The organism is Kitasatospora sp. NPDC001132 (assembly GCF_053598415.1).
In genome coordinates this window covers 24,728-82,398 of sequence record NZ_JBSFKF010000004.1, presented here as the reverse complement: position 1 = coordinate 82,398, position 57,671 = coordinate 24,728, and the positions used below count along the sequence as shown (strand labels likewise).

Genomic DNA, 57,671 nt, shown 5'->3' with positions numbered 1-57,671 from the left:
CCTCGGTGTCGGCCTCGGTGCGCACCCGCTCGGCGTCGGCCACCGCGGCGTCCCGGACGGCGGCCGCCTCGGCCTGCGCCTCGGTGGTCAGGGCCTCCGCCGCGGCGGTCGCCTCGGCACGCACCCGCTGGTCGAACTCGATTGCGTCGCGCCGGAGTTCGGCGGTCTCGCGCTCGGCGGCGGCGCGGTTCTCGGCGGCCGCGGCCTTGGCGGCGGCGAGTGCGTCCTGGCCCTGCTGCTCGGCGGCGCCGGTGATCTTCTCGGCCTCGGCGCGGGCCCGGGTGAGGGTCTGCTCGGCCCGTCCCTGGGTCTCGGCGGCCTGCTCCTGGGCCTGCTCGCGCAGCCGCTCGATCTCCCCGGCGGCACCCGCGCGCAGCTCGTCCGCGTCGGCCTTGGCCTTGGTGAGGAGCTCCTCGGCGTTCTTCGCCGACTCCTCGATCTGGACGACGGCCTGCCGGCGGGCCTCGCCGCGCACCCGGTCGGCCTCGGCGGCGGCCTGGGCGCGCAGCTCCTCGGCCTCGGCCCGCAGCCGGGCCGCCTCGTCCTGCATCTGCTCGATCCGCTCGCGGATCGCGGCGGCGTCGTCCAGGGCGGCGTTCTGGGCCTGCTCGACGGCGGCCTGGGCCTGCTCACGCAGCCGCTGTGCCTCGGCGGCGGCCTCGGCGCGGATCCGTTCGGCCTCGGCGGCGGCCTCGCCGCGCGCCGTCTCGGCGTCCTTGTTGGCCCGGCCGAGGATCTCCTCGGCGGTCTTGGCGGCCTTGGCGAGGTGGACGGTGGCGTCCTTGGCGCCGGCCGCCCGGCCCTCCTCCTCGGCTTCGCCGCGCAGTCGCCGGGCGTCGGCCTCGGCCTGCGCGCGCAGCTCGGCGACGTCCCGCTCGGCCAGGGCGCGCAGCTCGGCGATCGCCGCCTCGGCCTCGGCCTTCAGCTGGGTGGCCACCGACTCGGCGGTGGCCCGAAGCCGTTCGCTCTCCTCGGCCGCGGCGGCCTTGGCGGCGTCGGCCTCGGCCTGCTTGGTGATGGCTTCGGCGCGGACGGCCTCGGCCTCGGCGCGGATCGCCGAGGCTTCCTGGGTGGCCTGGGCGACCATCCGGGCCACCTCGGCCCGGGCGGTCTGCGAGCGCTGCTCGTTGGCGGCCTCGCCGTCGGCGACCCGGCGCTCGGCGGCGGCCTCGGCATCGGCCTGGAGCCGCTCGGCGGCCTGCTCGGCCTGGGCGCGCAGTTCGGCGGCCTCGCGGCGGGTGCGCTCCGCCTCGGCGATCGCCTCGGCGCGCAGCCGGTCTATCTCGGCCTTGGCCGCGGCGAGCTGCTGCTCGGCCCGCTCCTGTTCGGCGGTGGCCTGCGCCTTGAGCCGGCCGATCTCGGCCTGGGCGGCGGCCAGCTGGCCCTCGGCGGCGGCGTGCGCGGCGGCCAGCTGTTGCTGGGCCTCGCCGCGGGCGGCGTCCACGTCGGCGGCGGCCTGGGCGCCGGCCTGCTGGGCCTGCTCGGAGGCGGCGCGCAGCAGGCGCTCGGCGTCGTTCTGGGCCCGCTGAAGGGCGGCCTCGGCGGCGGCCTGGGCCTCGCCGCGGGCGGCGTCCACGTCGGCGGCGGTCTGGGCGCGGGCCTGGTCGGAGAGGGCGACGGCCTCCGCGCGGGCGGCGGCGACCATCCGCTCGGCCTCGGCGCGGGCCTCCTGGAGCAGCCGCTGCGCCTCCTGCTCGGAGCCGGCCCTGGTCTGCTCGGCCCAGCCGTTGACGTGCTGCTCGGCGGAGCGGCGCAGCTCGGCGAGCTCGTCCTCCAGCTGGCGGCGGCGGGCGGCGAGGTCGGCCTCCAGCCGGGCGGTGCGCTCGGCGGCCTCGGCCATGATCCGCTGGGTGGCGGCCTGGGAGTCGCGCAGCTGGCGCTCGGCGTCGGCGCGCAGCTGCTGGGCCTGCATCTCGGCGGTGCGGAGCATCTGCTCGGCCTGGCCGGAGACGGCGTCGAAGGCGCGCGGCTGGGCGAGCATGCGGCGGGACTCGTGCAGCTTCGCCCGCAGCACCTCAACCTGGTAGGCGAGGTCCTCGGCGTGCTCGACTGCCTTGTCCCGCTCCTTCCGAGTCCGACCCATCTCGGCCTCGAACTGGGAGAGGTGATCGTCAACCTCGTAGCGGTCGTTGCCCCGCACTCCGCGGTCCCATCCATCTCCTGGTCGCGTCCTCGACCCGGCCGGTGCCGGGCTCCCGTATCCCGGGTGCCGGTCCGACTGGCTCCTTGCATCCGCAGCCGGTGGACGGTCCCCCGTCATGCCGGGGCCGCCCGCCGCGGTCGTCGGAGTCCGGGGCGTGGGAGCGCGGGGTTCCGCGTTCCCCCGTCCGGGTGGACTCCTGGGCGAACTCTTGCCTTGTGGAGAATGGTGACAGATCCGTCTTGCGACTGTTCAGCCGTGCCCGCGTAATGGACTCCCCTTGCGACGGGCCGTCCGCCGGCGGGCGGGACTGGCCTGTCTTCGGCCGTGCCCGTCGCCTCCGTCCCCCGGAGCCTTCGCGCACCTGGGCATTGTAGTGGGAGCGCACTGCGGGGGAATGGCCGCAGGGGTGTTTTCCGGCTCTTCCGCCAGGTTACTGACGGGTCATGACCGACGAGGCGTCGGCTGCCCCGGGGCGCCGGGCGCCCCGGGGCGGTCCGGGAGGGGATCAGTGCTCGTCGTGGCCCTGCTGCGCGGAGGTCACCAGCTCGGTCAGCACGCCGCCGCAGTCCTTGGGGTGCAGGAAGGTGATCCGCGAACCCATCGAGCCGATCCGTGGCTGGTCGTAGAGGACCCGGATGCCCTTGTCCCGGATGGCCTCGGAGTCGCCGTCCACGTCGGCGGTGCCGAAGGCGATGTGGTGCACGCCCTCGCCGTTCTTCTCCAGCCACTTGGCCACGGTGGAGTCGGGCCGGGTGGGCTCCAGCAGCTGGAGGTAGGAGGCGCCGCCGTCGTCGGTGCCGTTGATCCGGAGCATCGCCTCGCGGACGCCCTGCTCCTCGTTGACCTCGGAGTGGAAGACCTCGAAGCCGTAGGTGGCGCGGTAGAACTCGACCGTCTTGTCGAGGTCTCGGCAGGCGATGCCGATGTGGTCGATGCGGGTCAGCACGACGGCCTCCGGTGGTGGGAGAAGGTGGTGGCGGGAAGGTGCACCCAGTGCAGCGCATGGCCCGCGACGGGCGCCAGTGCCGGGCGTGCGAGCCTGCTCACACGGGCGGTGGTTCACCCGGGGCGGGTCGGCACGGTGTTGACTGGATGGTGCCAGTGCGCTCGATCACACCGTCGCTCCGGTGACGGGCGGGTAACAGGTCAGTACATTGAGCGCATCCTCACCTGGCCACGACGTGCGAAGGGGCCCGTCCCATGACCAACACCACCTCTGTGATCGTTGCCGGTGCGCGGACCCCGATGGGCCGCCTGCTGGGTTCCCTCAAGGGCTTCTCCGGTGCCGACCTCGGCGGCGTCGCGATCAAGGCGGCCCTGGAGCGGGCCGGGATCACCGGCGAGCAGGTCCAGTACGTGATCATGGGGCAGGTGCTCCAGGCCGGCGCCGGCCAGATCCCGGCCCGCCAGGCCGCCGTCAAGGCCGGCATCCCGATGAACGTCCCGGCGCTGACCATCAACAAGGTCTGCCTCTCCGGCCTCGACGCCATCGCGCTGGCCGACCAGCTGATCCGGGCCGGCGAGTTCGACATCGTGGTGGCCGGCGGCCAGGAGTCGATGACCAACGCCCCGCACCTGCTGCCGAAGTCCCGCGAGGGCTTCAAGTACGGCGCGATCGCGATGCTCGACGCGATGGCCCACGACGGCCTCACCGACGCCTACGAGAACATCCCGATGGGCGAGTCCACCGAGAAGCACAACACCCGCCTGGGCATCCCGCGCGAGGCGCAGGACGAGATCGCCGCCGCCTCCCACCAGCGGGCCGCCAAGGCGCAGGCCGACGGGGTCTTCGACGCCGAGATCGTCCCGGTCGCCATCCCGCAGCGCAAGGGCGAGCCGGTCCTGTTCAGCCAGGACGAGGGCATCCGCGCGGACACCACCGTCGAGGGCCTGGCCAAGCTGCGCCCGGCCTTCACCAAGGACGGCACGATCACCGCCGGCACCTCTTCGCAGATCTCCGACGGCGCCGCCGCCGTGGTCGTGATGAGCAAGGCCAAGGCCGAGGAGCTGGGCCTGAGCTGGATCGCCGAGATCGGCGCCCACGGCAACGTGGCCGGCCCGGACAACTCGCTCCAGTCGCAGCCGTCCAACGCGATCAAGCACGCGCTGGCCAAGGAGGGCCTGGAGGTCGCCGACCTCGACCTGATCGAGATCAACGAGGCGTTCGCGGCCGTCGCCCACCAGTCGATGAAGGACCTGGGCGTCTCCTCCGACATCGTCAACGTCAACGGCGGCGCCATCGCGCTCGGCCACCCGATCGGGATGTCCGGCGCCCGCGTGGTGCTGACCCTGGCGCTGGAGCTGCAGCGCCGTGGCGGCGGGGTCGGCGCGGCCGCGCTGTGCGGCGGCGGCGGCCAGGGCGACGCGCTGATCGTGCGCGTCCCGAAGGCCTGACCGGCGGGATCTGATCCCCAGGGCTGCGGACCGCGTCACTGCGGTCCGTAGCCCCTTTCGGCATTTCGACGGCATTGCGCTAGGAGCTCCTGATGATCGATGTCGCCACGCTGGTCGAGCAGGCCCGGGAGGGCCGGCCGCGGGCGGTCGCCCGGCTGATCACGCTGGTCGAGAACGCCGCGCCGCAGCTGCGGGAGGCGATGGCCGCGCTCGCGCCGTACACCGGGCGGGCGTACACGGTGGGCCTGACCGGCTCGCCCGGGGTCGGCAAGTCCACCTCCACCTCGGCCCTGGTCTCCGCCTACCGGCGGCTCGGCAAGCGGGTCGGGGTGCTGGCCGTCGACCCGTCCTCGCCGTTCTCCGGCGGCGCGCTGCTGGGCGACCGGGTCCGGATGCAGGACCACGCCACCGACCCCGAGGTGTTCATCCGCTCGATGGCCACCCGCGGCCACCTCGGCGGGCTCTCCTGGGCGGCGCCGCAGGCCCTGCGGGTGCTGGACGCGGCCGGCTGCGACGTGATCCTGGTCGAGACGGTCGGGGTGGGCCAGTCCGAGGTCGAGGTCGCCGCCCAGGCCGACACCACCGTGGTGCTGCTGGCCCCCGGGATGGGCGACGGCATCCAGGCCGCCAAGGCCGGGATCCTGGAGATCGGCGACGTCTTCGTGGTCAACAAGGCCGACCGGGACGGCGCCGACGCCACCGCGCGGGAGCTCAACCACATGCTGGGCCTCGGCGAGGCCCGGGAGCCGGGGGACTGGCGGCCGCCGATCGTCAAGACCGTCGCGGCCCGCGGCGAGGGCGTGGACGAGGTGGTCGAGGCGCTGGAGAAGCACCGCGCCTGGCTGGAGGAGCACGGCGAACTGGCCGCGCGCCGCCGCCGCCGGGCCGCCGAGGAGATCGAGGCGATCGCGCTGGCCGAACTGCGCGCCCGGATCGGCGACCTGCGCGGCGACCGCCACCTGGCCGCCCTGGCCGACCGCGTGGCCGAGGGCGCCCTGGACCCGTACGGCGCAGCCGACGAGCTGGTCGCGGGGCTCACTGCGAGCTGAGCGCGCGAACGGCAGGCCCGGTGGGGCGGTCCGCCCCGTCGCGATCGGGATCGCGGCGGGGCGGTCGTCGTGCGCGCGGGTGCTACGGCTTGCCGCGCAGGCCGCGGAGGTGTTCGGCGATGGGGGCGAGGGCCTGGTACATGTCGTCGAGCTGCTCCTGGCTGAAGCGGTCGATGAAGTGGGCCCGGACGCTGCGCACGTGGTCCGGGGCGACCCGCTGCATGGTCTCCCAGCCCTGCTCGGTGAGGTGGGCGTAGAGGCCGCGGCGGTCGCCCGGGCAGTCCTGGCGCAGGACCAGGCCGGCGTTCTCCATCCGGGTGATCTGGTGGGAGAGGCGGCTCTTCGACTGGAGGGTGGCGGTCGCGAGGTCGGTCATCCGCATCCGGTGCTCCGGGGCCTCGGAGAGCACGACCAGGATCTCGTAGTCGTTGATCGCGAGGTTGTGCGGCTGGAGTTCGCGGCTGAGCTGGTACTCCAGGAGCTTGGCGACCTCCAGATGGGCGCGCCACATCCGCTGCTCCCTGGCGGTCAGCCAGGGAGTCTCCTCCTCGGGCTGCGACGGAGGGGTGTCCGCAGTGTCGATCGTGTGCGATTCCATGGCCACTAGCATAGCCGATTTAGTTCAATCTTGTACAAGTTTACAGGCCGAAACGTCGGCCGAGGTCGCCCAGGTTACCGAGGCCCGGCAGGTTGGGATTCCCGCCGCCGTGCGCGGCCGGCTGGGTCGGAACGCCGCCGACCGGCACTCCCGCCTCGGCCCCGACCTGCCCGACCGACCGCTCCGCCATCAGCTTCTCGCTCGACTGCAGCAGCACCTGCCCGGCGCCGATGAACTCGAACTGGTGCTCCTCGCCGGAGGCGCCGCCGATGCCGGTCAGCCGGCGCAGGCCGCCGATCAGCCCGTGCATGTAGTCGTGGTCGTAGTGGTGGCACGGCGCCGGGCAGTCCGCCCAGCCGACCAACGCCTGCGGGTCCACCCGGATCGGCGGCTCGACGAAGTGCACCGGGCCGTTGGAGGCGGCGACGAAGCGGCCGGTGCCGATCAGTGTCAGGAAGCCCGGGATGATCGACTGCTTGAGCCGCAGCGTCGGGTCGAAGGCCAGCAGGTTGCCGGAGCGGACGGTCAGGTTGCCGTCGTCCAGATCGTAGGAGTTGAGGTCGAACGCCCGGTCGGCCAGCACCAGCTTGCCGCGGCCCTCGGCGACCACCCAGTCCGCCGCGTGCATCGGCGAGTTGAAGTGCTGCCCGAGCAGCCGGTCGACGGCCCCGGCGCCGACGCCCTTGAAGGTGATGTCGCCGTAGTAGGCGACCATCTTGCCCTTCTGCAGGAAGTACGAGCCGTTCAGCTCGACCGAGAAGGCGTACGGGTTGACGTTGTCGCCGGCCGGCAGGCTGTGGGCGTCCCACACCACCGGCCCGGTGCCGCCGTGGCCGGTCGGCAGCGGGGCCACCGGTCCGCCGAACTGCTCCTGGGCGTACGGCTGTTGCTGCGCGTACGGCTGCTGGTGGGGCGGCGGGGGCGGGTAGCCCCCGGGCGGGGGCGGCGGGTAGCCCTGCCCCGGCTGCGGGCCGTAGTTCGGCGGGGGCGGCGGGACGGCGAAGCCGGGCTGGGTCGGCTGGTCGTGCGGCGAGCCGTACGGGGGCTGCGGCGGGTAGGACATCAGAGCTTCTCCTCGCTCGCCTGGACGTACACCGCGCCCTGCCCGGACAGTTCCAGCTGGAACGCCTCGCCCGAGCCGCGGCCGATCATGTCGCGCCAACCCAGCGCCGTGGACAGCTTGTTGCGCACGTCGCCGCGGTGCGCCACGTAGGCCTGCGGGTCGACGTGCACCGACTGGCCGGGGCCGATCGGCAGCTCGAAGACGCCGCCGTGGGCCATCACCGCGACCGAGCCCTGGCCCTCCAGCTTGGTGGTGAACAGGCCCTGCCCGGTGACCTGGCCGCGGACCATGCCCATCACCCCGCCCTGCGAGCCCATGAACATGGTGGACTGCCGCAGCGTGCCCTCGAAGGCGAGCAGCCGGTCCGCCTCGACGTACAGGGTGTCGCCGAACAGGTCGATCACGTGGACGTGGTGGCCGCCGTGGCCGAACATCACCCGGCCCTGGCCCTCGACGGTCATCAGCGGGGTGTCCTCGTTGGCCACCCGGCGGCCGATCATCGACATCACCCCGCCCTGCCCGCCGGTGATGTTCGGGGTGAAGCGGACGTCGCCGCTGTACGCGAGCATCGCGCCGCGCTGGCTGAACAGCCGCTGGCCGGGCACCACCTGGGCCTCGACCATCTTGCCGTTGATCTTCGTGAAGCCCATCAGACGTCGCCCCCGACCGTGACCTTCTCGGACGGCTGGACGTACACCAGGCCCTCGCCGGTGAACTCGATCTGGACGGCCTCGCCGCCGCCCTCGCCGATGAACGTGGTCCAGCCCGCGCCCGACTTCAGGCTGCGCTGCAGGGTGCCGGTGTGCGCCACGTACGCGCCCGGGTCCACCCGCAGCGGCATGCTCTTGTCGACCCGCAGGATGACGGCCGGGCCGTTGGAGGTGACGGCCGCCCAGCCGTGGCCCTCCACCTTGGTGGTGAACAGGCCGTTGCCGGAGGACATGCCGTTCAGCCCGGTGAAGCTGGTGCCGGTGTGCAGGGTGGCCTCGGTGCAGAGCAGATTGTCCGACTCGACGTACAGCGTCTCGCCGTTCAGCCGGACCAGATTGATCTCGGTGGCCTTGTCGGCGAAGTAGCAGGTGCCCTGCCCCTTCACCTCCATGACCGTCATCTTCTCGCCGGTCAGCCGGCGGGTGACCATGCCGCGCAGGCCGTCCCCGCCGCCGGTCAGCTTCTTGAAGGCCATCTGCCCGGTGTAGGCGACCATCGAACCGTGTCGCGCCTTGACGGCGTCCCCGCCCAACTCGACGGCGAGCACGCGTGATCCCTGGAGTCTGAACTGTGCCACGGCCGCAATCTAGCCGCTGCGGACGTGGCTGGGGGAGAGCGCGCGGGCCAACTGGTACCAGCCTGCGACAAACGCGCCGGCCGGCACGGCGCGCGCGCCCCCGGTCAGGCCCGGGCGTGCGCCCCGTGCCCGGGGCGCGGAACGGTGCCGGCCGCCTGCTCGACCTCCAGCAGCGAGGCCGAGTGGCGCTCCGCCTCGAAGGCGACCACGCCGCCGCGCAGCCCGAACAGCCGCTTGGAGAGCATGATCCAGAGCACCGCCGCGATGTTCAGCACCAGGGTGCAGATCTTCAGCGCGCTGACGTGGTGGCTCAGCTCGTAGCCCTCCAGCGGGAGGAAGGCCGCGGTGGCGACCACCGTCAGGTACTCGGCCCAGCGCTTGTTCAGCCAGAGGCCGACCGCCTCGACGATCTCGACCACCGCGTAGGCGACCAGTGCGCCCGCGACGATCAGCAGGGTGCTCTTCTTGAAGTCGAAGGTCTTGCGGATCGTCTCCACGATCGGGGCGTGTTCGAGGTCCCAGTGGAAGTGGTCGGTGACCGGCCGGAAGACCGTGAGGTTCTCGTCGAACACCCGGTGCACCGCGTCCTGGCTGTTGGAGAACTTCCACACGGCCCAGGCGATCACGATGATCAGCAGTCCGCGCAGTACCCGCTCGACGGCCAGGAAGCGCAGGATGAACAGGTCCCGCAGCGCCTTGCCGCGCGGCACCAGCGGCGCGTCCTCGGCCGGGCCGGAGCCGTGCGGGGCGCCCAGCGCGAAGTCGCCGCAGCGCAGGCAGCGCCAGGCGTCGCCGAGGGCGGTCGAGGCGTGCAGCCGGGAGGCGAGTTCGGGCTCCGTCGGCGCGTAGGTGATGTGCCCGCGCTTGGCGCAGGTCCTGCGGTCCCAGTCGCGCTTGAACATGTGGTGGCACCCCCGTGTGCGTTGCGTCGCGCGTCCGGATCGGTGGGCGCGCGGGCAGCAGGATAGGGGTTCCCGGGGACGGGCGGTCGTGCTCGGTGGCGTTCCGGCACAGAGCTGTGACAGGCGGCCGGAGCGTTGTGCGATCGGCGCGGTGGCCGCCTCCGGCCGGAGCGTTGTGCGACTGGCGCGGTGGCCACCCCCGGCCGGAGCACTGTGAGATCGGGCACGGTGGCCACCCCCGGCCGGGAGGCCGCACGTCCGCTCGGCGATAATGGCCGAATGCTTGTGAGTCGCTTCACAAGCGCGCCCGCGCCGCCCACCCCCGTATCGAGGTATCCATCGTGAACAGCAGCGCCGTCCACCGCCTGCGCCTGGTCTCCGGCCCCGAAGGGGTCTCCTTCATCCTGCTGCTGATCTGCTCGGTGCTGAAGCGGACCACCTCGTTCGACGCCGTCCCGGTGATGGGCATGGTCCACGGCATCCTGTTCATCCTGTACGTGGTCTTCTGGATCCAGGCCTGGCAGACGCAGAAGTGGGACGCCAAGCGCGGCGTCCTGCTGTTCGTGCTCGCGGTGCTGCCCACCGGCGGCTTCTTCGCCGAGCGGATGCTGGCCAAGGAGGAGCGGGGCGAGCCGAAGCCCGCCACCGCCTGATCCCGACCCCCTCGTGGACGGTCGACAGGCTGCCACGGCCTCCTCTCCCAAAGGGCCGCGGCAGCCTGTCGCCGTTTCTTACCGGGGATGGCTAGTTGACGCTCACCGCGCTCCAGGCCGCCGCGACCGTGTTGTACTCGGTGCTGGTCGCGCCGTACAGGTCGGACGCCGCCTTCAGGGTCGCGGTGCGGGCCGCCTTGTAGTTGGTGGTGGAGGTCATGTAGACGGTCAGCGCGCGGTACCAGATCGCGGCCGCCTTGGTACGGCCGATGCCGGTCACCGTCGAGCCGTTGGAGGTCGGGCTGTTGTAGCTGACCCCGTTGATGACCTTCGCGCCGCTGCCCTCGGACAGCAGGTAGAAGAAGTGGTTGGCGACACCGGACGAGTAGTGGACGTCCTTGTTGCCGACGGTGGAGGACCAGTAGTCGGCCGAGGCGCCGTCCTTGGACGGCTTGTCCATGTACCGCAGCGGGGTGCCGTTGCCGTTGATGTTGAGCTTCTCGCCGATCAGGTAGTCACCCGGGTCGACGGACAGGTTGGCGGACCACTCGACCATGGTGCCGAAGATGTCCGAGGTGGCCTCGTTGAGGCCGCCGGACTCACCCGAGTAGATCAGGCCGGCGGTGGCGGAGGTGACGCCGTGGCTCATCTCGTGGCCGGAGACGTCGATCGCGGTCAGCGGGTGGGTGTTGCCGGAGCCGTCGCCGTACGTCATGCAGAAGCAGGAGTCGTCCCAGAACGCGTTGACGTAGTTGGTGCTGTAGTGGACCCGGCTCGCGGCGCCGACGCCGTTGTTCTTGATGCCGTTGCGGCCGAAGGTGTTCTTGTAGTAGTCCCAGGTGGCCGCCGCGCCGAACTGGGCGTCCACGCCGGCGGACTCGCGGTTGGACGGCAGGCCGTTGCCGAAGCTGTTGGTGGTGTTGGCGAAGAGCGTTCCGCTGCCCGAGGTGCCGCCCTTGAGGTCGGTGGTGGACTGGTTGCCCCGGGAGGCGTCCTTGAGCTGGTAGCTCGTGCCGCTCTGGGTGGTGGTCAGCGTGACGGTGCCGACGTTGACGCCCTTGCCGGTGCCGGTGGCGGTCTGCACCTTCTCGTCGGTGGCGAGCACCCGGCCGGTGGCGGCGTCGGTGATCACCTCCTGGCGGCTCGGGGTGCCGTCCGCGCGCTGGCCCTGGACCACCGTGCGGTGGGCCAGCCGCGGGCTGCCGTCGGCGGCCCAGACGACCAGCTCGGGCGCGCCGGCGCCGTCGACCCGGCTGAGCGCCGCCCCGTCCGCGTCGGCGGCGATGCCGACGGTCGCCCGCACCGCGGCGGTGGCCGCCTCGGCGGCTTGGGGTGCGGCGAGGCCCGGGGTCAGGCTGGGCACCGACAGCTGCCCGGCGAAGGCCCGGTCGACGGACTTCACCGAGCCGTCGGCCTTCTGGTGGACGACCAGGTCGCCGCCGATCACCGGCAGGCCCGCGAAGGTCCGGTCGTACCGCAGGTGCCGGGTGCCGTCCTGGTCGACCACCACGTCCTTGGGCACCAGCTGCTCCTGGCCGCCGAGGGCGAGGGCCCGGGCGACCGGGGCGCTCTGCCCGGAGGCCAGCGCGAGCAGCGCGGACTGCTGCTGCGCCGGCGAGGGGGCGGCGGCCTGGGCGGGGGCGGCGGCGATCTGGATGACGCCGGCCAGCAGGGCGGTGGCGGAGAGTACGGCTCCGACAGTCAGCTTTCGCTTCACGTACGGGGTTCCTTCCACGAGACCCGCGGGTGCGTGCGGGTGCGCCGCGTACCGGGGCGCCGGGGTTGGCACCTTGGGGGCGGTAGGGCGCGGACGTGCCGGTCCCGCGCGGTTCCTGACGCTCCGCCGGAAGTGGGTGGGGCGGCGACGCGTCGGACGGGACTTGGTCAGAAGCATGACAATCGTTGGCAGGGATGGACAGGCGTGTTCGGGGATTGGCCAGGAATCGCCAGCCCCGGTACGGATGGTTCGGTTGCCGCCCGCTGCCCGGTTTGGGTGGTTCGTCCCCCTGGCGGGACTCCGCCAGCCGGACGGCCTTGACAGCGGTCCGCCCCTGCCCGTCCGCCCCGCCCGTCGGCCCCGCCCGTCGGCCCCGCCCGTCCGCCCCGGCCGTCCGGAACGGGCGGGCGCCCGGGCCCTCCGGCAGGAGGACCCGGGCGCCCGATGCGCCTGCGCGGTGCGTCAGTTGACGTTGACGCCGCTCCAGGTCGCGGCGACGGCGTTGTACTCGGCGCTGGTCGCGCCGTACAGGTCGGCGGCGGCCTTCAGGGTGCCGGTGCGGGCGCCCGCGTAGTTGGTGGTGGAGGTGAAGTAGGTGGTCAGAGCGCGGTACCAGATGGCCGCGGCCTTGTCCCGGCCGATGCCGGCGAGGGTCGAGCCGTTGGAGGTCGGGCTGTTGTAGCTGACGCCGTTGACGGTCTTGGCGCCGCTGCCCTCGGCGAGCAGGTAGAAGAAGTGGTTGGCGACGCCCGAGGAGTAGTGGACGTCCTTGCTGCCGACGGTGGAGGACCAGTAGTCGGCCGAGGCGCCGTCCTTGGAGGGCTTGTCCATGTAGCGCAGCGGGGTGCCGTCGCCGTTGATGTTGATCTGCTCGCCGATGAGGTAGTCCGGCTTGTCGGCGGGCAGGTTGGCGTACCACTCGACCATGGTGCCGAAGATGTCCGAGGTGGCCTCGTTGAGGCCGCCGGACTCACCGGAGTAGTTGAGGTTGGCGGTGGCCGAGGTGACGCCGTGGCTCATCTCGTGGCCGGCCACGTCCAGCGCGGTCAGCGGGTGGGTGTTGCTCGTGCCGTCGCCGTACGTCATGCAGAAGCAGGAGTCGTCCCAGAACGCGTTCACGTAGTTGGAGCCGTAGTGGACCCGGCTCGCGGCGCCGACGCCGTTGTTCTTGATGCCGTTGCGGCCGTAGGTGTTCTTGTAGAAGTCCCAGGTCGCCGCCGCGCCGTACTGGGCGTCCACCGCGGCGGACTCCGCGTTGGAGGCCAGGCCGTTGCCGAAGCTGTTGGTGGTGTTGGCGACCAGCGTGCCGGAGCCGGAGGTCTTGCCCTTCAGGGTGTAGGTCGCCTGCCCGCCGCGGGTGGCGTCCTTCAGCTGGTAGGAGCTGCCGCTCTGGGTGGTGGTCAGCGGGACGGTGCCGACGAAGACGCCCTTGCCGGTGCCGGCGGCGGTCCGCACCTGCTCGTGGCTGGAGAGCACCTCGCCGCTCGCCGCGTCGGTGACCAGCAGCTGGCGGCTCGGGGTGCCGTCGGCGCGCTCGCCCTCGACGGTGGTGCGGTACGCCAGGCGCGGGTTGCCGTCGGTGGCCCACACGACCAGTTCGGCCTTGCCGGTCTGGTGGACGGCGGTCAGCGGGGACTCGTCCTCGTCGGCGGCGATGCCGACGGTGGACTGCACGGCGCCGGTCGCCTGGGCGGCGGCCTGGTCGGCCGGGATCTGCGGGGCGAGGCTCGGCAGGGCGATGGTCGCGCCGGTGGCCTTGTCCACGGAGGTGGTCGTGCCGTCGGCCTTCTGGTGCACCACCAGGTCGCCGCCCAGGACGGGGAGGCCGGCGAAGGTGCGCTCGTAGCGGAGGTGGCGGGTGCCGTCGGCGTCCACCAGCGCGTCCTTGACCACCAGTTGCTCCTGGCCGCCCAGGGCCAGGGCGTGCGCGACCTTGCCGGCCTGCCCGTTGGCGAGGGCCAGCAGGTCGGCGCGCTGCGCGGCGGAGGAGTGCGGGGCGGGGTCCGCGACGGCCACGGTGCTCACCTGGACGACACCGGTGAGCAGGGCGGTGGCGGAGAGTACGGCGACTGCGGCGAGCTTTCGCTTCACGAACGAGTCCTTCCGGGAAACCGCGAGCGGACGCGGTCGCGCCGCGCTCCGGGGGCCGGGATCGGCACCTGCGGGGCGGAACGGGCGCTGACGTGCGGGTCCCGTGCGGTCGGGGCGGCTGCGCCACCGGTGGGTGGGGGTGGTGGCTACCGAACGGGGTTGGCCGAAAGCATGACAATCAAGCAATTCAAATGACAGGTCTCGCTCATGAATTGGCCAAGTCCCGCCAGGGCGAAGAATTGTGAACGGACGGACAAAGGGGGCGGATCGCCCGTTCCCGCAATGGGTTACCGTCCGAACCGACGCCTGCCGGCGGGGGCGGCGGACCGATCGGAGGCCAACCCCGATGCGTCGGGGGGCGGGTGCCGTGCGTTCACACCGGCGCAATGTCCTGGTATGGACCTGGCCGTCCCATTGGCGGGTTCCCGCCACGTGCTGCGCTTGTCCACCATCAGGGACGCCTGGTAACGCGCGCCCCGTCCGCCGGTACGGTAAGGAGGTGGCCAAGCCCCTCGCTCTCGACTTCGACCCGATCGCCCGCGCCGACGAGTTGTGGACCCGCCGCTGGGGCGGAGTCCCCTCGATGGCGGCGATCACCTCGATCATGCGCGCCCACCAGATCCTGCTCTCCCGGGTGGACGCGGTGCTCAAGCCGTACGGGCTGACCTTCGCCCGCTACGAGGCGCTGGTGCTGCTGACCTTCAGCCGGACCGGCGAGCTCTCGCTCTCCAAGATCGGCGAGCGGCTCATGGTCCACCCGACCAGCGTCACCAACACCGTCGACCGCCTGGAGCGGGCCGGCCTGGTCGCCCGCCGCCCCAACCCGCTGGACGGCCGCGGGGTGCTGGCCACGATCACCCGGCGCGGCCGCGAGGTGGTCGAGGAGGCGACCCGGGAGCTGATGGCGATGGAGTTCGGGCTGGAGGGGTACGGCGCCGAGCAGTGCCGGGAGGTCTTCGACCTGCTCCGGCCGCTGAGGGTGGCCGCCGGCGACTTCATCGAGTCCGACGAGGGGGCTGGGAAGGGGAGCGCGTGAAGGCGGCTACCCTCGTGTGAGCGGTGCGCGGATCCGGGCGTACCGGCCGATACTGCCGAGCGAGTCGAGGAAGATCATGAAGGCGACCCCCCTGCTGGGCTGGTACCGGGCCCTGGCCGTCGCGACCGGTGTGGCACTGCTGGTGTTCTGCGGCTTCATGGTCGCGAAGTACGGCTTCGACGCCGCCCAGGACGCGACCACGTACGTCGCGATGCTGCACGGCTACCTCTACATCGGGTACTTCGTGGTGACCTTCATGCTCGGGCAGAAGCTGAAGTGGCCGATGGGCCGGCTGGTGCTCACCCTGGCCGCGGGCTGCATCCCCTTCCTCTCCTTCGTCTTCGAGCGCAAGGTGGCCCGCGAGGCCGCCGGGAAGCTCCCGGCGGCCGACGGCGCCCGCCAGCCGGCCGGGGTCTGATCCCGACCGTCCGCGCGTTCCGAGAGCGCCCCTTCCCCGGCCACGGGGGAGGGGCGCTCCGGCGTTCCCGGGCCTCCCGGGCCCCGGAGGCTTCCCGGCCGTCCGAGTGGTTTCCGGATGCCTTCCGGGTGCTTTTCGGTGCTTTTCGGGCCGCGCGGGCGATCATCCATCGACAAGTACTAGGACGTCCGAGTAAATTGTTAGGACGTCCTACTAGCTTGCCGCCCGTCGCAGTGGCGGCCGTACGGAGCGGAGTTCGGGGTCATGGACGCCGAGGAGATCGAGCGCGGCCGGCAGCGCTGGCAGCAGCGCTACGACAAGGCCCGCAAGCGCGACGCGGACTTCACCACCCTCTCCGGCGACGAGGTCGAGCCGGTCTACGGCCCGCCCGCCGGGCAGGCCTACGAGGGGTTCGAGCGGATCGGGTGGCCGGGCGAGTACCCGTACACCCGCGGTCTGCACCCGACCGGTTACCGGGGCCGCACCTGGACCATCCGCCAGTTCGCCGGTTTCGGCAACGCGCAGCAGACCAACGAGCGCTATCGGATGATCCTGGACGCGGGCGGCGGCGGCCTCTCGGTCGCCTTCGACATGCCCACCCTGATGGGCTACGACTCGGACGACCCGAAGTCGCTCGGCGAGGTCGGCCACTGCGGTGTGGCCATCGACTCGGCCGCCGACATGGAGGTGCTGTTCGACGGCATCCCGCTCGGCGAGGTCACCACCTCGATGACGATCAGCGGCCCGGCCGTGCCGATCTTCTGCATGTACCTGGTCGCCGCCGAGCGCCAGGGCGTGGACCCGGCGGTGCTCAACGGCACCCTCCAGACGGACATCTTCAAGGAGTACATCGCGCAGAAGGAGTGGCTCTTCGCCCCCGAGCCGCACCTGCGCCTGATCGGCGACCTGATGGCCTACTGCGCCGAGGGCATCCCCGCGTACAAGCCGCTGTCGGTCTCCGGCTACCACATCCGCGAGGCCGGGGCGACGGCCGCGCAGGAGCTGGCGTACACCCTGGCGGACGGCTTCGGCTACGTCGAGCTGGGCCTGTCCCGCGGCCTGGACGTGGACGTCTTCGCGCCCGGCCTGTCCTTCTTCTTCGACGCGCACGTGGACTTCTTCGAGGAGATCGCCAAGTTCCGCGCCGCGCGCCGGATCTGGGCCCGCTGGATGCGCGAGCGCTTCGGCGCCAAGACCGACAAGGCGCAGTGGCTGCGCTTCCACACCCAGACCGCCGGCGTCTCGCTCACCGCGCAGCAGCCGTACAACAACGTGGTCCGCACCGCCGTCGAGGCGCTGGCCGCGGTGCTCGGCGGCACCAACTCGCTGCACACCAACGCCCTGGACGAGACCCTGGCGCTGCCCTCCGAGCAGGCCGCCGAGATCGCCCTGCGCACCCAGCAGGTGCTGATGGAGGAGACCGGCGTCGCCAACGTGGCCGACCCGCTGGGCGGTTCCTGGTACGTCGAGGCGCTGACCGACCGGATCGAGGAGCAGGCCGAGGCGATCTTCCAGCGGATCCTGGACAAGGGCCGCGAGGACCACGAGATCGGCCCGATCACCTCCGGCATCCTGCGCGGCATCGAGGAGGGCTGGTTCACCGGGGAGATCGCCGAGGCGGCCTTCCAGTACCAGCAGTCGGTGGAGAAGGGCGACAAGCGCGTGGTCGGCGTCAACTGCCACCCGCGCAGCGTCACCCCGGAGCTGGAGATCCTGCGGGTCAGCCACGAGGTGGAGCGCGAGCAGGTCCGGGTGCTGCGGGAGCGCAAGGCGGCCCGGGACGAGGCGGCCGTGCGGGCCGGGCTGGACGCCATGCTGGCGGCGGCGCGCTCGGGCGAGTCGATGATCCCGCCGATGCTGGACGCGGTGCGCGCCGAGGCGACGCTGGGCGAGATCTGCAACGCGCTGCGCCAGGAGTGGGGGACGTACCAGGAGAACGCGGCCTTCTGAGGGCCCCGGCGGTGGCCTTCCGAGGCTGCGGCCGACGAGCGGCCGCCCGTACGGAACCCCGTACGGGCGGCCGCGCCGTGCCCGGGCGTCCTCAGCAGGTGGTGAGCGGCCCGAGCAGCAGGTCGGTGAAGCGGCGGGTCCACTCCGGGGTGATCGGCTCGCCGCTGACCAGGACGCGGTGCTCGACGGCGCCCGCGATGGTGTCGAAGATGATGTCGACCTCCTCGCGGGCCGTCGCGCTGTCGGTGTCCCCGTCCAGCTCGCCGCGCGCCTGGGCGGCCGCCCGGCCCTGGCGGACCAGCCGCTTCTGCGGGTCCACGATGGACTCGCGGATCCGGCACCGCAGTTGCCGGTCGCGGGTGCCCTCGGCGAACAGCGCGAGCAGCGCGGTCTGGGTCTCCGGGCGGGCCAGCAGGTCGGCGAACTGGGCGACCACGGCCTCGATGTCGGCCCGCAGGCTGCCGAGGTCGGGCATCACCAGCTCGTCGAAGAGGCTGGCGACGGCGTCCACCACGAGCTCGTTCTTGGACGGCCAGCGGCGGTAGAGGGTGGTCTTGGCGACCCCGGCGCGGCTCGCGACGTGGCCCATGGTCAGTCCGCCCCAGCCGAGTTCGGCCAGTGCCTCGCGGGTGGCGTCGAGGATGGCGAGGTCGGCGGCGGCGCTGCGCGGGCGGCCCTTGGCCCGGGCGGTGCCCGCCGTTTCGGGGGCCCGGCCGGCCGGGTCGGGCCGCACCCGGCCCGTGCTCTCCGTGCTCTCCGTGCGGTCCGGGGTCGCTGGGGGCTGGGCGGCCGGCACCGGGCCTCCTTGCGCTTTACTGGTAAGTAACTTGGGTGGGGCTGGTAACGGTAGCGACTGTTCGCCCGTTCGGGCAGCGGGGCGGCCCGGGAAAGTGGGGCAGCTCACGTCCCCGAACCGCCGGTGGGGCTTGCGGGCGGGGCACCGCCTCCAGTTACGCTACGACTCGTAGCGAAAGCAGTGACAACCAGGCGCCGCGTCCCGTGGGACGGGAGCGGCGCGGGCGCGGGTGGGGATCCGCGCCGAACGGTCCAGGCTACCGGGGGACGGGCGCGACGCCGGGGAACCAGCACCGCGCGCCCCGCGCGGGGCGACTTTCCGGAGGTTGGTGCCCGCGAGCAGCGCGGACGGGGGAGGATGGTGCCATGCAGCCACGGAATTCGCGTCTCAACAGCTCCGCCCTGCGCGGCGCGGTCGACCTCGCCGCAGTGAAGGCGGCCGGCGAAGCCGCCCAGAAGGCCGAGCAGGCCAGGGCCGAGCGGGCCCGCCAGGCCGCCGCCGCCGAGTCGGGCGGAGCCGCCCCGGCCCCGTCCGCCTACCAGCTCGTCATCGACGTCACCGAGGACACCTTCGAGACCGAGGTCGTCCAGCGTTCCACCGAGGTGCCGGTCGTCATCGACTTCTGGGCCGAGTGGTGCGGGCCCTGCAAGCAACTGAGCCCGGTCCTGGAGGGCCTGGTCGAGGAGTACGCCGGCCGCTTCGTGCTCGCCAAGATCGATGTGGACGCCAACCCGCTGCTCTCCCAGCAGTTCGGCATCCAGGGCATCCCGGCCGTGATGGCCGTGGTGGCCGGCCAGCTGGTGCCGCTGTTCCAGGGCGCGGAGAGCGCCGCCAACATCCGCAAGATCCTGGACCAGCTGATCCTGGTCGCCGAGCAGCGCTTCGGCGTGGCCGGCGTGGCCGGTGGTGCGGCCGCCCCGGGCGAGGCCGGGGCCGCCGCCCCGCAGCGCCCCGAGGATCCGGCGCTGTCCGCCGCCCACGAGGCGCTGGACGCCGGAGACCTGGGCGGCGCCATCCGGGCGTACAAGAACGTGCTGGCCGAGCAGCCGGGCAACACCGAGGCCAAGCTGGGCCTGGCCCAGGCCGAGCTGCTGAAGCGGATCGAGGGTCTGGACCTCCAGGCCGTCCGGGCGGCGGCCGCGGCCGACCCGAAGGACGTCGAGGCCCAGCTCAAGGCGGCCGACCTGGACCTGGTCGGCGGTCACGTCGAGGACGCCTTCGGGCGTCTGGTGACCACCGTCGGGCGGACGGCCGGCGAGGACCGGGACGCCGCCCGGCTGCGCCTGCTGGAGCTGTTCGAGGTGATCGGCCCGGAGGACCCGCGGGTCGTCGCGGCCCGTACGGCGCTGGCGCGCGTGCTGTTCTGACGCCGGTTCAGGCCGGGCCCGGGTCCGTTCGGTGCCCGGCCGGGGCGCGGCGTCTGGCACGGCGGATGACCTGCGGTGTCGCCTGGTGATTTGGCGACAATCCGGTCAACCGGACAGAGGTTTACCAAATCTTGATTTCACCCGCGGATGGTCACCATGTGTGACCATCCGCGGGTGTTTCGCTTCTGTTTCCGGTGGATTCAGCCGTCACGATTCCTTCAAGGCGTCACGCAGGGTGCAACTGGGGCCGATCCCATGATCAACTCCACCTGATGTTGCATTACCCGTCAGTAAGGAACCTCTTGTGCTTCGCCCGGGATTCAAGCACGATCGGCCACGCCCGGTCCCAGACTCCACACCCGCCGACCCGGTCGGCCACGCGGAGCGCGGGATCCCCACCGGGTGATCCGCCGGCCCCGGCCGGCGGGAGGGAGGGCAGGGGGGTATCCGCGGTCCCACGGCGGTTCCTGTCCTTCGACCGGCCGCGCGGCCCTGCGCGGTCGCTGGTTGTCGCTCGGGGGTGATCGCCGATGTCGTCGGTCCTGCCCGCCGCCCCGCAAGGACGGCCGGTGCTTGGACGGGAGGCCCGCCGCAGGCAGGCCGTTCCCGCGTCCGACGACGCCCAAGGCGCTCTCCGCTACCGAGGACGTAGCTCTCTCCCATCCCAGGCCCCCACCGGTGCGGGACGCACCGCCGGGAGCCGGAGATGTACGTCCTAGAAGGAGGACTCGCATGTCCCAGACCTACGGCAAGACCCGCTGGAAGCGCTTCGCACTGGTGATGGTCCCGAGCGTCGCGGCCACCGCGATGGTCGGCATGTCGATCGCCAACAACGCGCTGGCGGCTTCGTTCAGCGTGTCCGGCCAGAGCTTCAAGGTCACCACGCCGGAGCTGCACGGCAAGAACTTCGCCCAGTTCGGCTCGATCGACGCGGAGCAGAACGGCACCCCGCACCCGGTCGCCGTCTCGGCCTTCGACGAGGCCACCATCAAGGGCCTGTGCCAGTCCGTGGTGACCGACCCCAACGTCATCCCCGGCCTGCCGTGGAAGCTGCCCAAGATCATCCTGCGCCTGGAGGCGGGCAACAGCGACGACGTCAAGAAGCAGGTCTACGCCAAGAACCTGCTGATCGACCTCGACCAGCTGAACGCGGACGCCGAGTTCAGCAACATCAACATCGGCCAGGACGCCTCGACCCTCAAGGGCGAGGCCACCCAGGGCTGGAAGTCCAAGCTCGGCGGCCTGCCCACCGGCGCGACCGGCTTCGCCCAGGCCGCCGAGAAGGCCGACCTGTACAACGTGCAGCAGACCGCCTGGGCCACCTCGGCCGGCACCTTCCGGCTCTCCGGCCTGAAGCTCGCGCTGCACACCGACGGTACCGGCGAGTGCTACTAGGCCGTTGACGGCGGGCGGACCGAACCCGGCCCGCCCGCCGTGACGGCACCTGCGGGACCGGGGGCGGCGCGTACGCCGTCCCCGGATCCCGCGTCTCGTCCATCCCTCGTTCACACCATCGAGGAGCTGCACCGTGTCCAGCGCCCTTGCCTCCTACCGGCCCGCCGAGCACGAGAACCCCGCCCAGTGGCTGCGCCGGGTGTTCCGTACGTTCCGCCGGACGCGGCCGTACTACGGCGGTCTGCTGGCCATGATCGCCGGCGTCCCGATCATGTACTTCCCTTACGCCCACCTCTCGTTGGGCGGCATGACGGTGGCCATGGCCACCACGGGGGGCGCCGGGGCGCTGATCATCGGCGTGCTGCTGATCGTGCTCGGGCTGACGGCCTGGTTCCAGCCGGCCGTGCGGGTCTTCGCCGGCATCGCCACCACCCTGCTGACGCTGGTCTCGATCCCGGTCTCCAACCTGGCGGGCTTCGGGCTGGCCCTGCTGCCGGGCCTGATCGGCGGCGGGCTGATGGTCTCCTGGGCGCCGCTGCCCGAGACGGCGCAGGCGGAGGCCGCCAGGGGCCGGCGCCGACGCCGCGGCAAGGGCGGCGCCGAGGACGCGGCGGCCGACAACACCGTGGCACAGAGCGTCGCTGCCGAGAGCGCCACCGAGGACGCCGCCGGGCCCGCCGTCGAGGCGCCCACCGCCGAGCTGCCCGCCCAGGCCGCGCCGCGGCAGGCCGGCACCGTGGACCAGGAGGAGGCACGGTGACCGGGCCGGCCGAGCAAGCCGACGGTACGACCGTTCCCGCGCAGCGCTCCGGCCGGCACGCGGCCCCGCGCACGCCCGTACGGGCCCGGCTGAGAGGCCGGGCGCTGGCCATGGCGGCGGTGCCGACCGCACTGCTGATGGCCGCCGCCTACACGCCCAACCCGGCGGTCGCCGAGTCCGCCGCGGGCAAGCCCTGCGGCACCGCTCCGGCCGCGGTGCCGGACGTGGCGCCGGTCGAGACGCCGGTGCCCAAGAGCGAGCTGCCCGAGCCGCCGCCCGGCCCGTCCGGCGCGTCGGGTTCGGCCCCGGCCACCGCGCCCCCGGCCGGCCCGTCGACCGACCCGGGCTCGGTGCCGGGCCAGGTGCCGAGCGCCGCGCCGACCGGGCAGCCCACCTCGCCGGTCAAGCCGTCGGCCACCGGCACGCCCGCCCAGCAGTCCGCCGTCCGTTCCGCCGCCACCGGTGGCGCGGACGTGTCGAGCGCGGTCCTGCAGGGCAGTGGCACCGGAACCGGCAGCGGCACCGGAACGGCGGCCCAGGCCGGGCTGATCGACGACCTCGTCGGCGGCGTCAGCCGGCTGCTCAACCCGAACGGTTCGCCGAGCCAGAGCCCGATCGGCGCCCCCACCACCACCCCGGCGGCGCCCGGCAGCCCGGCCGCTCCGACCACCCCGGCCGCCCCCGCCACCCCGGCCCCGGGCACGGGCGCTCCGACCCAGGCCACCCAGCCGCGGGCCAAGGCCGCCGCCCCGCAGGCCGCGCCGTCCATGGCCCCGCCCACCGCCGACGAGCCCTCGCCCGCCGCCACGCCGAGCGGCGGGGCGAGCGGCAAGCCGGCGCCCTCCGGGAAGCCGTCCGCGGACGCCTCGGCGACGCCCTCCGAGGGCGCCTCCGGCACCCCGTCCGCCACGCCGACCGAGGACCCGGACTGCGATGTGGACACCCGGGGTCTGACCGCCGCCGCGGCCGCCCCCGGACACGTCGTCCCGGAGCAGAACTGGACGCTGAAGACCAGCCGGCTCGCCCTGCACGGCGCGGCCTTCCACGGCGTCTACGACGTGCGGACCCCGACCGGCACCAAGCGCGTCCTGAAGTTCGTGGTCGACAGCGTGGACATCGACAACCTCGACATGTCCACCCTGGAGGGCAACGGCGTGACCTTCCACGTCCAGGGCGCGCCGGGTTCCACCTCGACCATGCGCAACGGCCCGGTCACCATGTACGTGGAGCGGCTGTCCGGCCACCTCTCCAAGGTGCTCGGCATCCCGGTGTTCGACCTGGGCGAGATCACCCTCACCCCGGACACCCTGCCGCGCTGGCTGTACGACCTGATCGGCGCCATCCCGATCCCGCTGGAGCTGGAGCTGACCGGCGTCACCGCCAAGCAGGCCGGCCAGTTCGGCGGCACCCTGCGCATCCCCGGGATGCGCCTGTTCAACGACGACGCCCCGTACAGCGACAAGTAGTCCGGGCGGCAGTGAGTACCCGGCGCCACAAGGCCCGTGGGGCGGCCCTCCGGGAAGGAGGACCGCCCCACGGGCGTTCGGGCAGTACGGGTGCTCACTCGCTCCGGGTGCCCAGGTGGTGCACCTGCACCATGTTGGTGGTGCCGGGAACGCCGACCGGGACACCGGCGGTGACGATGACGGTCTCGCCCTCGCCGAGCCGGCCCATCTTCAGCAGCTCCCGGTCGACCTGCGCGACCATCGCGTCGGTGGTGGCCACCTGCTCCGTGACGTACGCCTCGACGCCCCAGCTCAGCGAGAGCTGGTTGCGGGTGGCGGAGTCCGGGGTGAAGGCGATCACCGGGATCGGCGAACGGTAGCGGGACAGCCGGCGGGCGGTGTCACCGGACTTGGTGAAGGCGACCAGCGCCTTGCCGTCCAGGAAGTCGCCCAGCTCGCACGCGGCGCGGGCGACGGAGCCGCCCTGGGTGCGCGGCTTGCGGCCCGGGTTGAGCGGCTGGAGGCCCTGGGAGAGCAGCTCCTCCTCGGCCTTCTCGCAGATCCGGCTCATGGTGCGGACGGTCTCGACCGGGTACTTGCCGACGCTGGACTCGGCGGACAGCATGACCGCGTCGGCGCCGTCCAGGATGGCGTTGGCGACGTCGGAGACCTCGGCGCGGGTCGGGCGCGAGGCGTGGATCATCGACTCCATCATCTGGGTGGCGACGATGACCGGCTTGGCGTTGCGGCGGGCCAGGGTGACCAGCTGCTTCTGGACCAGCGGCACCCGCTCGAGCGGGTACTCGACGGCCAGGTCGCCGCGGGCGACCATGATGGCGTCGAAGGCGAGGACGATCTCCTCCATGGCCTCGACGGCCTGCGGCTTCTCGATCTTGGCGATGACCGGCACCCGGATGCCGACCTCGTCCATGACCTCGTGGACGTCCTTGATGTCGTCCGCGTTGCGGACGAAGGACAGGGCGATCATGTCGACGCCCAGGCGCAGCGCGAAGCGCAGGTCGTCCTTGTCCTTCTCGGACAGGGCGGGCACGTTCACGGCCGCGCCGGGCAGGTTGATGCCCTTGTTGTTCGAGAGCACGCCGCCCTCGACCACCACGGTCTTCACCCGCGGGCCGTCGACGCTGACGACCTCCAGGGCGATGACGCCGTCGTTGATCAGGATCGGGTCGCCGGGCTTCACGTCGCCGGGCAGGCCCTTGTAGGTGGTGCCGCAGATGTACTGGTCACCGGGGACGTCCTCGGTGGTGATGGTGAACTCGTCGCCGTTGTCGACGGTCACCGGGCCGTTGGCGAAGGTCGCCAGACGGATCTTCGGACCCTGGAGGTCGGCCAGGACGCCGATGGCCTTGCCGGTGTCCTCCGAGACCTGGCGGACCTTGCGGTACCGCTCCTCGTGGTCCGCGTGGTTGCCGTGGCTCATGTTGAGTCGGGCGACGTTCATGCCCGCCTCGACGATGGCCTTCAGCTGTTCGTAGGAGTCCGTCGCCGGACCCAGGGTGCAGACAATTTTCGCTCGGCGCATATGGATCAGTCTATCCGTTCGTGTTATACGTGCATTCGGCATGCACCGGGAGGAATCGCCGACGAAATGTTCCGAGGAGTGGGACGGATCCGTATCAGTCCTCGGACACCCGGCGTTCCCGGTGCACCAGCGCGAAGGCCTGTCGGGCGATCTCCAGCTCCTCGTCGGTGGGCACCACGGCGACCGCCACCCGGGCGTACTCGGGGGAGATGATCCGGGCCTCGCCGGACCGCACCGAGTTCAGCTCAGGGTCGACGGCGATGCCCAGTTCCTCCAGCCCCGCGGTGGCCGCCGCGCGCACCGGCGCGGCGTTCTCCCCGACACCGGCGGTGAACGCGATCGCGTCCACCCGGCCGAGCACCGCGTAGTAGCCGCCGATGTACTTGCGCAGCCGGTGGACGTACGAGTCGAACGCCAGCTTGGCGTCCTCGTCCCCCTCGTCGGCCCGGCGCATGATCTCGCGCATGTCGTTCTCGCCGCACAGCCCGCGCAGGCCGCTGCGGCGGTTGAGCAGGTCGTCGATCTCGTCCACGGACAGCCCGCCGACCCGGTGAAGGTGGAACACCACGCCGGCGTCGATGTCGCCCGAGCGGGTGCCCATGACCAGGCCCTCCAGCGGGGTCAGGCCCATCGAGGTGTCCACGCAGTGGCCGCCGCTGACCGCCGAGGCGGAGGCGCCGTTGCCCAGGTGCAGCACGATCACGTTGACCTCGGCCGGGTCCCTGCCGAGCAGCCGGGCGGTGGCCCGCGAGACGTACTGGTGCGAGGTGCCGTGGAAGCCGTAGCGGCGCACCCGGTGCTGGTCGGCGACGGCCCTGTCGATCGCGTACCGGGCCGAGTACTCGGGCATCGAGGCGTGGAAGGCGGTGTCGAAGACGGCCACCTGGGGGAGGTCGGGGCGCAGCGCGCGGGCCACCTCGATGCCGGTGATGTTGGCCGGGTTGTGCAGCGGGGCGACCGGGATCAGCCGGCGGATCTCCTTGAGTACGTCGTCGGTGATCACGGTCGGTTCGGTGAACCGCAGGCCGCCGTGGACGACCCGGTGGCCGATCGCGGCCAGCTCGGGGGAGTCCAGCCCGAGGCCGTCGGCGGACAGCTCCTCGGCGACGGCCTTGAGCGCGGCGGAGTGGTCCGGGAAGACCTGGACGCGCTCGCGCGCCTCGCCGCCGCGCGGGGTGTGCACCAGCCGCCCGCCGGCCTCGCCGATCCGCTCGACCAGGCCGGAGGCCGGCTTGGCCCCGTCCAGCATGTCGATCAGCTGGTACTTCACCGACGAGGAGCCGGCGTTCAGCACGAGAACGCGGGTACCCTCGCTCATGCGCCCACCTCGCCGCGCCCGGCAGTCGCTTCGCGAGACACGCACCTTCTGATCGTTAGCTCGTTTCGCTCGCTCATGCCTGGGGCTCCTTGTGGTCCTGCGACTGGATCGCGGTGATCGCGACGGTGTTGACGATGTCCTGCACCAGCGCCCCGCGGGAGAGGTCGTTGACGGGCTTGCGCAGCCCCTGGAGCACCGGGCCGACCGCGACGGCGCCGGCCGAGCGCTGGACCGCCTTGTAGGTGTTGTTGCCGGTGTTGAGGTCCGGGAAGATCAGCACGGTGGCCCGCCCGGCGACCGCGGAGCCCGGCAGCTTGGTGGCCGCGACGTGGGCGTCCACCGCCGCGTCGTACTGGATCGGGCCCTCGACCAGGATGTCCGGCCGCAGTTCGCGGACCAGCTCGGTGGCCTTGCGGACCTTGTCGACGTCGGCGCCGGAGCCGGAGGTGCCGGTCGAGTACGAGAGCATCGCGACCCGCGGCTCCACCCCGAACTGGGCGGCGGTGGCGGCGGACTGGATGGCGATGTCGGCCAGTTGCCGGGCGTCCGGGTCGGGGTTGACGGCGCAGTCGCCGTACACCAGCACCTTGTCGGCCAGGCACATGAAGAAGACCGAGGAGACGATCGAGGCGCCCGGCGAGGTCTTGATCACCTCGAAGGCGGGCCGGATGGTCGCGGCGGTGGAGTGCACCGCGCCGGAGACCATGCCGTCCGCGATGCCCTCCTGGACCATCAGGGTGCCGAAGTACGAGACGTCGGTGACCACGTCCAGGGCCAGTTCGACGGTCATCCCCTTGTGGGCGCGCAGCTTCGCGTACAGCTCGGCGAACTGGCGGCGCAGCGGGCTGGTGGCCGGGTCGACGATCCGCACCTGCGCGCGGTCGGCGGTCGGCGGCTCGGTCGGGAGGTCGATGCTCAGGCTCGCGGCCTTGCGGCGGACGGCGTCCACCTCGCCGAGGAGGGTGAGGTCGCAGATGTTGCGGCGCAGCAGGATCTCGGCGGCGCGCAGCACCCGCTCCTCGGTGCCCTCCGGCAGCACGACGTGCCGGCGGGCGCCCCGGGCGCGCTCCAGCAGCTCGTGCTCGAACATCATCGGGGTGACCCGCTCGGACCGGCCGACCTCGATCAGGTTGGTCAACTCGGCGGTGTCGACGTGCAGTTCGAACAGGCCGAGGGCGATCTCGGCCTTCCGGGGGCTGGCTGAGGTGAGCTTGCCCTCCAGGTGGGTCAGGTGGGCGGCGGTGGGCCAGCTGCGCTCGGGGACGACCGCGACCGGGGTGCCGGGGGCGAGCCGGGCGGCCAGCGCCATCACGTTGGGGCCGGGGTGCTGGCCGAGCGTCAGCAGCACGCCGGCGATCGGCGGGGCGCCGGCGGCGTGCGCGGCCAGCGAGCCGATCACCAGGTCGGCGCGGTCCCCGGGGGTGACGACGAGGGCGCCCTCGGTCAGCGCGTCCAGGAAGGTGGGCAGCATGGCGCCGCCGAAGACGTAGCCGCGCACGTCCCGGGCGAGGCCGGCGGCGTCCCCGATCAGCACCTCGGCGCCGGTCGCCTCGACCAGCTGCGCGACGGTGGGCGCGGCGAGGGCCGGTTCCTCCGGGATGACGTAGGCGGGGATCGGCAGCTTCTCGGTGAGGGTGCGCTGGATGCGCTGCTTGGCGCCGGAGGCGACCCGGTTGGCGACCATCGCCAGGGTCTGGCAGCCGAGGTCGGTGTACGCCCGGTGGGCGTTGCGCACCTCGGCGATCACCGTCTCGGCGTCCGCGCCGTGCCCGCCGACCACGGGCAGCACGGCGGCGCCGAACTCGTTGGCCAGGCGGGCGTTGAAGGCCAGTTCGTCCGGGATGCCGGTGTCGGCGAAGTCGGTGCCGAGCACCAGCACCGCCTGGCAGCGCCGCTCCAGCGCGTGGAAGCGGTCGACCAGGACGGAGACCAGCTCGTCCTGCCCCAGGGCGGCCCGGAGTGCGGCGGCCTCCTCGTAGGTGAGGCCGTACAGCTCGGTGCTCGGCAGGTCGAGCCGGTAGCGGCCGCGCAGCAGCTCGACCACGTGGTCCGTGCCCGGTTTCCCGGGCGCGGCGGCGTGCACCAGCGGACGGAACACCCCGACCCGGTCCACCTGGCGGGTGAGCAGTTCCATGACCCCGAGTTCGACCGCCTGCCGGCCGTCCCCTCGGTCGATGCCGGTCACGTACACGCTGCGCGCCACGTGGGTGTCTCCGTCCCGTCGTCTCGGAAAGTGGTCATATCGACCATACCTTCGCACCCCGAACGGCCGTCCGCGAGCAGAACGGCGGGGTTCGGGCAAGGGACGGAGGTCCCGCCCGGGGGCCCGCCGGGAAGGGCGGACACCCGGGGTGTTCGGCGGGGTGCGCGCTCAGCGGACGGGGCGGAACCAGACGGTGGCGAGCGGCGGGAGGACCAGTTCGGCGGACCGGGGCTGGCCGTCCCACTCCACCGGCTCGGCCTTGACCGGATGGGAGTTGCCGACGCCGCTGCCGCCGTACTCCTCGGCGTCGGTGTTCAGCACCTCCTCCCACAGCTGCTCGCGGCCCGCCAGTCGGGGCAGGCCGACCCGGTGGCCGTGCCGGACGACCGGCGAGAAGTTGCAGACCGCGACCAGCGGCGAGCCGTCGGTCGCGTACCGGACGAAGGAGAGCAGGTTGTCCTCGGCGGCGCCGCCGTCGAGCCAGCGGAAGCCGTCCGGGACGCTGTCCAGCTCCCACAGCGCCGGGGTGTCGAGGTAGCACCGGTTGAGGTCGCGGACCAGCCGGCGCACCCCGAGGTGGTCCCCGTGGGCCGGCCACTGCTCGTCGAGCACCCACCACTGCGGGCCCTGCTCGTGGTCCCACTCCGCGCCCTGGGCGAACTCCTGTCCCATGAACAGCAGTTGCTTGCCCGGGTGGGACCACATGAAGCCGAGGTAGGCGCGGTGGTTGGCGCGCTGCTGCCACCAGTCGCCCGGCATCTTGGAGACCAGTGCCTGCTTGCCGTGCACCACCTCGTCGTGCGAGATCGGCAGCACGTAGTTCTCGGAGTAGGCGTACACCATCGAGAAGGTGATCTCGTTGTGGTGGTACTTGCGGTGCACCGGCTCCTTGGACATGTAGACCAGCGAGTCGTGCATCCAGCCCATGTTCCACTTCAGCCCGAAGCCGAGGCCGCCGGCGTCGGTGGGGCGGGTGACCCCGTCCCAGGCGGTGGACTCCTCGGCGATGGTGATCACGCCCGGGCAGCGCCGGTAGACGGTGGCGTTCATCTCCTGGAGGAAGGCGGCCGCGTCCAGGTTCTCCCGGCCGCCGTACCGGTTGGGCGTCCAGTCGCCGCCCTCGCGGGAGTAGTCGAGGTAGAGCATCGAGGCGACGGCGTCCACCCGCAGGCCGTCGATGTGGAACTCCTCGCACCAGTACACCGCGTTGGCGACGAGGAAGTTGCGCACCTCCTTGCGGCCGTAGTCGAACTCCAGCGTCCCCCAGTCCGGGTGCTCGGCGCGCAGCGGGTCGGCCGGCTCGTACAGCGGCTCGCCGTCGAAGCGGGCGAGCGCGAAGTCGTCCTTGGGGAAGTGCGCGGGCACCCAGTCGACGATCACGCCGATGCCGTGCCGGTGCAGGGTGTCCACCAGGTACCGGAAGTCGTCAGGACTGCCGAGCCGGGCGGTGGGGGCGTAGTAGCCGGACACCTGGTAGCCCCAGGAGCCGCCGAAGGGGTGCTCCATCACCGGCATGAACTCCACGTGGGTGAAGTTCAACTCCTTGAGGTAGCCCGGCAGTTCCTCGGCGATGGCGCGGTAGTCGGTGAGCTCGGGCCGCCAGGACGGCAGGTGCAGCTCGTACACCGACATCGGCGCCCGGTGGTGCGCGGCGCGGGCCCGGCGGGCCATCCACTCGCCGTCCCGCCACACGTGGCCGGAGGAGGTGACCACCGAGGCGGTGCCGGGCGGGCACTGGGCGGACCGGGCCAGCGGGTCGGCCTTGTCCAGCACCCAGCCCTGCCGGGTGTGCACCTCGTACTTGTAGGTGGTGCCCTCGGCCAGGCCGGGGACGAACAGCTCCCAGATCCCGGACGAGCCGAGCGAGCGCATCGGGTGCCCGGTGCCGTCCCAGTGGTTGAAGTCGCCGATCAGCCGCACCCCGACGGCGTTCGGCGCCCAGACCGCGAAGGCGGTGCCCGGCACCCCGTCGACGGTGCGCACGTGCGAGCCGAGCGCCCGCCACAGCTGCTCGTGCCGGCCCTCGGAGATCAGGTGCAGGTCGAGTTCGCCGAGGGTGGGCGGGGTGCGGTAGCCGTCGTACTGGCGCAGCGGCTCGCCGCCGGGGTACGTCACCAGCAGGGTGTACTCGGGGAGGTCGCCGCCGGCCACCAGTCCGGTGAACAACCCGCCCTGCTGGTGGGTGAGTTCGGCCGGCCCCTGGGAGGTCTCGACGACCACCCGCTCGGCGAACGGGCGCAGCACCCGGATCGCCGTGCCGCCGTGCACCGGGTGCGCGCCGAGCAGGGCGTGCGGGTCGTGGTGCTGTCCGCCCACCAGCCGGTCGACCTCGGCCGGCGGCAGCGGCGCCTCGGGCAGCCGCAGCGCCCCGCTGGGGGCCGGACGCCCGGGTTCCAGGGGGTCCGCGGCTGCGGATGGGAGGGCTGCCGGGGGCTCCGCGCCGGTGCCGGCACTCCCCTCCTCCTCCTCGGCCGCCCGGTGCGCCCCGCGCCCGCGGCCGGCGCGCCCTTCGGCTGCCCGCCCTTCGGCTGGGAGCGGTCCGGCCAGGAAGGTGGCCGGTACGGGGCGGGTGGGGCGGCCGGTCGGGTCGATCGGCGTCACGGCGGGGTCCTCCTGCGACGGGGGTGGGCGAACTCCTGCGGGCGGAACAGGAAACGGTGGTCAGGAAGCGGTGGTCAGGAAGCGGGACTCGGAAAGCAGTGGTGAAGCGGTGATCGGAAGCGGCGGTCGGGAAGCGGGACTCAGACGGACGGGACTCAGACGGACAGGGCCAGCCGGCTGATCGCCGCCAGCGGGATCGGCAGCCAGCTCGGCCGGTGCCGGGCCTCGTACACCACCTCGTACACCGCCTTGTCGATCTCCAGCGCCCGCATCAGCTCCGGCGAGGCGGCCGGGTCGGCGCCCCCGCCGGCGGTGTAGCCGGCGCAGTAGGCGGTGCGGTTGCGCTGGGCCCAGGCGGCGGCGAGGTGGGCCAGTTCCGGGTCGACCGGGCCGCCGGCCAGCAGGTGGGCGGCCGCGTAGTCGAAGGAGCGCAGCATCGCGGCGACGTCGCGCAGGGCCGGCTGGGGCTCGCGGCGCTCGTTGACCGACTTGGCCGGCTCGCCCTCGAAGTCCAGCAGCACCCAGCCGTGCGGGGTGCGCATCGCCTGGCCGAGGTGCAGGTCGCCGTGGATGCGCTGGACCGGCAGGCCGTCCGGGTGGGCGTCGGCGAGCTGTTGGAAGGCGGTGCGCAGCGCGGCCCGGAAGCGCAGCAGCCCGGGGACGGCGGCGACGGCGCTGTCCAGCCGGTCGGCCATCGCGCCGGCCAGCCGCCCGGTCTGGGTGCGGTCGAGCCGGGCGACCGGCATCGAGCGGGCCAGCACCCGGTGCACCTCGGCGGTGGCCCGGCCGAGCCGGTGGGCCTCGATGGCGAAGTTGCCGGGGGAGCGGTCGCCCTTGAGCCGGCCGACCTGGTCGAGGGCCAGCTCCCAGCCGTCCTCGGCGTCCGGCAGGTAGCGCTGCAGCAGTCCGAGGGTGGCGGGCTCGGCGCGCTCCATCCGGCTCTCGAACCAGGCGGCGACCCGGGGGATGCGGGTGGAGCCGGCCCGGGAGAGCGCGAGCGAGAGTTCGAGGTCGGGGTTGGTGCCGGGGTGGATGCGGCGGAACAGCTTCAGGATGTACGAGGTGCCGTAGATGACCGAGCTGTTGGACTGCTCGGCGGTGGAGGCGCGGCCGGGTAGGTTGGTGGGCAGTCCGGAGCCGGGGGTGCGACGGAAGGACAGCGCGCCGAAGCGGTCGCCGGTGGCCAGGTGCTCCAGCAGCCGCCCGGTGAGCTCGGGGTCGTGCACCGCGTCGTAGAGGGTCGCGCCGTCGTACGGGCCCTGGGTGAGCCGGCCGAGCACGGCGCCGGGCCCGATGTCCCCGAGCCCGCCGGAGCGGATGCCGAGCAGCAGCTGGTAGATGTCGCCGTGCGGGGCGCCGGCCGTGGTGGCGTGCTCGACCCGCAGCAGCAGGTGCAGCAGGGCCGGGTCGCCGACCTGCAGCGGGGTGCCGACCACCGGGGTGAGGCCGGTGATCGGCCGCCCCTTGCCGGCGTACCAGCGCTGGGTGGGCAGCCACGCGGCGATCAGTGGCAGGGCCGCCTGGACGAGTTCGCTGACGCCCAGGGTGGTTCTCCGGGCCCCGGTGCCCCGGGGGCCCGCCGCGGTGGCGGGGGCGTCGCCCGGGAGGTGGGCTTGAGAACGGGAGGTTTCGGACATGGCTCCCTTTCCCCGGAAGCACGCGGACTGCCCGACGGGTCGTGGCCGGGTCCGTCAGTCTTCCGGATTGCGGCGGCGCGGCGGTCGCGGCACGCGAGCACGGCTCGGGTGTCACGCCTTCGTGTGGGTGGCCGTTGGGCTGTTCTCCGTACGCGGTGGTGCAGAGAACACCGGGGGCGCGGGGGTCAACTCGCGCCCCCGGAGGGTCTGGTGGTGCTGTCCATGCTGGTGTGCGGCGTGCGACGGATCGTTACTTCGACCGCCTGGTCCCGCTCAGGCGCGGGGGCTGCCTGAGCTGGAACCAGTAGAAGCCGTGCCCGGCCAGGGTGAGCAGGTAGGGCCACTCGCCGATCGACGGGAAGCGCACCCCGCCGATCAGCTCGACCGGGTACCGCCCGCCGTACTGCCGCAGGTCCAGCTCGGTCGGCTGCGCGAACCGCGAGAAGTTGTTCACGCACATGACCAGGTCCCCCTCGTACTCGCGCACGAACGCCAGCACGGCGGGGTTGCTGGAGGGCAGTTCGGCGTAGCTTCCGAGGCCGAACGCCGGGTTGAGCTTGCGGATCTCGATCATGCGACGCGTCCAGTGCAGCAGTGAGCTCGAACTGCTCTGCTGCGCCTCGACGTTGGTCACCTGGAAGCCGTACACCGGGTCCATGATGGGCGGCAGACTGAGCCTGCCCGGGTCGGCGGAGGAGAAACCCGCGTTGCGGTCCGGGGTCCACTGCATCGGGGTGCGCACGCCGTCCCGGTCGCCGAGCCAGATGTTGTCGCCCATGCCGATCTCGTCCCCGTAGTAGAGCACCGGGGAGCCGGGCAGGGAGAGCAGCAGGGCGGTGAACAGCTCGATCTGGTTGCGGTCGTTCTCCAGCAGCGGGGCGAGCCGGCGGCGGATGCCCACGTTGGCGCGCATCCGCGGGTCCTTGGCGTACTCCGCGTACATGTAGTCGCGCTCCTCGTCGGTGACCATCTCCAGGGTCAGCTCGTCGTGGTTGCGCAGGAAGATGCCCCACTGGCAGCCGCCGGGGATCTGCGGGGTCTTGGCGAGGATCTCCGAGACCGGGTAGCGGGACTCGCGGCGCACCGCCATGAAGATCCGCGGCATCACCGGGAAGTGGAACGCCATGTGGCACTCGTCGCCGCCCGAGCCGAAGTCGCCGAAGTAGTCGACGACGTCCTCCGGCCACTGGTTGGCCTCGGCCAGCAGCACGGTGTCCGGGTAGTTGGCGTCGATCTCCTTGCGGACCCGCTTGAGGAACTCGTGGGTCTCCGGCAGGTTCTCGCAGTTGGTGCCCTCGCGGGCGAACAGGTACGGCACCGCGTCCAGCCGGAAGCCGTCGATGCCGAGGTCGAGCCAGAACCGCAGCCCGGCGATCATCTCGTCCTGGACCCGGGGGTTGTCGTAGTTGAGGTCCGGCTGGTGCGAGAAGAACCGGTGCCAGTAGTACTGCTTGCGGACCGGGTCGTAGGTCCAGTTGGACGTCTCGGTGTCGACGAAGATGATCCGGGCGTCCGGGTACTGCTTGTCGTCGTCGGCCCACATGTAGAAGTCGCCGTACGGCCCGTCCGGGTCGGAGCGGGAGGCCTGGAACCACGGGTGCTGGTCGCTGGTGTGGTTCATGACGAAGTCGATGACGATGCGCATGCCGCGGGCGTGGGCGGCGTCGACGAACTCCATGAAGTCGGCGAGGTCGCCGAACTCCGGCAGCACCGAGGTGTAGTCGGAGACGTCGTAGCCGCCGTCGCGCAGCGGCGAGGCGAAGAACGGGGGGAGCCAGAGGCAGTCGATCCCGAGCCACTGGAGGTAGTCGAGCTTGGCCGTGAGCCCCTTGAGGTCCCCGACCCCGTCGCCGTTGCTGTCCTGGAAGGACCGCACCAGCACCTCGTAGAAGACCGCACGCTTGAACCACTCGGGGTCGAGCTTCTTCTTCGAGGTCTCGGGGAAGGTGTCGGGGACGGGCTCGTTCACTGTCACGCTGGGTTCCTCCGAACCGTGAGGAGGTGAGCCGGCTCGGCTGAGGGGTCGAGCCGGACGTAGTTGTGCCGGCCCCAGGTGTAGACGGCGCCGGTGAGCTCGTCGTGCACCGCGTACGGGCCGTCGCCGTCCAACGTGACGGTGGCCTCCTGGACGTGGTGCGGGTCGAGGTTCACCACGGTGATGACCTGGTCGGTGAACCCCTCGGGGGTGGTCGCGGTCTTGGAGTAGGCGAGCACCTGGTCGTTGTCGGTGGGGTGGAAGCGCAGGTCGCGCAGCTGCTGGAGGGCGGGGTGGCGGCGGCGCAGCCGGTTCAGCACCGTCAGCAGCGGGGCCAGGGTGTCGGTGTGGCTCCAGTCGCGCGGGCGCAGTTCGTACTTCTCCGAGTGCAGGTACTCCTCGGAGCCCGGGTGGGCCGGCTCGTTCTCGTACAGCTCGTAGCCGGCGTAGACGCCGTAGCTGGGGGAGAGGGTGGCGGCGAGCACCGCGCGGACCGCGAAGGCGGCCCGGCCGCCGTGCTGGAGGTACGCGTGGAGGATGTCCGGGGTGTTGACGAAGAAGTTGGGCCGCATGTGGGCGGCGGCGTCACCGGTGAGCTCGGTGAGGTACGCGGTGAGTTCCGGTTTGGTGGTGCGCCAGGTGAAGTACGTGTACGACTGGTGGAATCCGATCTTCGCCAGGGTGTGCATCATCGCCGGGCGGGTGAAGGCCTCGGCCAGGAACACGACGTCCGGGTCGGTCCGGGCGACGTCGGCGAGCACCCTCTCCCAGAACACCACGGGTTTGGTGTGGGGGTTGTCGACCCGGAAGATCCGCACGCCGTGGGACATCCAGAACCGGAGGATCCGGATTGTTTCCTTGACGATTCCGTCCATGTCCTGGTCGAAGTTGATCGGATAGATGTCCTGGTACTTCTTCGGCGGATTCTCGGCGTACGCGATGGTGCCGTCCGTGCGGTGGCTGAACCATTCCGGATGCTTGTTCACCCAGGGGTGGTCGGGGGAGCACTGGAGGGCGAAGTCCAGCGCCACTTCCAGGTGCAGCGCCTGCGCCTCGGCGACGAAGTGGTCGAAGTCCTCGATGGTGCCGAGGTCCGGGTGGACGGCGTCGTGGCCGCCCTCGGGGGAGCCGATCGCCCAGGGCGAGCCGACGTCGTGCGGACCGGCCGTCAGGGTGTTGTCCGGGCCCTTGCGGAAGGCTCGGCCGATCGGGTGGACCGGCGGCAGGTAGACCACGTCGAAGCCCATCGCGGCGATGGCCGGCAGCCGCTCGGCGGCGCTGCGCAGGGTGCCGGAACACGGCGGCTCGACCCCGGTCGGGTCGACCACGGCGCCCTCCGAACGGGGGAAGAACTCGTACCAGGAGCCGAACAGCGCGCGCTCGCGGTCGACCTGGAGCGGCAGCGGGCGGGAGGCGCTGAGCAGCTCGCGCAGCGGGTGGCGGGTCAGCGCGTCGAGCACCTCGGGCGCGAGCGCGGCGGCCAGCCGGGACAGCGGCGGCAGGGACGGGTCGCGCAGCGCGTCGGCGGCCGCGAGCACGTCGGCGCGGCCCTCCTTCTTGGGCACCCCGGCCGCGGCCTGCTCCAGCAGCCGGGCGCCCTCCTCCAGCACCAGCGCGGTGTCGATCCCGGCGGGCAGCTTCACCGAGGCGGTCCTGCGCCAGGTGGCGACCGGGTCGCTCCACGCCTCCACCAGGTACGACCAGCGGCCGGGCGCCGTCGGGGTGACGTACGCGCCCCAGCGGTCGGTGCCCTCGGCGAGTTCCCGCATCGGCGTCCACGGGCCGCTGCGGCCGCGCGGGTCGCGCAGCACCACGTTGGCGTTGACGGCGTCGTGGCCCTCGCGGAAGACGGTCGCGGTGACCAGGAAGGTCTCGCCGACGACGGCCTTGGCCGGTCGGCGGCCGGAGTCGACGAGGGGACTGACGTCCAGGACGGGGATGCGGCCGATCACGGTGTCGCTCTCTGTCGTCTTGCGGGCGGCGGGCTTGCGAGCGGGGGACTTGCGAGCGGGCGCCCTGGTGGCCGGGGGCTGCACGGCGGCGGACTCGACGCCGGGCTTCGCGGTGCCGGCCTTCGGGGCGGTGGCGGTGGTGCGGCGCGTGGTGGTGGTGCGCCTGCGGGGTGCCGCCGTCCGGTCCTCCTCGACCCCGGGGTGTCGAGTCGCTGGGGAGGCTTCGGATTCGGAGGATCCGCCAGGGACCGCTCCGGACGTCCTCGGCGCCGGCATCGCCGTATCTGTCCGAGTGTCAGAATCCATCCGTCCGGCGGATTCCGCGACCGCTGCGTCGAGGCCTTCGGCCACCGGTGTGGACTGGTCCCGCGTGTCGCCGTGCATGCCAAGCTCCTGCCCGAGATCGGCGGCAGCTCCCCGCGGGCCGGGGTCGGGCCGGGGGAGTACCGGAGGACTGCTGGGTGGGGAGGACGTGCGACCGGAAGCCTGCCCGCGCCGCTGTTCCCGGCAACCTGCCCGACGCCCGCCGAGCCGGCGGCGGGGCGCCCCGGAGCCCGTGCGCGTCCCGGCGCACGCCTGCGCGGGGCGCGTCCCCGGCCGACCCGGTCCACCCGTGAACGAGCGGGCCGGGCGTGAGGACACGCGTCCGTGCGCGGTGAGCGCCGAATGGGCTAAGAAGGGCGGGAACGGTCAACGCGAAAAGGATTCGGACGTGCTGCTTCGCGGGGGACGCCACCCGTCGTCGTACTCCCCACAGCATCAACGGCCTTCGGTCATCCTCGCACCGGTGACAAGGTTTTTGCAGCGGTACGACAGTAGTTTCGGGCCTTCTCCCGGCCGGATGAGTGGTCGGAAATGGAACCGTACCGAAGAGTTCACGTATTGGTAGCGCGGGCCCCCGAAATGTGCGCCTCGCGCGCCCCCCGTGCAGACCAATGCGCCGAATGCGATCTCATCAATAGCCCGAACGGATGCCCAATAGCCCACTTGACGCACTGTCGGGCCGACCGCCGAGGCTACGCTTCACGCCGTGAAGGCAATCCGCAGATTCACCGTCCGCACCGTCCTGCCCGAACAACTCCAGCCGTTGCACGAGCTGGCCCTCAACCTGCGCTGGTCCTGGCACCCCGAGACCAGGGACCTCTTCCGGTCCGTGGACCCGGAGGTCTGGGCCGCGACCGGCGAGGACCCGGTACGGCTGCTCGGGGAGGTCCCGGCCGCCCGGCTGGCCGCGCTCGCCACCGACCGGCGCTTCCTGCGCAGACTCGGCGACCTCGCCGACGACCTGCGCGAGTACCTCACCGGCCCCCGCTGGTACCAGAACCGGCAGCACTCCGAGGCCGCCCCGCTGCCCGCCGCGATCGCCTACTTCTCGCCCGAGTACGGCATCGCCGCCGCGCTGCCCCAGTACTCCGGCGGGCTCGGCATCCTGGCCGGCGACCACCTCAAGGCCGCCAGCGACCTCGGCGTGCCGGTCGTCGGCGTCGGCCTGTTCTACCGGCACGGCTACTTCCGCCAGTCCCTCAGCCGGGACGGCTGGCAGCAGGAGCGCTATCCGCTGCTCGATCCGGACGAACTCGCGGTCAGCCTGCTACGCGAGGCCGACGGCACCCCGAGCCGGGTCGACCTCGCCCTGCCCGGCGGCCGCACCCTGGCGGCCCACATCTGGAAGGCCCAGGTCGGGCGGGTCCCGCTGCTGCTGCTCGACTCCGACATCGAGGCCAACTCGTCGGCCGAGCGGGAGATCACCGACCGGCTGTACGGCGGCGGCAGCGAGCACCGGCTGCTCCAGGAGATGCTGCTCGGCATCGGCGGCGTCCGGGCGGTGCGCGCCTACTGCCGGCTCACCGGCCACCCCGCCCCCGACGTCTTCCACACCAACGAGGGCCACGCCGGCTTCCTCGGCGTGGAACGCATCCGCGAACTGATCGCCGACGACCGCACCGGCCTCGACTTCGCCGCCGCCCTGGAGGCCGTCCGGGCCGGCACCCTCTTCACCACCCACACGCCCGTCCCGGCCGGCATCGACCGCTTCGACCGCGAGCTGGTCGCCCGCCACTTCGGCGGCGACGCCGCGCTCCCGGGCGTGCCGGTCGACCAGGTGCTCGCGCTCGGCGCGGAGAGCTGGTCCGACGGGGACCCGAAGCTCTTCAACATGGCCGCCATGGGCCTGCGGCTGGCCCAGCGCGCCAACGGGGTCTCCACCCTGCACGGCGAGGTCAGCCGCTCGATGTTCAACGGCCTGTGGCCCGGCTTCGACCCCGCCGAGGTGCCGATCACCTCGGTCACCAACGGCGTGCACGCCGCCACCTGGATCGACCCGGCGGTGGTGCGGCTCGGCGCCGCCGAGATCGGCGCCGAGCGCGCCGAGGAGGCGATGACCACCGGCGAGACCAAGCGCTGGACCGGCCTGGAGAGGATCGGCAACACCGAGGTCTGGGAGCTGCGGCGCACCCTGCGGGCCCAGCTGGTGGAGGAGGCCCGTCGCCGGCTGCGCGCCTCCTGGCGCCGGCGCGGGGCCGGCGAGGCCGAGCTCGGCTGGGTCTCCTCGGTGCTCGACCCCGACGTGCTCACCATCGGCTTCGCCCGCCGGGTGCCCTCGTACAAGCGGCTCACCCTGATGCTGCGCGACCAGGAGCGGCTGCGGGCCCTGCTGCTGCACCCCACCCGGCCGGTGCAGATCGTGGTGGCCGGCAAGGCCCACCCGGCCGACGACGGCGGCAAGCGGCTGATCCAGCAGATGGTCGCCTTCGCCGACGACCCGGCGGTGCGGCACCGGATCGTCTTCCTGCCGGACTACGACATGGCGATGGCCCAGCGCCTCTACCCGGGCTGCGACGTCTGGCTGAACAACCCGCTGCGCCCGCTGGAGGCCTGCGGCACCTCCGGGATGAAGGCCGCGCTCAACGGCTGCCTCAACCTGTCCGTCCTGGACGGCTGGTGGGACGAGTGGTACGACGGCCGCAACGGCTGGGCGATCCCCACCGCCGACGAGAGCGGCGGGGCGCTCGACCCGGACAGCGGCGAGGCCGAGCGGCGCGACGACATCGAGGCGGCCGCGCTCTACGACCTGATCGAGAACCAGGTCGCCGCCCGCTTCTACGACCGGGACGCGGACGGGCTGCCGCAGCAGTGGATCTCCATGGTCCGGCACACCCTCGTCACCCTCGGGCCCAAGGTGCTGGCCGGCCGGATGGTCCGGGAGTACGTCGAACGGCTGTACGCGCCGGCGGCGCAGGCCCAGCGGGAGCTGGCGGGGCAGCAGGCGGGCGGCCGGTTCACGGGCGCGCGCGAGCTGGCGGCCTGGAAGGCGAAGGTCCGGGAGGCGTGGCCGGCCGTCCGGGTCGAGCACGTGGAGGCGGACTGCCCGGCCGAGGCGCAGGAGCTGGGCAGCTCGCTGGCGCTGCGGGTGCAGGTCGCGCTCGGGACGCTGGAGCCGGGCGACGTCGAGGTGCAGGCGGTCTCCGGTCGGGTGGACGAGCGGGACCGGATCTCGGAGGCCTGCCTGCTCGCCCTCAAGCCGGTCGGCGGGCCCGACCTGGACGGTCGCACCCGCTACGAGGGCTCGCTGGAGCTGTGTCGGACGGGCCCGTTCGGCTACACCGTCCGGGTGCTGCCCGCGCATCCGCGGCTGGCCTCGCCGGCCGAGCTGGGGCTGGTCGCCCTGCCGGCCGAGTCGGCCGGGATGGACGCCGGGCTGCTGCGCTGAGCCCGGGGCCGTCCCCCGGACGGCCGCCCTCCACCCGCCCGTCCGCGCGGGCGGAGGGCGGCCGTCCGGTCGTGAACCGCGCGGACGGTCGCGCCCGTACTCCTGTTCGGCAAGTGGGGTGGCCCGGCCGGGTGCGTGACGGCGCACCCGGACGGGCACATTCGTGGGGCCCTGGAGCCGGGCCCGGGCTGACCCTAGACCAGGCTGTCCCGCCAGGCCCGGTGGAGGGCGGCGAAACGGCCGGAGCCGTCGATCAGCTCCCGTGGGGAGCCATCCTCCACGATCCGGCCCTGATCCATCACCAGGACACGGTCGGCGATCTCCACGGTGGAGAGCCGGTGGGCGATGATCACGGCCGTCCGGCCGGCCAGCACGGTGCGCATCGCCCGCTGCACGGCCTGCTCCCCGGGGACGTCCAGCGAGCTGGTCGCCTCGTCCAGGATCAGCACCGAGGGGTCGGCCAGCAGGGCGCGGGCGAAGGCCACCAGCTGGCGCTGGCCGGCCGAGATCCGGCCGCCGCGCTTGCGCACGTCGGTGTCGAAGCCGTCCGGCAGGGCGGCGATGAACTCGTACGCGCCGATGTCGCGGGCGGCCTGCTCGACCTCCTCGCGGGTGGCGCCGGGGCGGCCGATCGCGATGTTCTCGGCGACGGTGCCGGAGAACAGGAAGGACTCCTGGGTCACCATCACCACCCCGCGCCGCAGCTCGGGGGTGGCCAGCTCGCGCAGGTCCACGCCGTCCAGCCGGATCCGGCCGTCGGTCGGGTCGTAGAAGCGGGCCAGCAGCTTGGCGACCGTCGACTTGCCCGCGCCGGTCGCGCCGACCACCGCGACCGTCTGCCCGGCCGGGATCAGCAGGTCGAAGACCGGCAGCACCTCCTTGCCCGTCCGGTAGGCGAAGCGGGTGCCCTCGAAGGAGACGGCGCGGCCCTTTCCGGAGGACTCGGGCAGCGCGGTGGGCTCGGCCGGCTCGGCGACGGTCGGCTCGTGGGCGAGCAGGCCGGAGATCTTCTCCAGGGCCGCGGCGGCCGACTGGTAGCTGTTGAGGAACATCGCCAGCTGGTCGATCGGGTCGAAGAGCCGGCGCAGGTAGAGCGCGAAGGCGGTGAGCACGCCCAGCTCCAGCGCGTCGTCCACGACCAGGTACGCGCCGAGCAGCACCACGCCGGCGGTCCACAGGTTGGCGGTGGCGCGGGAGAGGCCGACGTAGCGGGCGATCTCCAGCAGGCCGTCCGCCGTTGCGGTGGCGGACTGCTTGTTGACCACGGCGAAGGCGGCGTCGTTGGCCTTCTCCCGGCGGAAGGCCTGCACCGGGCGGATGCCGTTCATGGTCTCGGTGAAGCGGACGATCAGCGAGGCCGCCGAGGTGCGCGAGCGCCGGTAGACCCGGCGCGAGCGACGGCGGAAGGAGCGGGCGATCAGGGCCAGCGGCAGGAAGGCCGCCAGCGAGACCAGGCCGAGCTGCCAGTCCAGCACCAGCAGCAGCACCGAGATGTAGCAGACCGACAGGAAGACCGTCAGCAGCTCCTGCAGGCCCTCGGAGAGCAGCTCGCGCAGCGCGTCGATGTCGCTGGTGGCGCGGGAGATGATCCGGCCCGAGGTGTAGCGCTCGTGGAAGTCCAGGCCGAGCCGCTGGGCGTGCCGGAAGATCCGGCCGCGCAGCTCCAGCACGATGTCCTGGTTGACCCGGGCGCTGATCTTGATGAACGCCCACTGCAGCACCGGGCTGAGCAGCGCGCAGAACAGGTAGGCGGCGACCACCGCGATCAGCGGGCCGGAGTCGTGTTCGCGCAGCGCCGGGATGCCGCGGTCCATCGCCACCGCGACCAGCAGCGGGCCGGACTGGAGCGCGGCCTGCTGGACCAGGATCACCACCATCGCGACGGCGATCCGGGCCCGGTGCGGGCCGAGCAGCGAGCGCAGCAGCGCCCGGGGCGCGCCCGCCGGGACGGGGATGTCCTCCTCGTCGGCGGGCGGCGGGGGCAGCTCCTCCCCGGGCGGCTCGGCGGGCCCGGTCTGCAGGGGTTCGGCGGTGGTGGTCATGCGCTGCTCCGTTCGGGCACCGGGGCGGCCTCGCCCGACATCAGTTCTCGGTAGTGCGCGCAGTCGCGCAGCAGCTCCTGGTGGGTGCCGACGGCCACGATCCGGCCGTCCGCCAGCACCGCGACCCGGTCGGCGAGCAGCACGGTGCTGGGGCGATGGGCGACCACCAGGGCGGTGGTGGTGCCGAGGACCTCGCGCAGTGCCCGTTCGACCAGCGCCTCGGTGTGCACGTCCAGCGCGGAGAGCGGGTCGTCCAGCACCAGGAAAGCCGGGTCGCCGACCACCGCGCGGGCCAGCGCGAGGCGCTGGCGCTGGCCGCCGGACAGGCTCAGGCCCTGCTCGCCGACCTCGGTGTCCGGGCCCTGCGGGAGCTTCTCGACGAAGCCGGCCTGGGCGGTGGCGAGGGCGGTGCGCAGCTGCTCCTCACCGGCGCCGGGGGCGCCCATCAGGACGTTCTCCCGGACGGTGGCGGAGAACAGGGTGGGCTCCTCGAAGGCGACGGCGACGAGTTCGCGCAGCCGCTGCCGGGGCAGTTCGCGGATGTCCCGGCCGTCCAGGGTGATGGTGCCGGCGGTGGCCTCGTACAGCCGGGGGAGCAGCGCGGTGAGCGTGGTCTTGCCGCTGCCGGTGGCGCCGACCAGGGCCATGGTCTCGCCGCTGCGGACGTGCAGGTCGATGCCGGCCAGCAGGTCGGGGCCGTCCTCGGGGGCGTCGGGGTAGCGGAAGCGGACGCCGGTGAAGCGGATGCCGTCCGGGGCGGCGAGTTCGGTGGCGGTGCCGGGGTCGGGGCTCTCGGGCTCGTCCAGCACCTCGAAGAAGCGGTCGGTGGCGGTGGCCGCCTCGTTGGCGTAGGCGAGCAGCCAGCCGAGCGACTCGACCGGCCAGCGCAGCGCGAGCGCGGTGGAGAGGAAGGCGACCAGGGTGCCGGCGCTCAGTTCGTCGTGGGCCACCAGGTAGGCGCCGACGGCGAGGGCGCAGCCGAGCGCGATCTCCGGCAGGCCGACGATGACCGCCCAGAGGTTGGCGAGCAGGTGCGCCTTGCGCAGTTCGGTGCCGCGCAGCTCCTGGGACTGGGTGCGGAAGCGCTCGGCCATCGAGCGGTGGCGGCCGAAGGCCTTGAGGATGCGGATGCCGAGGACGGACTCCTCGACCACGGTGGCGAGGTCCCCGTTCTGGTCCTGGGCGAGCCGGGAGACGTCGGAGTAGCGGGCCTCGAACCGCCGGGTGAGCACGAACAGCGGGAGCGCAGGGACGAGGGCGATCAGTGCGAGCCGCCAGTCCTGGGTGAACATCACCACCGTGCCGGCCAGGAACATCACCGAGTTGACGACCAGGAAGACCAGCGGGAAGGCCAGGAACAGCCGCATGGTGTACATGTCGGCGGTGGCCCGGGAGAGCAGCTGGCCGGAGCCCCAGCGGTCGTGGAAGGAGACCGGCAGCCGCTGGAGCTTGGCGAAGAGGTCCCCGCGCATGGCCGTCTCCAGCCCGGCCAGCGGGCGGGCCAGCACCACCCGGCGGGTGAAGAACAGCGCGGACTCGACCAGGCCGAGGACCACCAGCAGGCCGACCAGCGGCCAGAGGCCGGCCAGGTCGTGTTCGGCGAGCGGGCCGTCCACGATCAGGCCGAGGACCACCGGGACGGCGAGGGTGCTCAGCATGCCGAGCGAGGCGGCCGTCACCGAGACGGCCAGCCGGCCGCGGACGGCGCGGGCGTACGGCCGCAGGCGGAGCAGGGAGCGGACCGTGGAGTGGCGCGGTGCGGTCCCGGCCCGGCCGGCCGCGGTTCTCGCGGTGTCCGTGTCGGTTCGGGGGGTTGCCGGGGTCGGGTCGTCGGGGTCTTGTCTGTTCTCGGCCATCGCGGTGAGGGTAGGCAGAGAGACCGTCACTTCTCATCCGGTTTTTCGCCCCTGTCGGTGGCATCAGGCGAGAACCGGCCACCCGAACGGGCGGTGCGGGCGCGAACATGGGGCGCGCGCATCCGTTCGTGCAGGGGCGAGTGCGCCGCGCGCGTCTTGCGAGCGCCTGCTCGTCGGCCGATTACATCTCCTGACGGATGCCCATGGACACGCAGGCGACAGGAGTGCGCGGATGACGGTCGAAACCGAGCCCACCCCCGGTCACGGTTCCGCAACCGTGCGGGTACGGGCCCAGCTCAGCCTCAGCACGACCGCGGCGCGGAACCTGGCGACGACGACCAAGTCGAAGCCGCAGATGCAGGAGATCAGCTCCCGCTGGCTGCTGAAGATGCTGCCGTGGGTGCAGGTCAGCGCGGGCACCTACCGGGTCAACCGGCGGCTGAGCTACGCCCCCGGGCGGGGCCGGGTGAGCTTCGCCAAGACCGGCTCCGCGGTGACGGTGATCGCTCCCTCGCTGGCCGAGGTGCCGGCGCTGCGCGGCTTCGAGGACGAGGAGGTGCTCGCCGAGATGGCCCGCCGGTTCGTGCAGCGGGACTTCGCGCAGGGCGACGTGCTGGTGCGGGAGGGGGCGCCGATCGACGAGGTGTTCCTGATCGCGCACGGGAAGGTGGACCGGATCGGCACCGGCAAGTACGGCGAGCAGACCGTGCTGGGCTCGCTCGCCGACGGCGACCCCCTCGGCGACGAGGCGATCACCGAGGGCGGCGGCACCTGGCCGTACACCGTGAGGGCGAGCACCTCCGGGGTCGCGATGGCGCTGTCCTGGCCGGTGCTCCAGGAGCTGGTCGGCCGCTCCGAGTCGCTGCGCGAGCAGCTGCTGGGCTTCGCCGCCGACGCCGCGCAGGCGCAGAACGAGCACGGCGAGGCGAGGATCGACCTCTCGGCCGGCCACCGGGGCGAGTACGAGCTGCCGGGCGCCTTCGTGGACTACGAGTTGACGCCGCGCGAGTACGAGCTGAGCGTCGCGCAGACCGTCCTCAAGGTGCACACCCGGGTCGCGGACCTCTACAACAAGCCGATGAACCAGACCGAGGAGCAGCTGCGGCTGACCATCGAGGCCCTGCGGGAGCGGCAGGAGCACGAGATCATCAACAACCCGGAGTTCGGGCTGCTAAGCAACGCCGACTTCGACCAGCGGATCCAGACCCGCACCGGGGCGCCCACCCCGGACGACCTGGACGAGCTGCTGAGCATGCGCCGTGACACCGACTTCCTGTTCGCCCACCCGCGGGCGATCGCGGCCTTCGAGCGGGAGTGCAACCGGGCCGGCCTCTACCCGTCCGCGGTCGACGTCCTCGGCAAGCACCGGCCGACCTGGCGCGGGGTGCCGATCTTCCCGTGCAACAAGATCCCGGTGTCCGGCCAGCAGACCAGCGCGTTCATCGCGATGCGCGTCGGCGAGGACAACCAGGGCGTGGTCGGCCTCACCCAGACCGGGATCCCGGACGAGGTGGAGCCGGGTCTGAACGTCCGCTTCATGGGCATCGACGAGAAGGCGATCGCCTCGTACCTGGTCAGCACCTACTACTCGGCGGCGGTGCTGGTGCCGGACGCGATCGGTGTGCTGGAGAACGTCGAGGTCGGGCACGCCGGCAGCTGATGCCTACGTCTCCTGGGCGGGGGAGCGGAGCAGGCGCAGCGAGCGCCCGCCCAGGACGACGGTGCCGCCCGGAGCGAGGGTGCCGCCCAGGACGACGGTGCCGCCCGGGCCCGGGTCCGCGGTGTCGACCACGCTCTCGTACGGGGCCGCCGGCGCCGCCCAGGGTTCGCCGGGCAGGGTGAACGCCACCGGTTCGTGGCCCGCGTTGAGCACCAGCAGGAAGCTGTCGTCGCCGGGTGCCGGCCCGTCCTCGTCCCGTTCGGGCAGCGCGGTGCCGGAGAGCAGCATGCCGAGGCAGGCGGTCGGTGCGAACCAGTCGGCCTCGGTCATCTCGGTGCCGCGCGGGGTGAACCAGGTGAGGTCGGGCCGGCCGCCCGGGGTGGTGGCCCGGCCGGAGAAGAACGCCCGCCGGCGCAGCACCGGGTGGGCCCGGCGCAGCCGGACCAGCCGGGCGGTGAACGCGCACAGCTCCTGCCAGCCGGGCTGCTCCAGCAGTGACCAGTCCAGCCAGCCGACCTCGTTGTCCTGGCAGTAGGCGTTGTTGTTGCCGCCCTGGGTGCGGCCCAGTTCGTCCCCGGCGGTGAGCATCGGGACGCCGGCGGAGAGCAGCAGGGTGGCGGTCAGGTTGCGCAGTTGGCGCAGCCGCAGCGCGTTGACCGCGGGGTCGGTCGTCTCGCCCTCGGCGCCGTGGTTCCAGGAGCGGTTGTCGTCGGTGCCGTCGCGGTTGTCCTCGCCGTTGGCCCCGTTGTGCTTGCGGTCGTAGGAGACCAGGTCGCGCAGGGTGAAACCGTCGTGCGCCGTCACGTAGTTGACGGAGGCGTACGGGCGGCGGCCGGCCCGCTGGTAGAGGTCGGAGGAGCCGGAGAGGCGGTAGCCGAGCTCGCGCACGTCCGGGCGGGCGCCGCGCCAGAAGTCCCGTACGGTGTCGCGGTACCGGTCGTTCCACTCGGCCCACAGCGGGGGGAAGCCGCCGAGCTGGTAGCCGCCCGGGCCGACGTCCCAGGGCTCGGCGATCAGCTTCACCCGGCCGAGCAGGGGGTCCTGGGAGACGGCGGTGAGGAAGGGGTGGTCCATGTCGACGGCGTCGCCGCCGCTCGGGCCGCCGCGGGCCAGGGCGGCGGCGAGGTCGAAGCGGAAGCCGTCCACGCCCATCTCGGTGACCCAGTAGCGCAGCGAGTCGGTGATCAGCCGGACCACCTGCGGGCGGCGGGTGTCCAGGGTGTTGCCGCAGCCGGTGTAGTCGGCGTAGCCGCGCGGGTGGTTCGGCGGGAGGCGGTAGTAGGCGGCGTTGTCGATGCCGCGCAGTGAGAGTGACGGGCCGAGGGCGCCGCCCTCGGCGGTGTGGTTGAACACCACGTCGAGGATCACCTCGATCCCGGCGGCGTGCAGGGCGCGGACCATCCGCCTGAACTCGCCGACCTGGCCGCCGCGGGAGCCGGAGGCGGAGTAGCCGGCGTGCGGGGCGAAGTAGCCGATCGTGTTGTAGCCCCAGTAGTTGACGAGCCCGCGGGCCTGGAGGTGGTCCTCGCTGGCGTACTGGTGCACGGGCAGCAGCTCGACGGCCGTCACGCCGAGGCGGGTGAGGTGGGCGAGGGCGGCGGGGTGGGCGAGGCCGGCGTAGGTGCCGCGCAGGTGCGGGGGGATCTCCGGGTGGCGCATGGTGAAGCCGCGCACGTGGAGTTCGTAGAGGACCGTCTCGGACCAGGGGGTGTTCGGGCGGTCGCCGTCCTCGTGGCGTTCGTCGTCGTGGACGACCACCGATCTCGGGACGTACGGCGCGGAGTCGCGGTTGTCCCGGACGGTGTCGGCGACGTCCGCCTCGGGCCAGTTGCGGACGGAGGCGCAGGCGGCGTCGTGGGAGGTGTAACAGCCGTCGACGGCGCGGGCGTACGGGTCGAGCAGCAGCTTGGCGGGGTTCCAGCGGGCGCCGGTCCACGGGTCCCAGCGGCCGTGCACGCGGAAGCCGTAGCGGGTGCCCGGGAGCACGCCGGGGAGGAAACCGTGCCAGACCTGGGCGTCCTGCTCGGTGAGGGGGTGGCGGGTCTCGTGGCCCTCCTCGTCGAACAGGCAGAGCTCCACGGCTTCGGCGCCGGCGGCCCAGAGGGCGAAGTCGGTGCCCCGGCGGCCTCGGTGGTCGGTGCGGAGGCGGGCGCCCAGGGGTTGCCAGTTGCCGGGGTTCAGGTGCGGTGCCGACGCCATGGCGGTGGCCTTCCTGGGCGGGGTGTTCCGGGTCCATTCACCTTCTCTTTCCCGGATTGCGTCCGGCAGAAGCGGTGGGGGTTTCCGTGGGTCGGGGGATTCCGGGTGATCGGCGTGTCCCCGTGTCGAGGGCCATCGTTGTTCCGGGCGTCGGTTGTGAACAGTGGGAGGGGCCCCGGGATGCGGCGCCGAGGACGGGTGTGGGCGCGGGGCGTGGCGGCGGTGGTCTGCTGTCTGGTCGTCCTGGCGGGTTGTGGCGGCCCGGTGGGGGTGTCGGAGGGGGACGCGGCCGAGGGCGGTGCGTGGGCGGTGCCGCCGGTGCCGTCCCGGGCGGTGCTCGCCGTGCAGCCGGCCGACGGGGCGCAGGACGTGCAGCCGGAGGGCGCCGTCCGGGTGGGGGTGACGCAGGGGCGGCTGGTGTCCGTGCGGCTGGCGGACGGCAAGGGCACCGAGGTTCCGGGGACGATCGCGGCCGACGGCGGCGGGTGGGTGCCGGACGGGCCGTTGCCGCTCGGGACGGCGTTCACGCTGGACTCCGTCGCGGAGGACGACCAGGGGCGCAGGGCGGCCTGGCACTCGGCGTTCACGACCGTCGCGCGGGCGCACACCTTCGCGGCGTTCTTCACCCCGGAGGACGGCTCCACGGTCGGCGTGGGCATGCCGGTCTCGCTGCGCTTCAGCCGTCCGATCACCGACCGGGCGGCGGTGGAGAAGGCCGTCCGGGTCGTCGCGGACCCGCCGGTGCCGGTGGCCGCGCACTGGTTCGACGGGCAGCGGCTGGACTTCCGTCCGCAGCAGTACTGGGCGGCGGGCACCCGGGTGACGGTGGCGTTGCGGCTCAAGGACGTGCAGGGAGCGCCGGGGGCGTTCGGGACGCAGAGCCGGGACCTGCACTTCACCGTCGGCCGGGCGCAGGTCTCCACCGTCGACCTGGACGCCCACACGATGACCGTCCGGGCGGGCCGGGGCGGCCAGGTGGTCCGGGTGCTGAAGATCTCCGGCGGCAGCCCCGACCACTCCACCTACCGGGGGGTGATGGTGGTGTCGGAGAAGTACAAGGTGACCCGGATGAACTCGCAGACCGTCGGCATGGGCGACGAGTACGACATCCAGGACGTCCCGCACGCGATGCGGCTGACCACCTCCGGCACCTTCGTGCACGGCAACTACTGGGCGGATCCCGGGGTGTTCGGCACCGCCAACACCAGCCACGGCTGCATCGGGCTGGCCGACGCCAAGGGCGGGGCGAGCAAGGACTCCCCGGCGGGCTGGCTGTTCGAGCACACCGTGCCGGGGGACGTGCTGGAGGTGAAGGCCTCCTCCGGGGACTTCGTGCCGCCGCAGAACGGGCTCAACGGCTGGAACGTGCCGTGGGACCAGTGGGTGGCCGGGAGCGCGCTGCGGCCGGTTCCGTAGGCCTCCTCCGAACCTTCACTTCTCGTCAACCCGACTCCTCTCAGGTTTCACTCGGACGGCTTAGCTATCCTGCTCCGGCGCGTCCGGAATCCGGCCGGAAAGATCGGCCGGACGGTGCAACTCATGGGGGCACTCAACGCGTCAAGTGAGTGGATACCGGGAGGGGAGAAACCGTGAAGACGGGTAAGACGGTCGGCGCAGCGATACGCACCACCAACCGCTACGGGCGCCGGAGTGCGATGGCGCTGGTCATGGGCGGGGTGCTGCTGCTGACGGCTGCCTGCAACGACGACAAGGGCGGCGGCTCGGGGGGTTCCGGCGGCGGCAACGCGGCCTCCGCGCCGGCGGCGGACGCGGGCGGTGGCTCGGCGACGCCGAAGCCCTCGGCCGCGGTGCTCGCCGTCCAGCCGGCCGACGGCGCCCAGGACGTCGCGCCGAACGGGCTGGAGGTGGCCGTCTCCAACGGCAAGCTCAGCACGGTCGAGGTGACCGACAAGGACGGCAAGCCGGTCGAGGGTGCGATCACCCCGGACGGCGCCGGCTGGAAGCCCACGGGAGCGCTCGCCGTCGGCATGGCGTACAAGGTGAACGCGCAGGCCAAGGACGCGGAGGGGCTGGTGGCCGCGTCCACCACCACCTTCACCACGCTGACGCCGGAGAAGAAGGTCTCCACCAACGACAACATCAGCGACGGCGCCACCTACGGCGTCGGCATGATCGTCTCGGTGAACTTCAACAAGGACGTCAAGAACAAGGACGCCGTCCTCAAGGGCATCACGATCGAGTCCAGCAACGGCACCGTGGTGAAGGGCCACTGGTTCGGCGACCGCCGGGTGGACTTCCGTCCGGAGAAGTACTGGGCGCCGGGCACCAAGGTGACCGTCAAGTACCGGCTGAAGAACGTCGAGGTCGCCCCCGGCATCTACGGCGACGTGGACAAGGACGAGCCGTTCACCATCGGCCGGTCGATGGTCTCCACGGCGGACGCCAAGTCGCACCAGATGACCATCGAGCGGGACGGCCAGAGCACCACCGTGCCGGTCACCCTGGGCGCGGACGCCACGCCGTCCTGGGGCGGGACGATGGTGGTCATGTCCAAGGAGAAGGTCACCCGGATGAACTCGCAGACCGTCGGTCTCGGTGGCGAGTACGACATCAAGGACGTCCCGCACGCGATGCGGCTGACCACCTCCGGCACCTTCGTGCACGGCAACTACTGGGCCAGCCCGTTCGGCAAGACCAACGCGAGCCACGGCTGTGTGTCGATGCAGGACGTGAAGGGCGGCAGCGACTCCTCCGTCGCCGGCAAGTTCTTCAACGACTCGATGGTCGGCGACCCGATCAAGGTCGTGAACACCAAGGAGAAGACCGTCTCGCCCTCCAACGGGCTGGGCGGCTGGAACGTGGACTGGGCCGCCTGGTAGGCCCTTCCCGGTAGCGGGCCCGGCTGTTCCGGGCCTTCCGGCGAGTTCGCCGTCGTGCGGCCCGATCCTCACCCGTTGGGGTCGGGCCGCCGCGGTTTCCGGGGCGACGAGCCCCACGAATGGCGCAACCTTTCCGATGGCCCGGAGCGTGTGACGTTCGGGTCCGCCGGATTCACGGGGATCACGGGGTTCTGAGGGAGGATCGACGTTGAGGTCGATACGCAGAGTGGTGGCGGTCGGTCTGGTCGGCGGCGCGATGGCGCTGACGGCCGCCTGCGGCGGGGGCGGTGGGAGCACGGCGGGCGGCGCGGCCAAGGCCGACCTGGGGGCGGGTGCGGCCGGTGCCAAGCCGGCGGCGGCGCCCAGCGCGGCGGCGTCCACCGGCACGGTGCCGAAGGTCTCCAAGGCGGCCGTGAGCATCGAGCCCAAGCCCGGCTCGGTGGACGTGGCGCCGAACGCGCTGAAGATCGGCGCGACCGGGGGCAAGCTCACCACCGTCAAGGTGAACGACAAGGCGGGCAGGGAGGTCCCCGGCACCATCTCCGCCGACGGCTCCTCCTGGACGCCCACGGCCGGCCTGGAGGTGGGCACCGCCTACCAGGTCAGCGCGATGGCTGCGGACGCCGACGGCGCGGTCGCCACGGCGGACAGCGACTTCTCCACGCTGACGCCGACGGCGCTCGCCAAGGCCTCGGACAACGTGGACAACGACGCGACGTACGGCGTCGGCATGATCGTCTCGGTGAACTTCAGCAAGGACGTCGCGAACAAGGACGAGGTCGCCCGGGGCATCAGCTTCGAGACCAACAACGGCACCGTGGTGAAGGGCCACTGGTTCGGCGACCGCCGGCTGGACTTCCGCCCGGAGCAGTACTGGACGCCCGGGACCAAGGTGGTCGTGCACTACCGCCTCAAGAGCGTCGAGATCGCCCCCGGGGTGTACGGCGGGGACCGGGACGAGCCCTTCACGATCGGGCGGTCCCAGATTTCGACGGTTGACGCCGCGACGCACAAGATGACGGTCGTATCGGCAGGTCAGACGAGCGAGATCGACATCAGCGCCGGCGCGCCCGAACACCCCACCTGGAACGGGACGATGGTGGTCATGTCCAAGGAGGGCGTGGTGCGGATGCAGTCCAGCACCCTGCCCGGCATGACCGGTGCGCCGTACGACCTCCAGGTCCCGCACTCGATGCGGCTCACCGACTCCGGCACGTACGTGCACGGCAACTACTGGAGCAGTAGCAGCACCTTCGGCGAGGACAACGTCAGCCACGGCTGCGTGGGCCTCAAGGACGTCCAGGGCGGCGGCGCCAACACCTCGATGGGCAAGTTCTACGACGGCTCGCTGGTCGGCGACGTGATGGTCGTGAAGAACTCGACGAGGAAGGAGACGCTCGACCCGTCGAACGGGCTGAGCGGCTGGAACGCGCCGTGGAGCACCTGGTGACCGGTCGCTGAGGTGGGGGAGGGGTCAACCCGGGCTTGACGGAATTCGGCCCGGGTCGACCCTTTCTTGCATCCGGCATATGCCGACGCGACGTGATCGTTTGCTCATTGTCCGTACGCGGCTGCTTGCGTTCCGCAATGATGGTCCGCATGGCGGGTTGGGGCGAAGCAGATCAGTCAGTGGTTCCCGGGGCCGGAGTGGTGGCCGAGGCATCCTGGATCGACGTCCGGGGCGGTGGGCTCTCGGCACTGGAGCGGCTCACCTCCGAGGAGCTGGAGGAGCTGTACTCCGGCAGACTCCGCGACCCGTCGGCCCCCAACGAGGTACGGCTGCCGTCCCGGCCCGAGTCGGGCCCGGTGGCCCGCAGACTGGTGCTCTCCGTCCTGGAGTCCTGGGAGCTCCACCAGCACCTGGAGGCCGGGGAGTTGCTCACCAGCGAGCTGGTCAGCAACGCGGTCCGGCACGCGGCCGGGCGCACCATCGGCCTGCACGTCAGCCGCAAGCCCGGGTGGCTGCGGATCGAGGTCCGGGACTCCTCACGGGCGCTGCCGTGCATGATCCTCGCCGAGGCCAAGCCGGCGAACGAGCGCGGGCGGGGGCTGAGGATCGTCGACGACCTCGCCGACCGCTGGGGCGCGGACCTGCTGCCGCGCGGCAAGGGCGTCTGGTTCGAGCTGAAGGTGCGCGAGCGGCCCTGAGGGCGGGCGAACCGCTGTTCCGTGCACTCCCCGGGAAACACGCAGGGCCCCCGGATTCGCCGTGGTCCGGCGGATGGGGGCCCCTGCAGGTCATCGCGCCGGCCAAGGGGGTGCGTGCCGCGCGATGGGCGTCGGCAGTGCCAGGTCGGGCCCGCCGAAGTCATCGGCCCAGGGCGGCGTGCTGTGTCGCCCGCCGTTGGGCTGCTCTGACTATCGCACGGATCTCAGCATGCGGGCAAACCGGATGGCTTGGAATGAAAGGCCTGTTACCTAGTTCACCTTTGGATTCCGCATAGGTTCACGCTGATGCCTGTGAATATTCATGATCCAGGGACCACGGCGTCGACGGCGAAGTCCGCCTGGGTGTTGCCCGGCTCCAGGCGGCGGGACGGGTGCCGGTGCCGCGCTCCCGGAGGGCCCCGTGGACCTCGACCTCGACCGGAGCGGGCTGCCAGGCGGGTGTGACGGCCGAGCCGGTGTGGTCGACCAGGCTGTGGAGCCGGGCGCCGACCGCCCGCGCGTAGCGCGGAAGGGTCGTTCGGCCAACGCCCACCCGCCATGCGTCTCGGCAATCTGTTGATGCGAAATCTAGGCCGCGTCAGCTTGGCCTGACATGTCAACGAAGGCGCGCTGCTGGGCTGCTGTGACGTCGGAGAGCGTCGCGGACGCGGGCGGCGTGCTGGTGGACGGTGGTGGGGGAGAGGTGTCGGCGGGATGGCGGGGTCGCGGGAGTGCCGCGACAGGCGCGACAGAGGCCGCCGAGGAGGGCCTGGGGGCGGCAGGGGGTGCGGCAGGCGGTGCACTCGATCACGCGGGCGGGGTGGTCCGGCTGTGGGTGGCGTTCCGGGGGCATCTTGTCGAGCAGGCGGCGGCGGGTGAAGGCGGCCGGGCTGTGGACGTCCGGCGGGAGGCCGCCGGTGAGGGCGGCAGTGAAGAGGGCCGGGGAGGTGCCCCGGGCCAGCCACTCGGCGGCCAGCGGTTCGAGGGCCGCGCAGTCGGCGGCCGAGAGGGCGAGGCGGGGGTCGGCGAGGCCGAGGCCGGCGAGGGCGGCGTAGGCGGCCGAAGTGGGGGAAGTGCGGTTGAGCGTTCGCTCCTTGGGAGGATCGGGCGCGGCGGGCGTTGACGTCTCGCCGGTCATGACGAAGCGCGTCCACCAGGCGTCGGAGCGGGGCGTGCGGGAGAAGTAGGTGCGGAACACCCAGCGGCACTCCTTGGAGCTGACGCGCTCCCGGACGCGACGCAGATGACCTGCGGTGGAGAGCCTGTTGAGGGCGGTGCGGCAGGCCATCTGCCCGTAGTGGGGCTGAAGGACGGCGAGGGTCTTGACGTCCATGGCGGCGCCGTCGGGGAGGTGGTCGATGAGCGAGGCGAGGTATGCCTCGCGGGCGGGGAGGTGGGCGAAGTCGGTCGCGGAGCGGGGGAGTTGCTCCGGGGCGGACTGCTTGCCGTACCCGGGGGCGGCCATGGCGGTAGAGTCGTGAGTAGCCACAGGATCGAGTCGCATTCGGTCGTGCCGGTCAGACCCCCGTTCGGTGCTGGTAACACCGGCGGGGGTTGTTTCGTTGCTGCGCACGCTACAGGGGGAAACCGCCTGTGGAGAAGTCGTGACGATAAGTCATATCTGCTGCGTACGGGGGGTGGTTGGAAGGTGGTTACCCACCCATTCCATTGAGGGTCACTCGGCCTGTGCGGCTTGAGCTTCGGAGGCGAAGGCGACGAAGGCGGACCACGCCTCGGGGGAGAAGGTGAGGGTCGGCCCGGCCTTGTCCTTGGAGTCCCGGACGTGGATGGCGGAGGGGCAGGAGGCTACCTCGATGCACTCGCCGCCATTGTCGTCGCTGTAGCTGGACTTGCCCCAGGCGACGGCGACTTCGATGCAGGCGCCGCCTTGATCGTTGCTGTAGCTGGACTTGAACCACTCGTGGTCGCTCAAAGCTCCTCCGCTACCTTTCTGATGAAGTCCGCTGAGTCCTCGGCACCGAGTGCCTGCTGGCTGATCATGCCATGGCGGCGGTTCAGGATGCTCACCTTGTCTGGGTCCGCGTACAGAACCCCGGTTTCTTGACCCTCGATGTAAGCGAAGTGCTCGTGCTCGGGGGACTCCAGCAGGATCAGGGAGCCGCCGAGTCCCTGGTAGGCGCCGCGTCCGACCGGAAGCACCTGTACTGACACATTACGCAACTTGGCGACCTCCAGCAGGTGATGGAGCTGCCGCTTCATGCAGGCTCGTCCGCCGACCATTGACCGAAGGGCGGCTTCGTAGACAACGAAGCTGAACATCACAGTCATCGAGCGATGCAGCCTTTCCTGGCGCTGGAGTCGCGCGGCCACTCGCGCTTCCACGGTCTCGTCGTCCAGGGGTGGGCAGCTGTGGCTCAGCAACTCTCGGGCGTAATCCTCGGTTTGGAGCAGGCCAGGGATGAGTAGCCCTTCGAACCACTGGATTGCGATCGCCACGCTCTCTGCATCCGTGTAGCCCTGTGAGTAGGACGGGAACTTCTCCGGCTGCAGGAAGTCGGTCGCGGCCAGCAGCATCCCCTTCGCGTCGCACAACTCATCCGCTACTTGAAGCAGCTTGAACGACGGCTTCCGCCTCCCCGCCTCCATCGACCGCACGCTCTCGATGTCGTAGCAGGCCGCCTTGCTCAGCTGCTCCCGGGTTACGCCCGCCTTTGCACGCCACCGCTTGAGCTGATCGCCGCAGTACTTCCACGACATCGGGTTTTCCTTCGGCGTGCTCACGGCCCTGTCCCCCTCCCTGCCCTGGTCGCAGGGCGGTTCATGCTCTCGCTGTACGTATCGCGTTACTCCTGAGGCTATGCCCGCCTGTCGACGCTTGAAGGGTGAAGTGGCCGAACTCGGCCCTCCCGAGTGACGCCCTCCGTACACCCCCAAGGACTCTGATGCTCACTCAGCCCGTCGACCTCGTCGAGTGGATGTTCCCCCGCCTTCCCCGCAGCGCCGGCCGTGCCCGCATCCGCTTCATCCGGCAGGCCTTCGAGTGGGAGGTGCCCGTCGACACCGCCGAGACCGCCCTGATCCTCCTCAGCGAACTTGTCACCAACGCCTGCCGTCATGCCCGTGGCCCGCGTGACCGGATGATCGGCGTGCGCGTCCTCCTCCCCACCCCTTCCGTGCTCCGCATCGAGGTCTCGGACGCCAACTCCGACCTCCCGACCGTCCGCCAGGCCACCCCCGAGGACGAGTCCGGCCGGGGCCTCGAACTCGTCGCCGCCCTCGCCACCTCCTGGGGCGCCCACCTCCGTGGCGACGGCCACATCGGCAAGACCACATGGTGCGAACTCGCCCTCCCCACCCCGCTCGACCCCCACGCCTGATCCCAACCCACCGACTGCACGAGAAGTCGGGTGGGCCGACTTCTCGTGCGCGCCCTCCGGTCGCTGCCGCACGCCTCTACCGCCTCCTGCGGTGCCGGGACAGGGTGGCGACCGACCGCATCCGTCTCATCACCATAGGAGAACAGCATGGGAGAGCACTCGAAGCCGCCGAAGGATCCGAGCCAGGGGACTCCGCCGCCGGACAATTCCGATAGCAAGATCCCCCTGCCGCCGCCGAGCAACGGCAAGCACAAGAAGAAGTGATGGCGAGCGACGACGGGCGCCTGGCCGAGCACCGGGCACGCCTGCACGCGGAGATGGAGCGGCGAGGGACGTGGCCGGAGGATTCGCCGTGGCTGCGCGAGGCCTTCGTCGCCGTGCCGCGCGACCGCTTCGCGCCGGACCGGCTGTGGCGGTGGAACGGCAGGGCCTACGTGTCGGTCGACCGCGCCGACGACCCGGACGGCTGGGCCGTCGAGTTGTACTCCGGCGTCGACGCGTCGGCCGTCACCCAGCTCACCGACGGCCGCCCGTCGTCCTCACTGTCCGCGCCCTCCGTGGTGGCGGACATGCTGGACAGCCTCAGGGTGGAGCCGGGGCACCGGGTGTGGGACGTCGGCACCGGCCAGGGCTGGACGGCGGCGCTGGCCGCCTGGCGAGCCGGGCCGGGCCTGGTGGTGACCACCGAGGTCGACGAGCAGCTGGCCGCCGTCGCTCGGGCCCGGCTCGCGGACGCCGGGCTCGACGTCCATGCGGCGGCAGGGGACGGCGCCGACGGCGGGGTGCCAGGCGGCGGCCGGGTCGACCGCCTCCACGCCACCTACGCCGTCGAGACCGTCCCCTGGTCCTGGGCGGCGGCGGTGCGCCCGGGCGGACGGATCGTCTATCCCTGGGGGCGACTCGGATACGTCGCCCTCACCGTCGCCGACGACGGCGCCGCCGCGCACGGCTGGGTCCACGGGCTGGCCCAGTTCATGGGCGACCGGCACGCTCCGGCCCAGCCGAGCAGTGGGCCCGCCGCGTACGCGCAGGTGCGCGGCGATACCGACCCCGAGGACTGCCGGGCACTGGACCGCGATCCGGCAGGCCTGGAGGACTGGCACCTCAGGTTCGCGCTGCGCGTCGCCGTCCCGGACGCCGTGCTGTCCACCGGCCAGGCCGGGGAGGGGGCGGCCGCCCTGGTCCACGACGGTGCCCGCTCGTGGGCCGAGATCCGTCCGGACGGGGACGGCAGGCTGCTGCTGTCGCAGGGCGGGCCGCGCCGCCTCGGTGACGAGCTGGTGGCCGCCTGGTCCCAGTGGGAGGAACTCGGCCGCCCTGATCTCTACGACTACGGCGTCACCGTCACCCCCGACTCCCAGTGGGCCTGGCACGGCGACCCGAACGACGGCCCCCGGTGGCCGATCGGGTGCTTGCACCCGGCTGCGCGGTGACCGTTCTCGGATCCTCCGGCTGAACGGCGTGAAGCCCCTGTTGCGGGGGGGGGGGGGCGGGGGGGGGGCCCCCCCCCCCCGGGCCGGGGCGCCCCCCCCGGGGGGGCGGGGGAGGAGGAGCCGAGGGGGGGGGGGGAGCGGGGAAAGCACGC

Annotated in this window: 41 protein-coding genes (1 of these 41 cut by a window edge); 18 read left to right on the top strand and 23 right to left on the bottom strand. The window is 72.3% G+C overall.

The window, feature by feature from the left end:
• Positions 1-2,140, bottom strand: partial view of a hypothetical protein gene (locus ACWDBE_RS07230; RefSeq protein ID WP_449807444.1) — the 5' end (the start) only. 2,816 nt of this gene lie to the left of the window's left edge; the window shows 2,140 of its 4,956 coding nt (coding positions 1-2,140); it begins with the start codon at positions 2,138-2,140; the stop codon falls past the left edge of the window.
• 508 nt (positions 2,141-2,648) lie between these two features.
• The gene (mce, locus tag ACWDBE_RS07225; RefSeq protein WP_392873046.1) at positions 2,649-3,089 is read right to left on the bottom strand and encodes a methylmalonyl-CoA epimerase; all 441 of its coding nucleotides are present in this window, start codon (positions 3,087-3,089) and stop codon (positions 2,649-2,651) included.
• A 254-nt stretch (positions 3,090-3,343) separates the two neighbouring features.
• On the opposite strand from mce, the gene ACWDBE_RS07220 reads away from it, so the two are divergent.
• Both ACWDBE_RS07220 and meaB read left to right on the top strand, forming a co-directional pair.
• Positions 3,344-4,537 (top strand): acetyl-CoA C-acetyltransferase, encoded by a 1,194-nt coding sequence (locus ACWDBE_RS07220; protein ID WP_449807443.1) that lies wholly within the window; start codon positions 3,344-3,346, stop codon positions 4,535-4,537.
• Between the two features lie 92 nt (positions 4,538-4,629).
• Positions 4,630-5,586 (top strand): methylmalonyl Co-A mutase-associated GTPase MeaB, encoded by a 957-nt coding sequence (gene meaB, locus ACWDBE_RS07215; protein ID WP_449791711.1) that lies wholly within the window; start codon positions 4,630-4,632, stop codon positions 5,584-5,586.
• 82 nt (positions 5,587-5,668) lie between these two features.
• Here the strand turns inward: meaB and ACWDBE_RS07210 are convergent, their stop codons facing one another.
• The 5 genes from ACWDBE_RS07210 to ACWDBE_RS07190 all read right to left on the bottom strand — a co-directional run bounded on the left by ACWDBE_RS07210 (position 5,669) and on the right by ACWDBE_RS07190 (position 9,437).
• Positions 5,669-6,184: a MarR family winged helix-turn-helix transcriptional regulator gene (locus ACWDBE_RS07210; protein ID WP_392873037.1), complete on the bottom strand. Its 516-nt coding sequence runs from the start codon at positions 6,182-6,184 to the stop codon at positions 5,669-5,671.
• Positions 6,185-6,224: 40 nt separating this feature from the next.
• Positions 6,225-7,037, bottom strand: coding sequence for an AIM24 family protein (locus ACWDBE_RS07205; RefSeq protein ID WP_392874198.1), 813 nt, complete (start codon positions 7,035-7,037; stop codon positions 6,225-6,227).
• Positions 7,038-7,246: 209 nt separating this feature from the next.
• Positions 7,247-7,897 carry an AIM24 family protein gene (locus ACWDBE_RS07200; protein ID WP_392873034.1) on the bottom strand — a complete coding sequence of 217 codons (651 nt, stop codon included), beginning with the start codon at positions 7,895-7,897 and terminating at the stop codon, positions 7,247-7,249.
• Positions 7,897-8,535 (bottom strand): AIM24 family protein, encoded by a 639-nt coding sequence (locus tag ACWDBE_RS07195; protein WP_402401147.1) that lies wholly within the window; start codon positions 8,533-8,535, stop codon positions 7,897-7,899. The genes ACWDBE_RS07200 and ACWDBE_RS07195 overlap by 1 nt, the downstream gene beginning before the upstream one ends.
• Positions 8,536-8,639: 104 nt before the next feature.
• Entirely contained in the window at positions 8,640-9,437 is a 798-nt protein-coding gene (locus ACWDBE_RS07190) for a DUF2127 domain-containing protein (protein ID WP_449791712.1), read from the bottom strand.
• 341 nt (positions 9,438-9,778) lie between these two features.
• Between ACWDBE_RS07190 and ACWDBE_RS07185 the strand changes: the two genes are divergently transcribed.
• Entirely contained in the window at positions 9,779-10,090 is a 312-nt protein-coding gene (locus tag ACWDBE_RS07185) for a DUF3817 domain-containing protein (protein ID WP_449791713.1), read from the top strand.
• A gap of 91 nt (positions 10,091-10,181) precedes the next feature.
• Here ACWDBE_RS07185 and ACWDBE_RS07180 read toward each other — a convergent pair whose 3' ends face one another.
• Positions 10,182-11,807: a M4 family metallopeptidase gene (locus tag ACWDBE_RS07180; protein WP_449807442.1), complete on the bottom strand. Its 1,626-nt coding sequence runs from the start codon at positions 11,805-11,807 to the stop codon at positions 10,182-10,184.
• Between the two features lie 462 nt (positions 11,808-12,269).
• Positions 12,270-13,898, bottom strand: coding sequence for a M4 family metallopeptidase (locus ACWDBE_RS07175; RefSeq protein ID WP_449791715.1), 1,629 nt, complete (start codon positions 13,896-13,898; stop codon positions 12,270-12,272).
• Positions 13,899-14,397: 499 nt separating this feature from the next.
• Between ACWDBE_RS07175 and ACWDBE_RS07170 the strand changes: the two genes are divergently transcribed.
• The 3 genes from ACWDBE_RS07170 (at position 14,398) to ACWDBE_RS07160 (ending at position 17,302) form a co-directional block, all read left to right on the top strand.
• Positions 14,398-14,934, top strand: a complete 537-nt coding sequence (locus ACWDBE_RS07170; RefSeq protein WP_449791716.1) for a MarR family winged helix-turn-helix transcriptional regulator — start codon at positions 14,398-14,400, stop codon at positions 14,932-14,934.
• Positions 14,935-15,010: 76 nt separating this feature from the next.
• Positions 15,011-15,352, top strand: a complete 342-nt coding sequence (locus ACWDBE_RS07165) for a DUF3817 domain-containing protein (RefSeq protein ID WP_449807441.1) — start codon at positions 15,011-15,013, stop codon at positions 15,350-15,352.
• A gap of 264 nt (positions 15,353-15,616) precedes the next feature.
• Positions 15,617-17,302 (top strand): acyl-CoA mutase large subunit family protein, encoded by a 1,686-nt coding sequence (locus ACWDBE_RS07160; RefSeq protein ID WP_449807440.1) that lies wholly within the window; start codon positions 15,617-15,619, stop codon positions 17,300-17,302.
• Between the two features lie 91 nt (positions 17,303-17,393).
• Here the strand turns inward: ACWDBE_RS07160 and ACWDBE_RS07155 are convergent, their stop codons facing one another.
• A complete protein-coding gene (locus ACWDBE_RS07155; protein WP_449807552.1) occupies positions 17,394-18,035 on the bottom strand; it encodes a TetR/AcrR family transcriptional regulator in 642 nt (213 codons plus the stop codon).
• Positions 18,036-18,463: 428 nt separating this feature from the next.
• Between ACWDBE_RS07155 and ACWDBE_RS07150 the strand changes: the two genes are divergently transcribed.
• The 4 genes from ACWDBE_RS07150 to ACWDBE_RS07135 all read left to right on the top strand — a co-directional run bounded on the left by ACWDBE_RS07150 (position 18,464) and on the right by ACWDBE_RS07135 (position 23,086).
• The gene (locus ACWDBE_RS07150; protein WP_449807439.1) at positions 18,464-19,465 is read left to right on the top strand and encodes a tetratricopeptide repeat protein; all 1,002 of its coding nucleotides are present in this window, start codon (positions 18,464-18,466) and stop codon (positions 19,463-19,465) included.
• Positions 19,466-20,197: 732 nt separating this feature from the next.
• A complete protein-coding gene (locus ACWDBE_RS07145) occupies positions 20,198-20,860 on the top strand; it encodes a DUF6230 family protein (RefSeq protein WP_402401122.1) in 663 nt (220 codons plus the stop codon).
• 133 nt (positions 20,861-20,993) lie between these two features.
• Positions 20,994-21,620: a DUF6114 domain-containing protein gene (locus ACWDBE_RS07140; RefSeq protein WP_449791720.1), complete on the top strand. Its 627-nt coding sequence runs from the start codon at positions 20,994-20,996 to the stop codon at positions 21,618-21,620.
• Entirely contained in the window at positions 21,617-23,086 is a 1,470-nt protein-coding gene (locus ACWDBE_RS07135) for a hypothetical protein (protein WP_449807438.1), read from the top strand. Before ACWDBE_RS07140 ends, ACWDBE_RS07135 begins: the two co-directional genes overlap by 4 nt.
• A 94-nt stretch (positions 23,087-23,180) precedes the next feature.
• Here the strand turns inward: ACWDBE_RS07135 and pyk are convergent, their stop codons facing one another.
• From pyk to ACWDBE_RS07100, 7 genes are all read right to left on the bottom strand, one after another.
• Positions 23,181-24,608: a pyruvate kinase gene (gene pyk, locus ACWDBE_RS07130; protein WP_449791722.1), complete on the bottom strand. Its 1,428-nt coding sequence runs from the start codon at positions 24,606-24,608 to the stop codon at positions 23,181-23,183.
• A gap of 94 nt (positions 24,609-24,702) precedes the next feature.
• Complete coding sequence (locus ACWDBE_RS07125) at positions 24,703-25,926, bottom strand: acetate kinase (protein WP_449791723.1); 1,224 nt, start codon at positions 25,924-25,926, stop codon at positions 24,703-24,705.
• A gap of 73 nt (positions 25,927-25,999) precedes the next feature.
• The gene (pta, locus tag ACWDBE_RS07120; RefSeq protein ID WP_449807437.1) at positions 26,000-28,129 is read right to left on the bottom strand and encodes a phosphate acetyltransferase; all 2,130 of its coding nucleotides are present in this window, start codon (positions 28,127-28,129) and stop codon (positions 26,000-26,002) included.
• 168 nt (positions 28,130-28,297) lie between these two features.
• Positions 28,298-30,730: a 1,4-alpha-glucan branching enzyme gene (glgB, locus tag ACWDBE_RS07115; protein WP_449807436.1), complete on the bottom strand. Its 2,433-nt coding sequence runs from the start codon at positions 30,728-30,730 to the stop codon at positions 28,298-28,300.
• 155 nt (positions 30,731-30,885) lie between these two features.
• Entirely contained in the window at positions 30,886-32,367 is a 1,482-nt protein-coding gene (locus ACWDBE_RS07110; protein WP_449791726.1) for a maltokinase N-terminal cap-like domain-containing protein, read from the bottom strand.
• A gap of 250 nt (positions 32,368-32,617) precedes the next feature.
• On the bottom strand, positions 32,618-34,342 hold the full coding sequence (gene treS, locus ACWDBE_RS07105; RefSeq protein ID WP_449807435.1) for a maltose alpha-D-glucosyltransferase: 1,725 nt from the start codon (positions 34,340-34,342) through the stop codon (positions 32,618-32,620).
• Positions 34,339-36,294 (bottom strand): alpha-1,4-glucan--maltose-1-phosphate maltosyltransferase, encoded by a 1,956-nt coding sequence (locus tag ACWDBE_RS07100; RefSeq protein ID WP_449807551.1) that lies wholly within the window; start codon positions 36,292-36,294, stop codon positions 34,339-34,341. The genes treS and ACWDBE_RS07100 overlap by 4 nt, the downstream gene beginning before the upstream one ends.
• A 1,030-nt stretch (positions 36,295-37,324) precedes the next feature.
• Between ACWDBE_RS07100 and glgP the strand changes: the two genes are divergently transcribed.
• Entirely contained in the window at positions 37,325-40,003 is a 2,679-nt protein-coding gene (glgP, locus tag ACWDBE_RS07095) for an alpha-glucan family phosphorylase (RefSeq protein WP_449791728.1), read from the top strand.
• 194 nt (positions 40,004-40,197) lie between these two features.
• On the opposite strand, the gene ACWDBE_RS07090 is transcribed toward glgP, so the two are convergent.
• Together ACWDBE_RS07090 and ACWDBE_RS07085 are read right to left on the bottom strand one after the other, a co-directional pair.
• On the bottom strand, positions 40,198-42,045 hold the full coding sequence (locus tag ACWDBE_RS07090) for an ABC transporter ATP-binding protein (RefSeq protein ID WP_449807434.1): 1,848 nt from the start codon (positions 42,043-42,045) through the stop codon (positions 40,198-40,200).
• Positions 42,042-43,901 (bottom strand): ABC transporter ATP-binding protein, encoded by a 1,860-nt coding sequence (locus tag ACWDBE_RS07085; protein WP_449791730.1) that lies wholly within the window; start codon positions 43,899-43,901, stop codon positions 42,042-42,044. Before ACWDBE_RS07085 ends, ACWDBE_RS07090 begins: the two co-directional genes overlap by 4 nt.
• A 232-nt stretch (positions 43,902-44,133) precedes the next feature.
• Here ACWDBE_RS07085 and ACWDBE_RS07080 point away from each other — a divergent pair, with 232 nt between their 5' ends.
• The gene (locus ACWDBE_RS07080; protein ID WP_449791731.1) at positions 44,134-45,561 is read left to right on the top strand and encodes a family 2B encapsulin nanocompartment shell protein; all 1,428 of its coding nucleotides are present in this window, start codon (positions 44,134-44,136) and stop codon (positions 45,559-45,561) included.
• Positions 45,562-45,564: 3 nt separating this feature from the next.
• Here the strand turns inward: ACWDBE_RS07080 and glgX are convergent, their stop codons facing one another.
• A complete protein-coding gene (gene glgX / locus ACWDBE_RS07075; RefSeq protein ID WP_449791732.1) occupies positions 45,565-47,760 on the bottom strand; it encodes a glycogen debranching protein GlgX in 2,196 nt (731 codons plus the stop codon).
• 180 nt (positions 47,761-47,940) lie between these two features.
• Between glgX and ACWDBE_RS07070 the strand changes: the two genes are divergently transcribed.
• The 4 genes from ACWDBE_RS07070 (at position 47,941) to ACWDBE_RS07055 (ending at position 52,748) form a co-directional block, all read left to right on the top strand.
• Positions 47,941-49,176 (top strand): L,D-transpeptidase, encoded by a 1,236-nt coding sequence (locus ACWDBE_RS07070; RefSeq protein WP_449807433.1) that lies wholly within the window; start codon positions 47,941-47,943, stop codon positions 49,174-49,176.
• Between the two features lie 173 nt (positions 49,177-49,349).
• Positions 49,350-50,600, top strand: a complete 1,251-nt coding sequence (locus ACWDBE_RS07065) for a L,D-transpeptidase (RefSeq protein ID WP_449791734.1) — start codon at positions 49,350-49,352, stop codon at positions 50,598-50,600.
• A 208-nt stretch (positions 50,601-50,808) separates the two neighbouring features.
• Complete coding sequence (locus ACWDBE_RS07060) at positions 50,809-52,050, top strand: L,D-transpeptidase (RefSeq protein ID WP_449791735.1); 1,242 nt, start codon at positions 50,809-50,811, stop codon at positions 52,048-52,050.
• 200 nt (positions 52,051-52,250) lie between these two features.
• The gene (locus ACWDBE_RS07055; RefSeq protein ID WP_449791736.1) at positions 52,251-52,748 is read left to right on the top strand and encodes an ATP-binding protein; all 498 of its coding nucleotides are present in this window, start codon (positions 52,251-52,253) and stop codon (positions 52,746-52,748) included.
• Positions 52,749-53,364: 616 nt separating this feature from the next.
• Here ACWDBE_RS07055 and ACWDBE_RS07050 read toward each other — a convergent pair.
• The 3 genes from ACWDBE_RS07050 to ACWDBE_RS07040 all read right to left on the bottom strand — a co-directional run bounded on the left by ACWDBE_RS07050 (position 53,365) and on the right by ACWDBE_RS07040 (position 55,466).
• Complete coding sequence (locus tag ACWDBE_RS07050; protein WP_449807432.1) at positions 53,365-54,213, bottom strand: hypothetical protein; 849 nt, start codon at positions 54,211-54,213, stop codon at positions 53,365-53,367.
• Between the two features lie 210 nt (positions 54,214-54,423).
• Positions 54,424-54,681, bottom strand: a complete 258-nt coding sequence (locus tag ACWDBE_RS07045; protein WP_449791738.1) for a DUF397 domain-containing protein — start codon at positions 54,679-54,681, stop codon at positions 54,424-54,426.
• On the bottom strand, positions 54,678-55,466 hold the full coding sequence (locus ACWDBE_RS07040) for a helix-turn-helix domain-containing protein (RefSeq protein ID WP_449807550.1): 789 nt from the start codon (positions 55,464-55,466) through the stop codon (positions 54,678-54,680). Before ACWDBE_RS07040 ends, ACWDBE_RS07045 begins: the two co-directional genes overlap by 4 nt.
• Before the next feature lie 185 nt (positions 55,467-55,651).
• On the opposite strand from ACWDBE_RS07040, the gene ACWDBE_RS07035 reads away from it, so the two are divergent.
• Complete coding sequence (locus ACWDBE_RS07035) at positions 55,652-56,086, top strand: ATP-binding protein (protein ID WP_449807431.1); 435 nt, start codon at positions 55,652-55,654, stop codon at positions 56,084-56,086.
• A 263-nt stretch (positions 56,087-56,349) separates the two neighbouring features.
• The gene (locus ACWDBE_RS07030) at positions 56,350-57,519 is read left to right on the top strand and encodes a protein-L-isoaspartate O-methyltransferase (RefSeq protein ID WP_449807430.1); all 1,170 of its coding nucleotides are present in this window, start codon (positions 56,350-56,352) and stop codon (positions 57,517-57,519) included.
• The last annotated feature ends 152 nt before the right edge of the window (positions 57,520-57,671 follow it).

What these genes read in the sequence shown, in the direction of transcription:
- ACWDBE_RS07220 (WP_449807443.1), top strand. Translation starts at nt 3,344, where the DNA reads ATGACCAACACCACCTCTGTGATCGTTGCCGGTGCGCGGACCCCGATG.
- meaB (WP_449791711.1), top strand. Translation starts at nt 4,630, where the DNA reads ATGATCGATGTCGCCACGCTGGTCGAGCAGGCCCGGGAGGGCCGGCCG.
- ACWDBE_RS07210 (WP_392873037.1), bottom strand. Translation starts at nt 6,184, where the DNA reads ATGGAATCGCACACGATCGACACTGCGGACACCCCTCCGTCGCAGCCC.
- ACWDBE_RS07200 (WP_392873034.1), bottom strand. Translation starts at nt 7,897, where the DNA reads ATGGGCTTCACGAAGATCAACGGCAAGATGGTCGAGGCCCAGGTGGTG.
- ACWDBE_RS07190 (WP_449791712.1), bottom strand. Translation starts at nt 9,437, where the DNA reads ATGTTCAAGCGCGACTGGGACCGCAGGACCTGCGCCAAGCGCGGGCAC.
- ACWDBE_RS07165 (WP_449807441.1), top strand. Translation starts at nt 15,011, where the DNA reads ATGAAGGCGACCCCCCTGCTGGGCTGGTACCGGGCCCTGGCCGTCGCG.
- ACWDBE_RS07160 (WP_449807440.1), top strand. Translation starts at nt 15,617, where the DNA reads ATGGACGCCGAGGAGATCGAGCGCGGCCGGCAGCGCTGGCAGCAGCGC.
- ACWDBE_RS07150 (WP_449807439.1), top strand. Translation starts at nt 18,464, where the DNA reads ATGCAGCCACGGAATTCGCGTCTCAACAGCTCCGCCCTGCGCGGCGCG.
- ACWDBE_RS07145 (WP_402401122.1), top strand. Translation starts at nt 20,198, where the DNA reads ATGTCCCAGACCTACGGCAAGACCCGCTGGAAGCGCTTCGCACTGGTG.
- pyk (WP_449791722.1), bottom strand. Translation starts at nt 24,608, where the DNA reads ATGCGCCGAGCGAAAATTGTCTGCACCCTGGGTCCGGCGACGGACTCC.
- ACWDBE_RS07125 (WP_449791723.1), bottom strand. Translation starts at nt 25,926, where the DNA reads ATGAGCGAGGGTACCCGCGTTCTCGTGCTGAACGCCGGCTCCTCGTCG.
- ACWDBE_RS07110 (WP_449791726.1), bottom strand. Translation starts at nt 32,367, where the DNA reads ATGTCCGAAACCTCCCGTTCTCAAGCCCACCTCCCGGGCGACGCCCCC.
- ACWDBE_RS07090 (WP_449807434.1), bottom strand. Translation starts at nt 42,045, where the DNA reads ATGACCACCACCGCCGAACCCCTGCAGACCGGGCCCGCCGAGCCGCCC.
- ACWDBE_RS07085 (WP_449791730.1), bottom strand. Translation starts at nt 43,901, where the DNA reads ATGGCCGAGAACAGACAAGACCCCGACGACCCGACCCCGGCAACCCCC.
- ACWDBE_RS07080 (WP_449791731.1), top strand. Translation starts at nt 44,134, where the DNA reads ATGACGGTCGAAACCGAGCCCACCCCCGGTCACGGTTCCGCAACCGTG.
- glgX (WP_449791732.1), bottom strand. Translation starts at nt 47,760, where the DNA reads ATGGCGTCGGCACCGCACCTGAACCCCGGCAACTGGCAACCCCTGGGC.
- ACWDBE_RS07070 (WP_449807433.1), top strand. Translation starts at nt 47,941, where the DNA reads ATGCGGCGCCGAGGACGGGTGTGGGCGCGGGGCGTGGCGGCGGTGGTC.
- ACWDBE_RS07050 (WP_449807432.1), bottom strand. Translation starts at nt 54,213, where the DNA reads ATGGCCGCCCCCGGGTACGGCAAGCAGTCCGCCCCGGAGCAACTCCCC.
- ACWDBE_RS07040 (WP_449807550.1), bottom strand. Translation starts at nt 55,466, where the DNA reads ATGTCGTGGAAGTACTGCGGCGATCAGCTCAAGCGGTGGCGTGCAAAG.
- ACWDBE_RS07035 (WP_449807431.1), top strand. Translation starts at nt 55,652, where the DNA reads ATGCTCACTCAGCCCGTCGACCTCGTCGAGTGGATGTTCCCCCGCCTT.
- ACWDBE_RS07030 (WP_449807430.1), top strand. Translation starts at nt 56,350, where the DNA reads ATGGCGAGCGACGACGGGCGCCTGGCCGAGCACCGGGCACGCCTGCAC.